The 57671-nt window shown below is 32.6% G+C and carries 50 protein-coding genes, 1 tRNA gene and 1 pseudogene; 31 read left to right on the top strand and 21 right to left on the bottom strand.

Translation table 11 applies throughout. The features are described 5' to 3' along the window. Positions 1-242 precede the first annotated feature (242 nt). Entirely contained in the window at positions 243-1838 is a 1596-nt protein-coding gene (locus tag OD917_RS16165; protein ID WP_263524429.1) for a tetratricopeptide repeat protein, read from the top strand. Positions 1839-2119: 281 nt separating this feature from the next. On the opposite strand, the gene OD917_RS16160 is transcribed toward OD917_RS16165, so the two are convergent. After that, on the bottom strand, positions 2120-2365 hold the full coding sequence (locus OD917_RS16160) for a hypothetical protein (RefSeq protein WP_263524428.1): 246 nt from the start codon (positions 2363-2365) through the stop codon (positions 2120-2122). 280 nt (positions 2366-2645) lie between these two features. Between OD917_RS16160 and OD917_RS16155 the strand changes: the two genes are divergently transcribed. Both OD917_RS16155 and OD917_RS16150 read left to right on the top strand, forming a co-directional pair. Continuing rightward, positions 2646-3902 carry a putative DNA modification/repair radical SAM protein gene (locus tag OD917_RS16155; RefSeq protein WP_263524427.1) on the top strand — a complete coding sequence of 419 codons (1257 nt, stop codon included), beginning with the start codon at positions 2646-2648 and terminating at the stop codon, positions 3900-3902. A 6-nt stretch (positions 3903-3908) separates the two neighbouring features. Next, positions 3909-4685 (top strand): TIGR03915 family putative DNA repair protein, encoded by a 777-nt coding sequence (locus OD917_RS16150; RefSeq protein ID WP_263524426.1) that lies wholly within the window; start codon positions 3909-3911, stop codon positions 4683-4685. Positions 4686-4698: 13 nt separating this feature from the next. Here the strand turns inward: OD917_RS16150 and OD917_RS16145 are convergent, their stop codons facing one another. Next, a complete protein-coding gene (locus OD917_RS16145) occupies positions 4699-6165 on the bottom strand; it encodes a glycoside hydrolase family 130 protein (protein WP_263524425.1) in 1467 nt (488 codons plus the stop codon). A gap of 189 nt (positions 6166-6354) precedes the next feature. On the opposite strand from OD917_RS16145, the gene OD917_RS16140 reads away from it, so the two are divergent. Both OD917_RS16140 and OD917_RS16135 read left to right on the top strand, forming a co-directional pair. Continuing rightward, positions 6355-6894 carry a helix-turn-helix domain-containing protein gene (locus OD917_RS16140; RefSeq protein ID WP_263524424.1) on the top strand — a complete coding sequence of 180 codons (540 nt, stop codon included), beginning with the start codon at positions 6355-6357 and terminating at the stop codon, positions 6892-6894. An 88-nt stretch (positions 6895-6982) separates the two neighbouring features. Next, positions 6983-7921 (top strand): hypothetical protein, encoded by a 939-nt coding sequence (locus tag OD917_RS16135; protein ID WP_263524423.1) that lies wholly within the window; start codon positions 6983-6985, stop codon positions 7919-7921. Between the two features lie 29 nt (positions 7922-7950). On the opposite strand, the gene OD917_RS16130 is transcribed toward OD917_RS16135, so the two are convergent. Further along, on the bottom strand, positions 7951-8193 hold the full coding sequence (locus OD917_RS16130) for a hypothetical protein (protein ID WP_263524422.1): 243 nt from the start codon (positions 8191-8193) through the stop codon (positions 7951-7953). 408 nt (positions 8194-8601) lie between these two features. On the opposite strand from OD917_RS16130, the gene OD917_RS16125 reads away from it, so the two are divergent. The 4 genes from OD917_RS16125 (at position 8602) to OD917_RS16110 (ending at position 11563) form a co-directional block, all read left to right on the top strand. Then, positions 8602-9147, top strand: a complete 546-nt coding sequence (locus tag OD917_RS16125; protein WP_263524421.1) for a DUF4494 domain-containing protein — start codon at positions 8602-8604, stop codon at positions 9145-9147. A 202-nt stretch (positions 9148-9349) separates the two neighbouring features. Continuing rightward, positions 9350-10882, top strand: a complete 1533-nt coding sequence (locus OD917_RS16120) for a glycosyltransferase family 39 protein (RefSeq protein WP_263524420.1) — start codon at positions 9350-9352, stop codon at positions 10880-10882. Next, on the top strand, positions 10875-11399 hold the full coding sequence (locus OD917_RS16115; protein ID WP_263524419.1) for a DUF4269 domain-containing protein: 525 nt from the start codon (positions 10875-10877) through the stop codon (positions 11397-11399). The genes OD917_RS16120 and OD917_RS16115 overlap by 8 nt, the downstream gene beginning before the upstream one ends. Before the next feature lie 91 nt (positions 11400-11490). Continuing rightward, positions 11491-11563, top strand: a tRNA-Met gene (locus OD917_RS16110). Between the two features lie 70 nt (positions 11564-11633). Here OD917_RS16110 and OD917_RS16105 read toward each other — a convergent pair. The 3 genes from OD917_RS16105 to yiaA form a co-directional block, all read right to left on the bottom strand. Further along, the gene (locus tag OD917_RS16105) at positions 11634-12281 is read right to left on the bottom strand and encodes a hypothetical protein (RefSeq protein WP_263524418.1); all 648 of its coding nucleotides are present in this window, start codon (positions 12279-12281) and stop codon (positions 11634-11636) included. 109 nt (positions 12282-12390) lie between these two features. Continuing rightward, positions 12391-12762 (bottom strand): DUF4440 domain-containing protein, encoded by a 372-nt coding sequence (locus OD917_RS16100; RefSeq protein WP_263524417.1) that lies wholly within the window; start codon positions 12760-12762, stop codon positions 12391-12393. A 242-nt stretch (positions 12763-13004) separates the two neighbouring features. After that, on the bottom strand, positions 13005-13475 hold the full coding sequence (yiaA, locus tag OD917_RS16095; protein WP_263524416.1) for an inner membrane protein YiaA: 471 nt from the start codon (positions 13473-13475) through the stop codon (positions 13005-13007). Positions 13476-13601: 126 nt separating this feature from the next. On the opposite strand from yiaA, the gene OD917_RS16090 reads away from it, so the two are divergent. Together OD917_RS16090 and OD917_RS16085 are read left to right on the top strand one after the other, a co-directional pair. Beyond that, on the top strand, positions 13602-15122 hold the full coding sequence (locus OD917_RS16090) for a hypothetical protein (RefSeq protein WP_263524415.1): 1521 nt from the start codon (positions 13602-13604) through the stop codon (positions 15120-15122). Between the two features lie 178 nt (positions 15123-15300). Beyond that, on the top strand, positions 15301-16497 hold the full coding sequence (locus tag OD917_RS16085) for a PQQ-binding-like beta-propeller repeat protein (protein ID WP_263524414.1): 1197 nt from the start codon (positions 15301-15303) through the stop codon (positions 16495-16497). A 55-nt stretch (positions 16498-16552) separates the two neighbouring features. On the opposite strand, the gene OD917_RS16080 is transcribed toward OD917_RS16085, so the two are convergent. After that, complete coding sequence (locus tag OD917_RS16080; RefSeq protein WP_263524413.1) at positions 16553-16858, bottom strand: hypothetical protein; 306 nt, start codon at positions 16856-16858, stop codon at positions 16553-16555. Positions 16859-17116: 258 nt separating this feature from the next. Then, on the bottom strand, positions 17117-17959 hold the full coding sequence (locus tag OD917_RS16075; protein ID WP_263524412.1) for a Two component regulator three Y domain protein: 843 nt from the start codon (positions 17957-17959) through the stop codon (positions 17117-17119). Between the two features lie 178 nt (positions 17960-18137). On the opposite strand from OD917_RS16075, the gene OD917_RS16070 reads away from it, so the two are divergent. Continuing rightward, positions 18138-18626, top strand: a complete 489-nt coding sequence (locus OD917_RS16070; protein ID WP_263524411.1) for a DUF1761 domain-containing protein — start codon at positions 18138-18140, stop codon at positions 18624-18626. A gap of 119 nt (positions 18627-18745) precedes the next feature. Continuing rightward, the gene (locus OD917_RS16065) at positions 18746-19891 is read left to right on the top strand and encodes a GNAT family N-acetyltransferase (protein WP_263524410.1); all 1146 of its coding nucleotides are present in this window, start codon (positions 18746-18748) and stop codon (positions 19889-19891) included. 135 nt (positions 19892-20026) lie between these two features. Here the strand turns inward: OD917_RS16065 and OD917_RS16060 are convergent, their stop codons facing one another. Beyond that, positions 20027-20896 carry a diacylglycerol/lipid kinase family protein gene (locus tag OD917_RS16060; RefSeq protein ID WP_263524409.1) on the bottom strand — a complete coding sequence of 290 codons (870 nt, stop codon included), beginning with the start codon at positions 20894-20896 and terminating at the stop codon, positions 20027-20029. Positions 20897-20958: 62 nt separating this feature from the next. On the opposite strand from OD917_RS16060, the gene OD917_RS16055 reads away from it, so the two are divergent. Further along, the gene (locus OD917_RS16055) at positions 20959-21921 is read left to right on the top strand and encodes an App1 family protein (RefSeq protein ID WP_263524408.1); all 963 of its coding nucleotides are present in this window, start codon (positions 20959-20961) and stop codon (positions 21919-21921) included. 251 nt (positions 21922-22172) lie between these two features. Here the strand turns inward: OD917_RS16055 and OD917_RS16050 are convergent, their stop codons facing one another. After that, positions 22173-24092, bottom strand: coding sequence for an ABC-F family ATP-binding cassette domain-containing protein (locus OD917_RS16050; protein WP_263524407.1), 1920 nt, complete (start codon positions 24090-24092; stop codon positions 22173-22175). Between the two features lie 64 nt (positions 24093-24156). On the opposite strand from OD917_RS16050, the gene OD917_RS16045 reads away from it, so the two are divergent. Continuing rightward, positions 24157-24540, top strand: coding sequence for a DUF983 domain-containing protein (locus OD917_RS16045; RefSeq protein WP_263524406.1), 384 nt, complete (start codon positions 24157-24159; stop codon positions 24538-24540). Here the strand turns inward: OD917_RS16045 and OD917_RS16040 are convergent. The 8 genes from OD917_RS16040 to topA form a co-directional block, all read right to left on the bottom strand. Beyond that, a complete protein-coding gene (locus OD917_RS16040) occupies positions 24521-25594 on the bottom strand; it encodes an NAD(P)/FAD-dependent oxidoreductase (RefSeq protein ID WP_263524405.1) in 1074 nt (357 codons plus the stop codon). The genes OD917_RS16045 and OD917_RS16040 overlap by 20 nt on opposite strands. 78 nt (positions 25595-25672) lie before the next feature. Continuing rightward, positions 25673-26662 (bottom strand): gliding motility protein GldN, encoded by a 990-nt coding sequence (gene gldN, locus OD917_RS16035; protein WP_263524582.1) that lies wholly within the window; start codon positions 26660-26662, stop codon positions 25673-25675. A gap of 194 nt (positions 26663-26856) precedes the next feature. Beyond that, positions 26857-27846, bottom strand: a complete 990-nt coding sequence (gldN, locus tag OD917_RS16030; RefSeq protein ID WP_263524404.1) for a gliding motility protein GldN — start codon at positions 27844-27846, stop codon at positions 26857-26859. 45 nt (positions 27847-27891) lie between these two features. Beyond that, positions 27892-29430 carry a gliding motility protein GldM gene (gene gldM / locus OD917_RS16025; RefSeq protein WP_263524403.1) on the bottom strand — a complete coding sequence of 513 codons (1539 nt, stop codon included), beginning with the start codon at positions 29428-29430 and terminating at the stop codon, positions 27892-27894. A 52-nt stretch (positions 29431-29482) separates the two neighbouring features. Then, positions 29483-30130 (bottom strand): gliding motility protein GldL, encoded by a 648-nt coding sequence (gene gldL, locus OD917_RS16020; RefSeq protein ID WP_111284758.1) that lies wholly within the window; start codon positions 30128-30130, stop codon positions 29483-29485. 56 nt (positions 30131-30186) lie between these two features. After that, complete coding sequence (gene gldK, locus OD917_RS16015) at positions 30187-31581, bottom strand: gliding motility lipoprotein GldK (protein ID WP_263524402.1); 1395 nt, start codon at positions 31579-31581, stop codon at positions 30187-30189. A gap of 262 nt (positions 31582-31843) precedes the next feature. Continuing rightward, a complete protein-coding gene (locus OD917_RS16010) occupies positions 31844-32995 on the bottom strand; it encodes a formimidoylglutamase (protein WP_263524401.1) in 1152 nt (383 codons plus the stop codon). A gap of 6 nt (positions 32996-33001) precedes the next feature. After that, positions 33002-35518 carry a type I DNA topoisomerase gene (topA, locus tag OD917_RS16005; RefSeq protein ID WP_263524400.1) on the bottom strand — a complete coding sequence of 839 codons (2517 nt, stop codon included), beginning with the start codon at positions 35516-35518 and terminating at the stop codon, positions 33002-33004. A gap of 372 nt (positions 35519-35890) precedes the next feature. Here topA and miaB point away from each other — a divergent pair, with 372 nt between their 5' ends. The 8 genes from miaB (at position 35891) to OD917_RS15965 (ending at position 45123) form a co-directional block, all read left to right on the top strand. Beyond that, positions 35891-37336, top strand: coding sequence for a tRNA (N6-isopentenyl adenosine(37)-C2)-methylthiotransferase MiaB (gene miaB / locus OD917_RS16000; protein ID WP_263524399.1), 1446 nt, complete (start codon positions 35891-35893; stop codon positions 37334-37336). Between the two features lie 146 nt (positions 37337-37482). Further along, entirely contained in the window at positions 37483-38742 is a 1260-nt protein-coding gene (locus tag OD917_RS15995) for a sigma-54 interaction domain-containing protein (protein WP_263524398.1), read from the top strand. Between the two features lie 97 nt (positions 38743-38839). Next, positions 38840-39346 (top strand): LptE family protein, encoded by a 507-nt coding sequence (locus OD917_RS15990; RefSeq protein WP_263524397.1) that lies wholly within the window; start codon positions 38840-38842, stop codon positions 39344-39346. Between the two features lie 109 nt (positions 39347-39455). Next, positions 39456-41105 (top strand): tetratricopeptide repeat protein, encoded by a 1650-nt coding sequence (locus OD917_RS15985; RefSeq protein ID WP_263524396.1) that lies wholly within the window; start codon positions 39456-39458, stop codon positions 41103-41105. Positions 41106-41108: 3 nt separating this feature from the next. Beyond that, positions 41109-41456: a preprotein translocase subunit SecG gene (secG, locus tag OD917_RS15980; RefSeq protein ID WP_111284746.1), complete on the top strand. Its 348-nt coding sequence runs from the start codon at positions 41109-41111 to the stop codon at positions 41454-41456. Between the two features lie 142 nt (positions 41457-41598). Further along, on the top strand, positions 41599-41874 hold the full coding sequence (gene groES / locus OD917_RS15975; RefSeq protein WP_008467105.1) for a co-chaperone GroES: 276 nt from the start codon (positions 41599-41601) through the stop codon (positions 41872-41874). Between the two features lie 81 nt (positions 41875-41955). After that, positions 41956-43587: a chaperonin GroEL gene (groL, locus tag OD917_RS15970; protein ID WP_095928620.1), complete on the top strand. Its 1632-nt coding sequence runs from the start codon at positions 41956-41958 to the stop codon at positions 43585-43587. 336 nt (positions 43588-43923) lie between these two features. Then, positions 43924-45123: an ectonucleotide pyrophosphatase/phosphodiesterase gene (locus OD917_RS15965; RefSeq protein ID WP_263524395.1), complete on the top strand. Its 1200-nt coding sequence runs from the start codon at positions 43924-43926 to the stop codon at positions 45121-45123. 265 nt (positions 45124-45388) lie between these two features. On the opposite strand, the gene OD917_RS15960 is transcribed toward OD917_RS15965, so the two are convergent. Then, positions 45389-46918, bottom strand: a complete 1530-nt coding sequence (locus OD917_RS15960; RefSeq protein WP_263524394.1) for a SulP family inorganic anion transporter — start codon at positions 46916-46918, stop codon at positions 45389-45391. 248 nt (positions 46919-47166) lie between these two features. Continuing rightward, positions 47167-47412, bottom strand: coding sequence for a hypothetical protein (locus tag OD917_RS15955; RefSeq protein WP_263524393.1), 246 nt, complete (start codon positions 47410-47412; stop codon positions 47167-47169). Positions 47413-47752: 340 nt separating this feature from the next. Here OD917_RS15955 and OD917_RS15950 point away from each other — a divergent pair, with 340 nt between their 5' ends. From OD917_RS15950 to OD917_RS15940, 3 genes are all read left to right on the top strand, one after another. Next, on the top strand, positions 47753-48748 hold the full coding sequence (locus OD917_RS15950; RefSeq protein WP_263524392.1) for a sensor histidine kinase: 996 nt from the start codon (positions 47753-47755) through the stop codon (positions 48746-48748). Then, positions 48724-49437, top strand: coding sequence for a LytR/AlgR family response regulator transcription factor (locus tag OD917_RS15945; RefSeq protein ID WP_263524391.1), 714 nt, complete (start codon positions 48724-48726; stop codon positions 49435-49437). The genes OD917_RS15950 and OD917_RS15945 overlap by 25 nt, the downstream gene beginning before the upstream one ends. A gap of 233 nt (positions 49438-49670) precedes the next feature. Continuing rightward, positions 49671-51503 carry a hypothetical protein gene (locus OD917_RS15940; RefSeq protein ID WP_263524390.1) on the top strand — a complete coding sequence of 611 codons (1833 nt, stop codon included), beginning with the start codon at positions 49671-49673 and terminating at the stop codon, positions 51501-51503. Positions 51504-51569: 66 nt separating this feature from the next. Here the strand turns inward: OD917_RS15940 and OD917_RS15935 are convergent, their stop codons facing one another. After that, on the bottom strand, positions 51570-51992 hold the full coding sequence (locus OD917_RS15935; RefSeq protein WP_263524389.1) for a helix-turn-helix domain-containing protein: 423 nt from the start codon (positions 51990-51992) through the stop codon (positions 51570-51572). A gap of 276 nt (positions 51993-52268) precedes the next feature. Between OD917_RS15935 and OD917_RS15930 the strand changes: the two genes are divergently transcribed. The 5 genes and pseudogenes from OD917_RS15930 to OD917_RS15910 form a co-directional block, all read left to right on the top strand. After that, positions 52269-52733, top strand: a complete 465-nt coding sequence (locus tag OD917_RS15930; protein WP_263524388.1) for a hypothetical protein — start codon at positions 52269-52271, stop codon at positions 52731-52733. 452 nt (positions 52734-53185) lie between these two features. Next, positions 53186-54448 carry a tail fiber domain-containing protein gene (locus OD917_RS15925; RefSeq protein ID WP_263524387.1) on the top strand — a complete coding sequence of 421 codons (1263 nt, stop codon included), beginning with the start codon at positions 53186-53188 and terminating at the stop codon, positions 54446-54448. A gap of 162 nt (positions 54449-54610) precedes the next feature. Continuing rightward, entirely contained in the window at positions 54611-55849 is a 1239-nt protein-coding gene (locus OD917_RS15920) for a TMEM143 family protein (RefSeq protein WP_263524386.1), read from the top strand. 5 nt (positions 55850-55854) lie between these two features. Further along, on the top strand, positions 55855-56370 hold the full coding sequence (locus OD917_RS15915; protein WP_263524385.1) for a DUF2199 domain-containing protein: 516 nt from the start codon (positions 55855-55857) through the stop codon (positions 56368-56370). 616 nt (positions 56371-56986) lie between these two features. Then, positions 56987-57671, top strand: a pseudogene (locus OD917_RS15910) (hypothetical protein); the annotation flags it as partial.

The raw sequence follows: 57671 nt of genomic DNA, 5'->3' as shown, positions 1-57671 counted from the left end.
TCATTTTCTGTTAAAAAAGACGAAAACAGGCATTTTATTTACTGATAATCAAACAAATATAATCAATACCTACCGACCATTAGAGTTATTAACCGTTACATTTAACGGTTAAAATATCAGATTAATAATACTAACATGTTAAAAATTTTCATAATTTTATAGCTTCATAAGCATTTGACCTTTAACATTTTATACGCCGCAGTGACTTTTTTTTGACATTAATAATTTTCAAATAATTTATTATGGAGTCTATAAAAAAAATCCCCCCGGATAAAATCTATAATGAGCTGGAAAATGTTTTAAAGTTTTATTCTTTTAAGAACTCAACTCTTTTAAGTAATTTTCTACGCTATATTGTCACAGAAACTATCGATGAAAGACAGCAGTTTATTAAAGAATACTCTATAGCAGTAAATGCTTTAAGCAGACCTTCTCATTTTAATCCTCACGATGATGCCATGGTTCGCATTCATGCAGGGCGATTAAGAAAATTACTTACGGAATATTATTCTTCTGACGGAAAAGACAATTCGGTTATCATTCATGTCCCGAAAGGCTGTTACGTTCCAGAATTTATTCATAATAGCAAAATGAGGCAGATTGATCTCCCTATCAGCTCCATTAAAACAAATCCAATAATTACCGTTTTTCCTTTTAAATCTATTGTGCAAAGACCAGATTTAGAAGCTTTTTCTCAAATCCTTTCTGAGGAAATCAGTGCCGAACTATCACGCTTTCAAGATATCTCTGTAATAGGACATTTTTCGCCAAATGTTATTTCAAAAATTAATGAAAACATTATAGAAGCAGCAAATTTAGTTGGAGCAGATTTTATTATTACAGGACATATTCAAATTATCGATAACAAACTGCACATAAGAGTCAGTCTGATAAGCTCATCTTCAGGAAAATTCATTTCGACAAAAGTATTTACTCCCACTACTATTGATGACGGAATTAGAATTCAAAATGAAATTGTAAAAGACATTGTTTCTACTATGGGCGGTTATTATGGCATTATTTTTAATGAAATCGTAAAAACTGCACCTTCTAAAATATCAAATAATACAAGCGTTTTAAAAGCAATTCGAAACTATCATGAATACCAATGCGCATTTTCGGTTGAGAATTATGCAAATGCTTTAGCTAGCTTAAACGAAGCGGTAGAATTAGACCCTAATCACGCAATTGCTTGGGCAATGCTTGGCGAAATGCAACTTGCTTCTATTGCTTTAGGAATAGACAATTGTAAAAAGACCATCGAAAGAAGCTCCCATTGTATTATAAAGGCTTTAAAAATAGATCCGCATTGTCAACAGGGATGGTACGCTTTGACTTTAATAAATTGTTTTAGAAAAGATCAAGACAATTGCCTTCAAGCTGCAGAACAATGTTTAAAAATAAATCCGAACTCCTCTGGAATTGTTTCAGGACTTGGCTGCATGCTGATCTTTGCCGGATATTTTGAGAAAGGTTTCAATTTATTAGAAAATGCAATACGCATAAACCCTTCGCATCCGTGGTGGATTAACATTGGATATTGTTATTACTACATCTATAAAAAAGAGTATCAAAAATCTTTGTACTGGGCTGACAAAATGGATGCTAATGAAACCATTTGGGATCCTTTGCTCAAAGCAGTGTCCTTATCACTTTTAAATGAAGATGCAAAAGCAAAAAAACATTTAAAGAACCTTCTAGAACTACAACCTCAAACGGCAACAGAAATAAAAAGCACACTCTCCAGCTATATGTTCTCGGATGAGGTTGTTTTTAGAATCGTAAATAGCTTAAAAAGAATTGGCTTAAAAGATGAGGTAAAACAAAAAACTCTGTAAAACTAGAAGCTTTACGGAGTTTTTTATGTATTTCTTTAATATTTAAAAATCCAATTTAGTAGATGGTTTGATATAACTCATCACAGAAGAACTCTCAACTTTCTTAATATTCGAAATATCAAAAAGTTTTTGAATAAAGCTGTTAAACAATTCTTGATCTTTTTCTATCCATTAATTTGAAAATCAGAAAAATATATTGCACAAAATCCTAGGCATACTCCTAAAAAAGAAATGCCATAAACTATAATAGAAAAGATTGCAACATTTATTACCTGTTGTAATTAAGCCACTTTCTTTGCTAATCGTTTTTTCTTTTCCAATAATCTAAGATGATTTTCGGCACATAGAATATTCTCTGTTGTGCCATCTTTTTGAATTTCAATCAGATAATGAAAATCTCTTTCTTTTGAAGTAGATTTTATGATCAGCCCCTTTTTAAAATCCATTTTTCTTTCTATAACGGTCGCCTTATAAGATCTCCCACTCAATGCAGTGTAGGATACATCTTGTCCTTTTACAAATTTCATCGTTTTAGCCGTTTGTTCTTAATATTTGCTAACACTATAAAGTCAAAAATCTAATCTTAAGGGGATTGATTAGTTTTTTTCCTTATTCGGCGAATGTATAAATATCCAACATTTTACACCCCCGTATTTATACCTGTTTTCACATTAAGGTTTCGTTAAATTTTTAATGCAAAATAGATTCTCATAAAAATTGATACAATTTAGAACAGCTTCTTTCGCTTCTTTTTTAGCCTGAATTCCTAGTTTTGAAAGATTGAATTTCATAAAAAAAAGAGCAAAAATGATACAGGAAAGAATGATGAAAAAATTGGCAATTTTAGCAGATGCCGCCAAATATGATGTTTCTTGCTCTTCTGGACAAAGCACTCGTAAAAATAAAAATCAAGGCTTGGGAGATACTGGAAGCGGAATTTGCCACGCTTTTACAGAAGACGGACGCTGTGTTTCTCTTCTAAAAATCCTGCTTACCAATCATTGCATTTTTGACTGTGCCTATTGTGTCAGCAGAAAAAGCAACGATATTAAAAGAGCGGCATTTACCATACAGGAAGTTGTAGATTTAACCATAGGTTTTTATAGAAGAAATTACATTGAAGGACTGTTTTTAAGTTCTGGAATTTTTGACAACGCCGACTATACGATGGAACGCTTGGTTCGGATTGTGAAGAAACTGCGATTGGAAGAGAATTTCAATGGTTACATTCATCTAAAAGCAATTCCAGGTGCAAGCGAAGAATTACTAAAAGAAGCCGGATTGTACGCTGATCGTTTGAGTGTAAATGTCGAAATGCCAACAGAACAAAGTCTCAAATTATTAGCTCCAGACAAAAATCATAAAGATGTAATTAAACCCATGCAATATCTTAAAAATGAAATTGTTGGTTATCAAGAAGAGAAAAAATTAAATTACAAAACACCGCTTTTTGCTCCAGCTGGACAAAGCACGCAAATGGTAATTGGGGCAACCAAAGAAAATGATCTAGAAATTCTTGGAATGGCAAATTATTTTTACGAACAAATGAATATGCGCCGCGTATATTATTCCGGTTATGTGCCAATAAGTTACGATAACAGACTTCCTGTAATTGGAACTCCCGTGCCAATGATTCGTGAAAATCGTTTGTATCAAGCCGATTGGCTAATTCGTTATTATGGATTTAATGTCAATGAAATTGTTGGTTTTGACCAACCTAATCTTGATTTAGATATTGATCCTAAATTAGGGTGGGCTTTACGAAATCTGCACCAATTTCCTGTAGATATTAATGCAGCTGATTTAGAATTAATTCATCGAATTCCCGGAATCGGACTTTTGAGCGCAAAGAAAATTATTGATGCTAGAAAATTCAAAAAATTACAGCCTGACGACTTAAAAAAATTAGGGATTTCGTACAGTCGTTCAAAATATTTTTTAGCTTTTTCTTCGCCTTTTTATACGCAGAAAGATTTGACTTCCATTCAAATAAAAAATCAGATTTTGAATTTGCAAAACAGTAAATACAGAAACAATTTTTCAAATCAGCTGACTTTATTTTAATTCAAAATGACACAGATAATTTACGATGGAAGTTATGAAGGCTGGCTCACAGCAGTTTTTGAAATCTACGAATACAAACTAAAAGATATTGTTTTTGCAAAAGAAGAAATCTCAAACACTTTACTTTTTTCAGATATACATTTTATTGTAACTGACAATTCAAAAGCCGATCGAGTTTTAAATAGCTTGAAGCGAAAACTTTCTTATCATGGTTTCAACAATTTATATTTCGCTTTTTTATCTGAAATGGATCAGATTGAGGAAATCTTATTCCGATTTGTCGAATATGTTTTTTCAAGTCCAATTAATATCGAAGGAGATTTAAACCGAAGCGAAGTTTTAAACGTAAAAAAAGCAGCACATTTAACTGGAAAAGAAAGCCATAGAATGAAAGCTTTTGTCCGTTTTAAACTAACAAAAGACGAATTGTATTATGCAATTATAGAACCAGATTGCAACGTTTTATCTCTCATAGAAGAGCATTTTAAAAACCGCTACGCAGATCAGAAATGGCTCATTTACGACTCAAAACGCAAATACGGAATTTATTACGATCTTAAAAATGTCTCTACAGTCGAAATGCGGTTTGAGTCTAATTCTTCAAATTCTCTAGCTGAAATTAATGACGAAAACGAAGAGTTTTTCCAAAATTTATGGCGAAATTATTTCAGCAGCGTAAATATTGAATCGAGAAAAAACACCAAACTTCACATCAAACATATGCCAAAACGATATTGGAAAAATCTAATAGAGAAAATTCCTGATCTAAAAAACAAAAGATAATATTCAAAGATTACTATTTACTTTTCTTAAGCGCATCAAGCAATTCAACCAAATCAACCGCTGCATAAGTCGAACAATAATCGGAAACGGCATAAGGAAGAATCAAACTATTGTTGTGAATAATTGCTCCGCAAGAATACACCACATTTGGCACATAACCTTCACGCTCATCTTCCATTGGCGAAAGCAATGGCTCGGTAAGTCTTCCAATTTCTTTTGACGGATCATCGAGATCAAACAATGACGCACCAATACAATAACGTCGCATTGTTCCTACTCCATGCGTAATTACAAGCCATCCTTCTTCGGTCCAAAGTGGAGAACCACAATTTCCTATTTGGGTTAATTCCCAAGTAAATTTTGGTTCTTGCAACAAAATCGGTGTATTCCATTGCGTTACCCGATCTGAGTACATGATATAATTATTCACGCCATCAATTCGAGCTAGCATCGCATATTTACCTTTTATTTTTCGGGGAAACAAAGCCAGATTTTTATTTTGTGCACCTTCGCCATGAAGTGGCATTACTCTAAAACTATAAAAATCTTCGGTAGAGATTAATTTCGGAAGAATTGTATGTCCGTTATAAGCGGTATAGGTTGCCATAACACGACTTGAACCATCATCATCTGTAAAACGAACAAAACGAGCATCTTCGATTCCTCGGCTTTCAGAATCAGAAATCGGGAATATGACACGCTCTGTAATATCAGAATCATGTTTAAATTGTAAATCGTAAAAAGAATTGGCAAGCCATAAAATCTCTTCCAGCGCTACCTTTCTTTCTTCACGAATTAAAGGATCGCTTAAAGCCTCAACTAGCATATTTTTTAAAATAGCAAATTCAAATTCCTCAGGCAGATCCTGCATAATCTGGACAATATATTTATCCGCTGTATGCATTTCATACAATTTCGTCAAAAAACGTTCTTTATTAAATAAAGTTTTATGTTCAATTTCTGCCTTATCGATATGATTTCCAATCTTCATGATATGCAGATTATTATCACGATCTAAAATTGCCCTTCTAAAAACAATGGACGAAATATGGCCTTCACCCGTGGCGCGAAAAGAAATAATAACACGTTTTTCTCCCGCTTCAAGTCCCGTCTGATCAAAATCTTCAACTATCGAAGGATTAAAAATCGCCGCAGATTCAATCGCATATTCCATTGTACAATAAGATCCAATCAGCATTTTGCGATCGAGAGACAACGTTTCATAATTGATTTGCATTTCTTCAATTATAGGTCTTATTCTTTCGCAGTGTCTAAAAAAAACTGTGGAAATATTACGGTGTCTTCGAGCAAATTCACGAAGTGTCTGCTCTAAAGTTTGCAACACTTGCTTTTCGTCTAACATCATTATACGAAGCACCATTTGCTGGGTTCTTTCTTGCCCATTCATGAAATAACGGGCAACAACTCTTCTTGAATCTGGTAAAAGTTTTATATTTTTTCGAACAACGGATACTCGCATAACTAGGAATTTTATGACTATAACATTAAAGAAATCTTTTAGTAAACAACAAGTTAGTAAATTTTGTTAAAGAAAAAAACTTAATTTTTTATTAAAACTTAAAATTTACGTTTAATTGCACCTCTTTTATTAGGTCAATTACATCAAAAGTTTTTTCCTAATTTCGTCTTTGTACACTAACTAAAAACAATGAAGAATAAAGTTAAATTTTTGAGAGAAGAAAAAAACCTAACTCAAAATGAACTCGCCGAAAAATCTGGTCTTTCGCTACGAACGATTCAGAGAATTGAGGCTGGAAATATTCTTAAAGGTTTTACTTTAAAAACGATTGCCGAAGCTCTAGAAACTGATCCTGAAAATCTCATCTTCAAAAAAGAAATCATCGAAATCGAAAGAGCAAAAATTATTAATCTTTCTGTTTTGTCAGGATTAATCATTCCGTTTGGAAGCATTCTTTTTCCTTTAATTCTAACTTATAAAACCAAAGATTCAATAAACAAAGAATTAGGAAAACAAATCGTAAGTGTTCAAATTGTTTTAAGTCTTATTCTCTCTATTTTGATGATTGCAAGTCCGTTTCTTCAGAGTGCTTTTACATTAAAATTTCCACTTTTTATCGTTCCTTTAATTGCATTTCTTTCCTTAAAACTCTTGATCGTGATAGTAAACGGAATCAGTTTAAACCAAAAACAAGAATTAGTTATAAAACTGAAAAACAACTTCTTATAATTCAAGTCATAAAATTGACGTAAAACTGTCGTATTGTTTTTGCACGAAAATCGGAAACGAAATCCGAATCTTGCAGAAAAAATAAACCATGAAATTATCTAAGAAAATTGCAGTCGGATTTTTAGCTGTTATCGTTTTATTCTTGTTGGGAGGATATTTTTATTTTCAGAAGAAATTCACTCCGCCAGAAAACTATTTGAAAGTTTCTGGAATTGCAGAAAATATTCCAATAAAATGGGTTTCAAGTATTGAAAACGCTCATTCTGCTTTGCTTTTGCCAATAAAAATTAACGGAATTAATAAAACCTTTTTCATGCAATTTGATTCAGGTTCGCCAACTACCATTTTCTATAAGAAATCATTAGAATCAATTGCCGAACAATTTAAAAATCAGATTAAAATCGGTCTTGAAAATAATCAAATTTCGACCAATTTTACAATGGGAAAAATGACTGCTTCGTCCAACATTTTTGAAGTTTTGAATTATGGCGAAAAAGTCAGTTTTGACGATTCAAAAGCCGAAAATATCATTGGAACAATCGGAACCGATTTATTAGAAAAACGAGTTGTCATTTTAGATTTCAAAAACAATCAATGTTCGTTTACGGAGAAAGTTCAAGAAAACAATTTTTCTGATTTTGAATTTAAAAAAAGAAAAATCTTAATTCCGTCGAAAATTGAAAATGAAAACCTAAAACTCTTGTATGATTCTGGAACCAGCGGTTATGAATTAATTACAACGAAAGAAATCTGGCAAAAATACCGAACTAAGAACAGCGCTATAAAAACCGAAAAAGGAAATTCGTGGGGAAATACTTTGCGTGTTTATTCCGCATCCGCGAAAAAGAAAATACAATTTCAAAAAACAACATTAAGACTTTCTGAAGTTACTTACATTGAAGGCACATCAGATCTTCAAAAATTCTTAATGAAACGTTCTGGAATGCAAGGAATGATTGGAAACAAACTATTTCTGAACCACAAACTAATTCTGGACTGTAAAAACGAAAAATTTAAATTGGAATAAAAGTAAAATTCAGCAATAACGATTTGTTTTTAAGAATTGATTTTAATGATGTTTTTTACATTCTCAATGAAACTTTCCGTGTCTTTGATTTCTTTTTTTATCAATTGATGATGATCTGACAAATTGTGCTGTTCCAGCATATCTTTTTTCAAATATTTTATCATCGATTCCAGGCTTCGCGTATCATTTTGGCCTTGTCTTTTTAATTCTCGATGCTTGCTTTCTAAGTATTTTAAAGTCTCTTTTAACTTTTGAATGTCTAATTTCCCCAAACTTTTATTCTTTAAAATTTAAAAAAACAATGGCTAAAAATGCGGTAAGATTCAATATGCTCCAAAAACCAATACCATTTGAATTTACCTCATTCCCTGCCATTGTTATTTGCACTTACGTTTAAATTGATCATTTGGATTTAAGAAAATTCATGTTTCTAAAAAAAATAAAAACAAACAATTGAAAAACAAATATTTACATCTAAAAATAACTTGAAAATACTTTATATTTTTCTAAAAACAGAAAAGAATGAATGCCATTACAAAGCAATTTAATTAATAAAAACACAACTTTCAGAGCATCAAAACATTACAAAAAACAATCTAAAATTGTGAATATCTATTTGCAGATTTAACTATTTATTTTCCAGTAAAATTTATCTTTGGCATCCTTAAAATTTAAAAGAGATGAGCGCAATTTGGTACGAATGCAAAGTAAAATATAGAAAAACAGATGAAACTGGAGGACAAAAAGTTTTAACAGAACCTTATTTGGTTGACGCTTTGTCTTATACAGAAGCAGAAAAAAGAATGACCGAAGAGATGGCTGCTTATACCAGCGAAGAATTTAAAATCACAGCTATTAAAGTGGCAAATTATGCTGAAATTCATCCTTTTGAAAATGCAGACAGATGGTTTAAATCTAAAATCACTTTAATTGCTTATGATGAAGAAAGTGGGAAAGAAAGAAAAACAAGCATGTATATGTTAGTTCAGGCAAATGATGTTCGCGAAGCTTTTGACAACACACTTCATGTAATGAAAAATACAATGGGAGAATATTCTATACCAGCTATTTCTGAAACAGCAATTATGGATGTTTTTCCTTATTTCAGTGGTGAAGAGGGCGAAACAGAAATGCTGGAAAGATTCAATACTTTGAAAGCTTCTAAACCAGAAAAACATGAAGCCGAAATTATCGATCACATGGAATTTGAAACTGTGGAAGAATAATATTCTACAAAATATAATATCTGAAAAGCTCTAGAATGATTCTGGAGCTTTTTTTTGGACTAAAATATTACAAATTGATTTCTATAAATGTTTCGTTTTAATGAAACTCTTTTACTTTCCTAAAATTCATCTGTTTAACTTTAATTCAAAATAAATAATATATTAGCTGTAGATTACAATTCTAACCAAAAACCAAAACCAAATGAACAAAAAGAACCTGATTCTATTCGGATTTATAATTCTAAAATTCATTCTGCAATATGTTTTAATTAGCCCAGAATACGATTTACAACGTGACGAATATCTGCATCTGGATCAAGGAAAGCATTTGGCTTGGGGATATTTATCGGTTCCGCCCGTTACTTCTTGGTTTTCACATTTTATTCTCTTTCTCGGAAATTCGGTGTTTTGGGTTAAATTCTTTCCTGCCCTATTTGGCGCTTTGACACTTTTGTTTGTCTGGAAAACAATCGAACTTTTAAAAGGAAATCTTTACGCTTTAATTCTTGGTGCATTATGCGTTTTATTTTCGTGTTTATTGCGCATTAATATGCTTTATCAGCCTAACTCATTTGACGTTTTATGTTGGACAATTCTTTATTACCTTTTAATACAATATCTGAAATCTGAAGACACAAAATGGCTCTATTTTGGAGCTGTTATCTTCGCTTATGGTTTCTTGAACAAATACAATATTTTGTTTTTATTACTCGGATTAGTTCCTGCTATTTTACTTTCTAAACAAAGAAAAATATTCGCGCAGAAACAGTTTTATTTTGCTTTAATTCTAGGTTTAATTTTAATTTTTCCAAATCTTTTCTGGCAGTATAAAAACCATTTTCCAATTGTGCATCACATGAAAGAATTGGCAGAAACACAATTGGTTAATGTAGATCGAATTGGATTTTTGAAAGAACAGATTCTCTTTTTCATCGGCGGATTATTAGTGATTTTCGCCGGACTTTATGCTGTTTTATTTTATAAACCTTTCAAAAACTACCAGCTCTTTTTTGCTTCATTCTTTTTTACCCTTTTAATATTTATTTATTTCAAGGCAAAGGCTTATTATGCAATTGGTTTGTATCCAATTTACATTGCTTTTGGAGCGGTCTTTATTTCAGAAATTTTAAACGGAGGATGGAAACGTTTTCTAAAACCTGTGTTTATTTTAATTCCATTACTGTTTTTCATTCCAATATATAATATTGCTTTTCCAAACAAAAGTCCAGAATGTATAGTTGCACATTCTGAGAAATACCAAAAGCTAGGAATGCTGCGTTGGGAAGACGGAAAAGACCATCATCTGCCTCAGGATTTTGCCGATATGTTAGGTTGGAAAGAGTTGGCTAAAAAAACGGATTCGCTTTATGCTTTACTTCCAAATCAAAAAGAAACTATTGTACTTTGTGATAATTATGGGCAAGCTGGCGCGATTAATTATTATTCTAAAAAAGGAATAAAAGCGGTTTCTTTCAACGCCGATTATGTGAATTGGTTTGATTTGAATATTCAATATAAAAACCTAATTCGCGTAAAAGAATTTGACGAAAACAACGAAGAGCTTAGAGAAACTAGTCCGTATTTTGAATCGGCGGCTATTGACGGCCGAATTGATAATAAATTTGCAAGAGAATACGGAACTACAATTTTTGTTTTCACGAATGCTAAAATCAATATCAACAAACGATTAGAGCAGGAAATCAACGAAGAAAAAAACTACATTATAAATGATTGATTTCAAAAACATATCTTATTTAAAAACAGGAAATCCAAAACAACAATTTGCATTTGAGCTTTTAACGAAAAATAAAATTTTAGAAAATCTCACTGTTTTTAATCCAATTTTAGTTGGCACGATTCCAATAAATATTGATATTGAAAACAGCGATTTGGATATTATCTGTTGTTTCGAAAACAAACTTGATTTTATTGAAAGAATTAAACAATTGTTCGAAAAAGAAAATCATTTTGCTATTCGAGAAATCGCAATTAATAATCAAGAATCAGTTGTAGCGAACTTCATTACTGAAGGTTTTGAAGTAGAAATCTTTGGCCAAAATATACCAACGGAACTTCAAAATGGTTACAAACACATGGTCATTGAAGATAAAATTCTTCATTCTCGAGACGAAAATTTCAGATTAGAAATCATTAAATTGAAAAAAAGTGGCCTAAAAACCGAACCCGCATTTGGCTTGCTATTAGGCTTAAACGGAAATGTTTACGAAGAATTACTAAATTACAAAATCTAAAAAAAGGGATCGTTTTTTAAAATTATAAAAAATAAAGTACTAAAATTATTTGCATAACCGTATTTAGTATGTATCTTTGCACCCGAAACATCGCGGGATAGAGCAGTAGGCAGCTCGTCGGGCTCATAACCCGAAGGTCACAGGTTCGAGTCCTGTTCCCGCTACAAGTATAAAGCTTCAGAGAAATCTGGAGCTTTTTTGTTTTATGTGTTCGTGAGCGAGACAGTTCATTTCTTATATTTTTTGTCCTTTTGATTTAATTTCTACAAAATCTTCATATTTGGTAAAATACTCTAAACCTAAAATTAAAAGGATCGAGCTTGCATTATATACTTTCTGCATAATAACTGCTAAATCCAAATAACCAAACCCAAATAGGAAAAAGAAACAGTAAAAAGTCAATAAGCAGATAATACAGCAAAATTTAAGCAAATGAAGCTTTGACTTTAAAATAAATATAGTAATAGTAAATAAACCAAATAATGTTAAAATGATTGATATTGTCCCCAAGTCATGTAAAGGAGTGGCAATTAGAAAAATAAACAATACATTGGCAAATCCTATAAATTTTAAAATATTACTCCATTGCCCTAAAGCTATTTTTTTAGACATATTGATAAAAAAAACTCCATAACCAATCGATTGGAATGCCATTCCAATAATTGCCCAAATCCTACCTGGATTTTCTGACCCATTTATAGCTTTTTCCGCAAACAAGTTGCTTACGAAATTTTTTGACCAACTAAACCCTATAGAGTTTTTGTCCAGCAAGGAGCCGCCTGGATAAAGTAAGGCTGCTATTGCTATCAAAATCACGGAAAAGACCAAACATATCAAGACCGAATATTTAGCAACTATTTTTTTAATTGTTAAACTTTCCATTTATTGACTTAACATTCATTATTTAAGCTTCTGAGAAATCTGAAGTTTTTTTGTTCTCTAATTTTTTCATCTGTAATGTTCGCGAGTATGATGCTTGAAACTACTATTTTTATTCCAGTTCTGTTTCAGTATGCATTACACAAGCCCACTTATTGTTTTCTTTAATCCAAGTGGAAGTGCAGACACATTTTATAGGTTCTTTTTGATTTTGATCTACTATTTCAAAATCGAGATTATATCCTATGACAGCAGTATTTTCGGCAATTAGCTTTTCTTTTACATTATAAATGTTCAGCACTTTTATTAGATTGGTCTGTCCAGAGTCGAACATATTTTTAAAATCAGCCTCGCTGATATTCTGAATACCATTTTTTCCGGCAACAATACAAGGAAACAGCGTCAGGTTTTTTACCGTTTCATAATCATGATTTTCAACTCCGTGCCAGTATTTTTTTTCCAATTCAATAATCTGCGGTTCCATATTATCTTATTATTAGTTAGACGTTTAACAAATTTCAAAATTAATATTGAAATAAAGACGCTTTTTTATCAGAGATTTAATTTTTATAAGAAAAGTTTCTCGATCATTGTCCACAAATAGTTTAGATTTTTGATGTCTCCACGAATAAAAAAACACCACTTTTTACAAATGGTGCTTTTATATTAAGTTTAGAAAACCTCAAAACTGCACATTTCCGTGACAGTAATGAGGCCCGCTAAAAACTATATTGTAGTCGATTCGAATTGTTTAAGATCTCTCGTGTTTTTTTGTACAGCAAGCGCAGAAAACAGTCCTAATACAAATGACATCCCGAAAAATCCTTTTTCGCTTAGGAGTAAATCGGCGTTCCAAAGACCAATTATTAATAATACTATTGAAGCAATGGTACTAAACCAGCTTATACTATAATATAAATCGGTTACGGGAATACCTTCTAGCCTATCTCTTACACTTTTTTGAACTGAAATTACTGAGAAAAGTCCAAAAAGAAGAATGGTAAAATAATATCCTTTTTCGTTGTAAGCCATTGCCGAATTATAAAGACCAATACAATATGCGGTCATACCTATAATTAACGTCATCCAGGATGCACCAACGAAAGCGGCGCTTGGCTTTAAAGGATAAGCATTGTTTAATCTTGCATTTTTTGGTTCTGAATTGTTGTTTGATTCATTTGATTTTAGCGGTTCCATAATTTTATGTTTTATAATTATGAAGCAAATGTCCGAATGAAACAGAAGTTGTAAAAGTCAATTTTTATACAAAACTGACGATATAAAAATAGATTTTATTATTTTTACCTTGATAAAATCGCACTTATGAATGCACTTCAAGAAATAGCAAATATGATGAATGAAACCGAAAAAAAAGCATTCATATATTATCTATCAAAAAAGAACAAACGAAAAGATACAGGAAATATAGAATTATTCAATTCTTTAAAAACTGACGATATAAAAATTACAAAAAATATTATAAAAGATAAAAAAAGCACTGATGCATATCATGCGTTAAGAAAAAGGCTTTACGACAACATGATTGATTTCATGGCAAATCGAAGTTTTGAAAATGATACTTCGCAAGAAAATGCAGCACTTCGCCTTATTGTGGTAAGTCGTTTGTTTTTTGAACATAAATTGACAAAAACAGCTTTTAAATGTCTTGCAAAAGCCGAAGAGATTGCGTTAAGCATAGAACACTTTAGTCTTCTCAACGAAATCTATCTGACTCAGATTCAATTTGCTCATTTCAATCTTTCGGAACCAATCGAAAAAATAATACAGAAGTTCAAATCGAACAAAAAAAAGCTCGAATATGAGGAACAGCTTAATTTAGGCTATGCTGTATTGCGTAGGGAACTCGCTGCTATTTATCACGAAGGCCGAATAGTCGATTTTCAGGCTCTCATAAAAAGCACTATTGAAACAAATGGAATATCATTAAAACAAGGATTGACTTTTAAATCGCTGTATCAAATTTTATTTATTGCGAATGAATATGCTTCCATAAACAACAATTACGCGCTTATACAACCTTTTGTTCTCAAAAGTTATCGTTTCATTAGCAGGAAAAACGATTTGACAGATAGACATTTATACTATCATATTTACATCTTATATTTTATAGCTAATTTCTATTTTAGAAATGGCCAGTTTACTGAATCTTTGGGTTATCTCGATTTGATGTTTACAGAACTTCAGAAACAATCTGGCAAATATTATCAGCGTTTCTGCCTTCGCTATTTTTTATTGTTAGCTTTCAATGAAAATTATCTTGGACGTTCGCATAAAGCAATAGAAATTGCCGAAAAAGCACTTTCTTCCAACAAAAAAGCAGATCCAAACGATAGCAATGACATTAGGCTTATGCTTATCGTTTTTTACATACAGCAAAATACTGGACGCATTGCCGTAAAAGAAATGACAAAATTAAATCATACAGACAACTGGTACGAAAAAAAGATGGGAATGGACTGGACAATAAAAAAATGTCTTGTCGAAATTCTTTTGCATGCACAGCAAGAAAACACAGAGCTAGCTTTGTCTAGAATAAAAAGTTTTAAACGACGGTATAAAAAATATCTTTTAACGGTAGACGAAGAACGTGTTGTTCAATATCTTCTGTTTGCAGAACAATATGTGATGAAACCCGAAATTATACAAACTCAAAAGTTCCAAGAAGAAATAGAAGATTTTATAATTTTAGCACAAAACGGACCTAAAGATATTTTTATTATGAGTTTCTTATCTTGGTTAGTTGCAAAAGTGAGGAGAAAAACGATCTATGAAACAACTCTAAATCTCCTAGCAACCTATTTTCCTAGCACGCATTCTTCATAACTCTCATCTATTTTTTTTCTATATTTGACACTTGCATCAGTTTGATTTTTTTGATTGTAAAAGATTAAAAAATAAAACACTTTGCTAATATTTAATCCATCTTTTTTACGTTAAATAGTTATATTTTTCAACTCAAATAATTGCCTCAAATCAAATTATAAAAACCTAAATCTTAAAAATGAAAAAACAACTAATAACTTTTTTATTTGTATTTGCTGTTCTAGATATGTTCGGACAAGTACCTGCAGCTGCAAAACCAGATAAAACTGTTTCCAACACTAAAGCAGAAACAGTCGTTAATAAATCACTTCGTCCGCTTAAAAAAGTTTCTTTAGATGAAGCGTCAATCTTAATTTATGATTATGATGGTTCCCTTTTTTCATACGATTTAGAATCTGAATCAATCGTCTGGACTGTAAAAGCTGCCGATTCTTTTACTGAAATGTGTGCCAATAAAGTAACAATAGCTGATGGTGTTGTATATGTTCCATTTATAAATGGTGAAATTCTCGCAGTAGACAATCAAACTGGAGATATTTTCTGGAAATCGAGATTAGGAAATGTTACCGATCAGATTGTTTTAAAAGATCAAACTCCGGTTATACAAAATGGGAAATTGTATATAACGGCTCAAAATCAGAATCAAAGCAGTAATTTATATGCACTTAATATAAAAGACGGAAGTTTAGCATGGAGCTACAAATTCGAAACCCCAACGAACGACATTCCGCCCTTATTTTTTGGCAACAAAATTTTCACGCAAAGCGGAATGAATGTTTATAGTTTTGATGCAAATACAGGAAAAGTCCTTAATCAAAAAACCTTTGAGGAAGTAATGAGCGGACAACCTATAACTGATGGCGAAAATGTATTTATTACAAGTGAAAAAAATTCGCTTTTTGCTTTAAGCCCTCAACTTGATATTGTATGGCAATTTAAATTTGATGAAAATCAATACAATAGCAAGGAACGCATAGTTAGTAAAGACAAAAACATCTATTTTGCAGCGCAAGGTTCAACATCTACTTCTATCTATGCTGTAGATTCAAAAACAGGAACTCAGCTATGGAAAACTGATATTAATGGCGACAATATCGAATACATTACAAGAGAAAACGACAATCTTTGGGGATATACCCGTAAGAAGAAACTTTTTGAATTGGATTTATCAAATGGTGAAATCGCATATGAGTTAAAATTGACAACTTTGCCTGTTTCAAATATTGAATTTCCAAATGATGACAACTTATTGTATTACTATTGTGATGCAGGTTTAATTCAGTTTGATTTAAAGGAAAAAGACGAAAACGTATACTATATGCGAACTTCTCTAAAAGAAGATATTTATAGCGCTTATTTAAAAATAATCAGATAACAAAAAAGACCATTTTTTCAAATGGTCTTTTTTAAATTTCATGTTTTGAGAAAAATTATGCTCTAAACAAAGCATATTTATTGTGATTGTACAAAACTTTATCGTAAGGAACATAAAGCGAAACGATTTTCTCAGTTGATTCGTTGAAATTGATTCCGTTATGTTTTCTGAACAAGTAAATTTCTTTTAAACAATTAGAAAGACTTTGGTGAATTTCACTTGTAAAAGTTGGTAATTTTTTATCGCCAACCAAAAGATCAATTTGATAATTTGAACTACTTTTTGATAAATTATTACCAATAATTCTGATGGTAAAAGTTGTTGGCTTTCCGTATTGTTCACCTTGATATTGTAGTGTCATAATTTCTGCTTATTAAGTGATTAGTAATAGGCGCTGATAACTCAGCTTTTGCTTTTTAAACGGATATTAAAGTTATAAAATTTTTAGGCAAACATAACAAAATAAAGTCTAAATTAAATGTTATTTTTTGTGAAACGAAAGGTCTAGAAACCAGAAAACCGTAACGAATTACGGTTTTGGCAATTAACTAAATATATTTAATCAACTTGTTTAACGAGTGTAAAATTCATTCATAAGCATCGATTAATTTTGGGTAAACTATTGTAATTTATTTTCTTGGTTTATTTCTAATAAAAACGGATTTCCATTTTCGTCTATCATTGTCATATTCAATGCATCTAACCATGCTATTTTCTTTGAGACTTCTCCTGTAAATTTATTGTATGAAAGGTTCAATTCGGACAGATTTACAAGTTTTTCAATTGTTTTCGGAACTCCGCCATTAAAATTATTATCAAATAAGCTTAAATTCTCCAAAGCTGTAAAGTTACTTATTTCTTCTGTCAAACTTCCACAGAACTTATTATTGTTCAACAAAAGCACTTTTAGACTTGAAATCTTATAAATCGAAACAGGCAATTTTCCTTGAATTTCATTATTGAAAACGGCTAAGATTTCCAACTGATTTAATTTTCCAATTTCTGAAGGAAGTTGTCCTGAAATTTTATTGTCAAAAAGCTCCAAATCTTTCAATTTACTCAATTGACAAATGGAAGCTGGAATTGTTCCTGACAATCTGTTATCTGAAATATTAAGCGTTTCTAATTCTTTTAAATTAAAAACAGAAGAAGATAAATTCCCTTCAATTTTATTCTTTTCAAGATTTACGGTTTCTAAATTAACAAGACCAAAAAAGGCTTCAGGCAATTTTCCATGTAAGTTATTGTTGGACAAATTCAACGCAACGACTTTTCCATTTTCAGATCGAACACCATACCAGGTTGAAACAGACAAACTTAAATCCCATTTCTTTTTCCACTGAGATCCATTTGTTGCATGATACAATTGTATGAGCGCCTCTTTTTCTTTGTCCGAAACAGTATCTGCCAGCACACTCAGCGAAAACAGAAATGTATAAAGAAAAATAACTAAAACTTTCATAATCGATTTTGCAACTTAATCTGTCGTCTAAATTATACATTTCGCAGATAAAATGCACTATATCTAGGCAAAGTGTTGATAAAAATTTATATTGAAAGATTTATACTACTTTTAATATTTCTAAATTCTATTTTATTTTTGATTACATTTGATCAACTAATTCTAAAAACCTCATATTATGGAAATTAACTTCGCTGCATTGTTTCTTGCCGCAATTGTAACATTGGTAACTGGCTTTATTTGGTACAACCCAAAAGTATTCGGGACGATCTGGATGAGAGAAAACAATTTTACTCAAGAAGAGTTACGAAAAGGAAACATGCTTAAAATCTTCGGATTAACGTACATTTTTTCTTTAATGATTACAATGACTTTAATGTCGTTGACTATTCATCAATCTGGCGCAATCGGAATGGTTGGCGGACCGCCTTTGATGGAAAGCGCTAAACCTTCTTTTGCAGCTTTTATGGCAGATTACGGAATGGCTTATAGAACTTTTAAACACGGAGCACTTCATGGATTTATGTCTGGATTATTTTTCGCATTTCCAATTATCGGTATCAATGGTTTGTTCGAAAGAAAATCTTGGAAATATATCTTTGTACATAGCGGCTATTGGATGTTAACCCTAACTCTTATGGGCGGAATCATCTGCGGATTCGCTTAATAAAATTCATATAAAAACCCGTTTGAAAACTAAATTTCAGACGGGTTTTCTTAATAATAACTTAAACCCCATTAGTTATTATAAATATTATCTAATTTTGAAGAAATTAGCTGACACTTTTGAATACAACTTATTCTTTCCAGATTTACAAAAGCGCTTCATTACTGCCCTTAGAATGGAACTCGCTGGCAACAAATAACATTTTTTTGACACGAGAATATCTCGAAGTGCTGGAAAACTCTTGTCCAGTAAATATGACTTGTCATTTTATTGGCCTTTTTGAAGAAGAAAAACTAATTGGGATTGTTTTGACACAATTCTTATTTGCTGAGAAACTTGAATCTTTCGGGGAGCGTGATAAATGCTTAAAAACTTCTGTCCGTAATTTTGCTTTAAAGAATTTTGCTTCGCATGTTTTGTTTATTGGAAATAATATGCTTACAGGACAAAATGCATTTATTTTTGATAAAAACGTCAAAGAATCTAAAGCTGTTAAAATACTTCATAAAGCTATTAATCAGCTAAAAAAGGACTTAAAAGAAAACGGAAAGAAAGTACATATAACCAGCATTAAAGATTTTACGGCCAAAGAAATAGAACCTCTTCAAGCTGAATTTAAAAACAATTATACGTTTTCGACCCAGCCAAATATGATTTTTGAAATCAATAAAAACTGGAAATCAGAACAAGATTATATCGATGCTTTATCTAAAAAATATCGGGATCAATACAAACGTGCACGTAAAAAATCGGAAGGAATTGTAAAACAACAAATGTCACTTTCTGACATTAAACAATATGAAGATGTGATTTACGACTTGTATTTTCATGTTGCAAAAAATGCTCCTTTCAATACTTTTTTTCTAGCTCGAAATCATTTTAGCTTTTTTAAAGAAATAATGGGAGAAAACTTTCTTCTTTATGGCTATTTCTTAGACGAAAAATTAATTGGCTTCAATACTTTAATCAAAAATGGCGATGTCATGGACACGTATTTTCTTGGTTACGATGAAAGTGTTCAACGCGAAAAAATGCTGTATTTAAATATGCTTTACGATATGATTGCTTATTCTATAAAGAAAGGTTTCAAAGAAATTGTTTTTGCCAGAACAGCTCTTGAAATTAAAAGTTCGGTTGGAGCAAAACCAATTAAAATGTATGGTTTAATCACGCATAGCAATGCTTTAATTAATCATAACATTTCGAGATTTTTCAATTATTTGGAACCAAAAACGGAATGGCAGGAACGAAATCCGTTTAAATAAAAAATGTATCGCTCCGCTGGGGCTTTTTGTTTTATTGCTAATTTTCTACAAATATTTCGTTCTTCCAGAGCTAAAAAAGCTCAACCATGGATATTATTTAATACTAATATTTCTTCAATAAAATATCAATCCCAATCACGGTACAGCAATTTTCATTTGTTTATGCAAAATATCGATTTCCAAAGAAGTCTGCGCCCCGCAATATTCTCCATCAATTTGAAAATTAACGGGATAATCCGTTTTTATTTCAGCTTTATCTGTCGAAATAATCACAATATCATCTGAATCAATTGGCATATTTCCTGTGATAATTTTTCCAATTAAAAGCAAATCAAGGCTTTTTAAAATTACTAATTCAAACTTTCCATCATTCATAGAACCATTTGGATTTATGATTACGCCTGTTCCATATTTCTGCGAATTAGCAATAACGATCATTCTTGCAATATGTTCCACTGTTTTATTATTTGCTGAAATAGTAGCTACAAAAGGCTCTTCAGATTCTTTTAGCGTTGTAAAAGCCTGCAATGCATATCCCCAAAAACCACGAATATCACTTTGCTCGTAATTCTTCACCAAATTAGCATTTAATCCAAGGTCGCTTAAATGAATGCTTTTTTTTCCGTTGATGCAAATCATATCCATTTCTATATAATGGTGCAAAAAAGCTATTTTAAGGTTCTCCTCTATTCCAAGAGGAAGATTTAAGTCTACCGAAAGTCCGTTTGCAGATCCCGCAGGCAAAATCCCGATTACAACATCTTGATCTTCCATTGCCTCGGCGACCATTTTTATAGTTCCATCGCCTCCAGCAACAATAATTCGTTCTGGTAGATATTCATCGTATAAATATTGTATCGCTCTTAAATCATTCTTTCCAGTTGTTTCATAAACTTCCAAATCAAACTGATTAGTTGTTGCAAATTCTCTAACAGCATCAATCAAATCAGATTTATCCAAGTCTCCAGAAATAGGATTTACAACAAATAGAATATTCTTTTTCAAAATTTTATTTTTAAAAACAATTAAAATTAAGTAAATTACAGTTACATAAATATACATAATTAATGAAACCAATTCTACAATTATATCGAGGTTATGCAAATGAGCAAGAGTTAATTGTAATGGGGCATGTTTTAAAAAGAGAAAACAAATACAATTTTGAAAGAAGAAAATTAAGAAATGCAACTTCGATTCTCAAATTATTCAGAATAAAAACCATTAAAAATTTTGATGTTTATTTGCATTACAACAATGAAGTAATTCATACCAAAACACTCGATGATGGTTATTTTAATTTCTGCATTCCATTAGAAAAAGAAACCCATTTTGGATGGATGCCTTATGAGGTCAGTTTAAAATATAAAAACGAAACCGTAACTTGCGAAGGCAGTTTTATAAGGCCTCATAAGGGAAAACTGGGAATCATATCAGATATTGATGATACTTTTTTGATTTCCCACACGAATAATTTCTTTCGAAAACTTTATATTTTATTATTTAGAAATGTAAACGACCGAAAAGTTTTCAAAGATGTTGTGCCTCACTATCAAGCGTTAAGTTCTGCTGGAAGAGATAATGTAGAAGAAGTAAACGCTTTTTTCTACATTTCAAGCAGCGAATGGAATTTGTATCGATTTATTGCCAAATTTACCCGAATTAATAAATTGCCAAAAGCGGTTTTTCTTCTAAAAGATATCAAAAGAGGAATTACGGATTTCTTCATGAGCGGAAGAGGAAATCACGATCATAAATTCGAAAAAATAAGACATGTTGTAGAATTTTATCCGACTTTAAAATATGTTTTAATGGGTGATGATTCTCAACACGATCCAATGTTGTACGAAAGAATCTGCAAAATATTTCCTGTAACAGTAATTGCAGTTTACATTAGGCAAACTGGCAAAAATCAGAAAAAAGAAGTAATAAAGATTTTAAATAATTTAGAAAGTCTGAATGTTTCTGTGTGTTATTTTAAAGAAAGCAGTAAAGCGATTGAGCATTCTAGATCTATTGGGATTATTAAATAGATTTTGTTTCAAGTTTTAAGTTTCAGGTTTCAGGTTTTGAGCTGGATGCTTATTTTAACGCAAAGCACGCTAAGTTTTTTCTATAAGATTTTATAAAACGCAAAGTTCGCAAAGCTATTCATTGATAAAGCTTTGCGAACTTTGTACATTCTAAATGCAAACTATAAAAACTTAGCGTGCTTTGCGGTAAAATTTACTCGTCAAAGATTACAACCTGAAACTTGAAACCTGAAACCTGAAACAAAAAAATCTTAAGCATTAAAACTTTCAATCTCTTCCGAAACAACTTCCCAGTCAATTAATAATTGTTCTAAATCTTGTTTCTTTTTGTTGTAAGCAGTAAAAAATGAGGCATCTTCGATGTGCTTGTCGTAATTCGTTTCCAGCATTTTATCGTCATGCTGAATTTGTTTTTCCAATTGCTGAATCTGACTTTCAATTTTGCTCAATTTGTTTTGAAGCGCTTTTGTTTTCTTCTGATCTTCATAAGATACCTTACTAACTTCTTTCTCTTTTGGAGCTTCTTTTTTTATAACATCTTTTTTTTCCACCTCACGCATATTTTCCAAATTGCGCTGTTCTAAGAAAAAGTTGATGTCTCCTAAATATTCTTTAATTTTTTGATCTTTAAATTCGTAAACGATATTTGACATTCCTTGAAGAAAATCCCTGTCGTGAGAAACTAATAATAAAGTTCCACCGAATTTTTGAAGCGCCGCTTTTAAAACGTTTTTAGATTTAATATCTAAGTGGTTCGTAGGCTCATCCATCAGCAAGACGTTAATTGGCTGTAACAACAATTTACAAAGTGCGAGACGGTTACGTTCACCTCCAGAAAGTACTTTCACTTTTTTCTCCACATCATCTCCACGAAACAAAAACGAACCCAACATATCACGCACTTTCATACGATTTGTGTCAGTTGCCGCATCTTCCATTGTTTGAAGCAAAGTAATTTCTCCGTCTAAATATTCAGCTTGATTTTGAGCAAAATATCCTAATTGTACATTATGTCCTAATTTGATATTTCCTTGGTATTCAAATTCGTTTACAAGAGCTTTAATGAAAGTAGATTTTCCTTGTCCATTTTGTCCAACAAAAGCAATTTTACTTCCTCTTTCAACTAGTAAACTAATATCTTTAAGAATCGTTTTGTCTCCATAAGCTTTCGTTACATGTTCAGCTTCAATAACAACTTTTCCTGGTTCTTTCGAAACTGGAAACGAGATATTCATTACTGAATTGTCATCTTCGTCAACTTCGATTCTTTCTACTTTATCTAATTTTTTAATCAACGATTGCGCCATCGAAGCTTTTGAAGCTTTCGCACGGAATTTCTCGATTAATTTTTCTGTTTCTTCAATCTTTTTCTGCTGATTTTTTTGAGTAGCTAATTGCTTTTCGCGAATTTCATGACGCAGTTCTAAATATTGAGAATAGGGTTTATTGAAATCATAGGCTTTACCTAACGAAATTTCGATTGTTCTATTCGTTACATTATCCAAGAACATTTTATCGTGAGATACAATCACGACAACTCCAGGATAATTACGAAGGAAATTTTCCAACCAAATGATACTTTCGATATCTAAGTGGTTCGTAGGCTCATCCAGAAGCAATACATCGTTCGATTGCAATAATAATTTAGCTAACTCGATACGCATTCTCCATCCTCCAGAAAAAGTCTCAGTTTGATTATTAAAAACTTCTCTTTTAAAACCTAGACCTAAAAGGATTTTCTCAGTATCACCTACATAATTGTAACCTCCAAGAAGTTCAAAACGATGTGTGTAATCAGACAAATCTTCAATGATTTGCCCGTATTCTTCACTTTCATAATCGGTTCTAGTAACCAATTGATGATTGATTTCTTCCAGCTTTTTCTCTACAACTTTAATCTCTGTAAAAGCCTCATATGCTTCTTCCAAAACGGTCCTTCCTTGTTCAAAATCAATATCCTGACGCAGAAAACCCATTCTGATATCTTTCTCTTGCGAAATAACTCCTGAGTCTGGTTTAAAATCTCCTGCCAGCATTTTTAGCATTGTAGATTTACCTGCTCCGTTTTTACCAACAAGACCAACTCGGTCTCCTGCACCTAAACGAAAAGTAACTTCTTCAAATAAATATGTTCCTCCAAAAGAAACCGAAAGATTGTGTATATTAAGCATAATTTGTGACTGTTGTTACAAGAAATAAAGGTGTAAAAATGTACCTTTGATAAAATTTTTGCAAATGTTAAAAAAAGGATCGAAACTAAATAGCATTTTAACAGGAAGTTGTCCTAAATGCCAAAAAGAAAGCATGTATGAAGACAAAAACCCTCTTCATTTGAGTAAAGTTCTAAAAATGAATGATCATTGCAGCCATTGCGGATTCAAATATCAAATTGAACCTTCCTTTTTTTATGGCGCCATGTATGTAAGCTACGGGCTAAATGTTGCTGTTGGAATTGCTGCTTTTATCGTTTCTTTTGTATTTTTTGGAGCAACAATAGAGCAAGCTTTTATAGCAATTATTTTGACTTTGGTTGTTTTATTTCCTTTTGTGCTTCGTCTTTCAAGAAACTTATACATCAACATGTTTGTTTCTTATGATCCTAAGGCTGGCGAGAATTAAGACTTTTCAAGTATCTTTTATGGAATCGCTTAATATCGGCTTCACGATCTAGCGGAACATCATTTTCAATATGATCGTATAATGCTTTTGCCATTGCTGGACCAAGCATTACGCCACGGGTTCCTAATCCATTTAAGATATGAAGAGATTTATAAACTTCGTGAGTTCCAAGTAAAGGTCTTCTATCTGAAACTGTAGGTCGTACTCCGCCAAAATGCTTAATAATTTCAAAATCGCATGTAATAATTTCTTTTATACGGTCTAAAAGTTCCTGCTTTCCCTCTTCTGTTGGTGTATCTGTCTTATCGTGCCAGTTGTATGTAGCTCCAACTTTAAATAAATCTTCGCCAAGAGGCAGAATAAATACACTGGTATTTACAATTACATCCAAATTTAAATCTGGAGCTTTTATTATAAACAATTCTCCTTTTGTACCGTCAAGCGGAAGATAATTGAAAAAAGGATTTGTATGCATTCCGAAACCTTCTGCAAAAATGATATGACGTGCTTGAATGTTTTTATATTGAATTCCAGAATCTAAAAATTCAATAAGAGCACTGTCAAAAGATTCTTCAAGCAATAAATCATTCTGAAGTAAATATTTCCAATAAGTGTCAAGAAGCAAAGCAGTGTTTACATATCCAGTATGCAAGACTTCTCCGTAATCATAAGGAGAATCAATACTTTTATATTTTTGGGTAATTAATTTGGTTGACAAAAAAGGAGCTAAGTTTATTTTGTCAGAAGCTGCAAACCAGTTATTTTGTTCTTCAATTGAAAAGAACTTTCTCAAAACTGGCATTTTAAAATTGACTTTCTCTTTCAATTTATCCTCAATTTGATTGTAAAAATCATTCATTAAAACCAATTGTTCTTGTGCTTTCCAAACTTCACTAAAGCGTTTTAAAATGACAGGATTATACAGACCGCCAGCAACTCTAGAAGAATGCTGCGATTTATTATCAACAAGTAAAATAGTTTTATTGTTCTTAAGGGCAACTTCAGCGAAAGAAATTCCAGCCAAACCAGATCCGACGATTAAATAATCAAGCATTGTGCAGTGTATAGATAAAATAAAAAAACTCTTACTACAAAGGTAGCAAGAGTTTTTCTTATAATATAGTTTGTGAACTTAGTAATTCCACATATCTTCTTCAAAATTACGAATCTTCTCTTTTACTCTTTCAGATTCTAACAACTGATTCTGAGCGTTGTCTTTCATATAATCTTTAATGTCACGATCACCATACATATTTTCTTCTCTATAAATAATCGCATTAAATCTTCTCGAATTTAAAATCTGGTCAAATGAAATAGGAAGTGCCGAGTTTTGATCGTTGAAAGCTTTTGCCTCGTGCAAAACTTCACGCGCATTGGGAAAGAAGACCCAAAATAATTCGATATAATCTTTCTCATCACTATTCATCGTATAGACATCTGGGGTTACAGGGCATATTCCCAGCAAACGATATTTCAATTCACTTTGTCTCTTATCAAAATACCAGTATCCTTTAATTTTATACTGACTTACATCAGCAGCTGTAAGATCTTGCTTTAAAATATATTCAGCCGGAACTGTTCTTTTTGGCCCAACCGTTTCTTCAACGTAGTTTACTTTTTTATTTTTACCACTACCAGTAACTACTTTCTTTTTAACGACGCGCGATCTATAATCGTCCGGATATTGATTGATAAGTTCTCGACCACCATCTGTTGTATCAACACGAGATAATGCTCCTTCTATATCTTTCAAAGATTTTTTGGTATTAAAATAACTATCCGCATACACTTCAGTTATTCTACCATTTTTTATCCCCTTAGTTAAGACATCATAAAGAGAACGCCTATCCGCACCAATGTTTGCAGTGTCTACGGGAAAATACAATGGAAAATTAATTTTCTCATTCAGGTCAATAATTTCCCAAACTGTTTTTCCCATTAAAATATCGCGATCATCTACATAACCATAAGCTAATGGCTTATCATTATCAGATATCATCTGAGCGGGTGTCTTCATGCCAATTTGGTCAGCAGTTTTGGCATTAAGTAAATTAGACTGTGCATTAGAAGCAAAGCTTGAAGCAACAGTAACAATAACAACTAAAAAATTTCTTACTTTCATCATGATAACTTTTACAAGACATTAAACGAAATTTTATTAAAAATATTGTTTTATTTTTCTTACATAAATAAAATTATTTTACTTGCCGTAGTTATACTTGCAAAAGCCGCGATCTAATTCTGTTTTATCCACATAAAAAAAACTCTCACTACAAAGGTAGTAAGAGTTTTTAAAATATTTTGTTATGTATCAACTTAGTAGTTCCACATATCTTGTTCGAAATTGCGAATTTTTTCTTTCACTCTTTCAGATTCTAACAACTGATTTTGAGCGTTGTCTTTCATATAGTCGCTAATTGCTCTATCTCCATAAAGGTTTTCCTCTTTGTAAACAACAGCATTAAAACGTCTAGAATTTAAAATCTGATCAAATGAAATTGGAAGAGCTGAGTTGTTATCATTGAAAGCTTTTGCTTCATGCAATGCTTCTCTAGAATTTGGGAAGAATACCCAAAACAATTCAATATAATCCTTTTCATCACTATTCATTGTATAAACGTCAGGAGTTACAGGACAAATTCCCAGTAAACGATATTTCAATTCACTTTGACGTTTGTCAAAATACCAGTATCCTTTAATTTTATACTGAGTAACATCTGCAGCCGTAAGGTCTTGTTTTAAGATATATTCAGCAGGAACTGTTCTTGATGGCCCAACTGTTTCTTCAACATAATTAACCTTTTTGTTTTTACCGCTACCAGTAACTACTTTTTTCTTCACAACACGTGATTTGTAGTCGTCTGGATATTGGTTGATTAACTCTCTACCAGCATCTGTTGTATCAATACGAGATAATGATCCTTCGATGTCTTTCATAGATTTTTTAGTATTGAAATAACTATCAGTATATACTTCAGTTACTTTTCCACTTTTAATAGCCTTAGTAAGAACGTCATATAAAGAACGTCTATTAGGTCCAATATTGGCTGTATCTACTGGAAAATATAATGGAAAATTAATCTTTTCATTTAAATCAATGATCTCCCATGTAGTTTTTCCCATCAAAATATCTCTATCATCTACATACCCGTAAGCCAATGGCTTATCATTATCAGATATTAATTGAGCAGGAGTTTTAAGTCCGATCTGAGCAGGAGTTTTTGCATTCAGCAAATTAGATTGCGCATTAGAAGCAAATCCTCCAGCAATAGAGATAATAGCTATTAAAAAATTTCTTACTTTCATCGTGGTATCGTTATAAGATATTGAATGTAGTTTACACTACCTTTATTATTGTATTTCGTAAATTACTGGAGCAGTTCTTGGCAATAAATAACTACCAGCTCCAACAAGTTTAGTTTTAATTTCAGAAATAGTAACTTGGTCTCCTTTACCTGCTCTTGAAAGTACTTGTTTACATTGTGCATTCATTTTGTTTCCTGTAACAACAACTGTAGGCTGTCCAGCAATTTTCATATTGAATCCAACAACATCTAAACCAACTTCAAAATCAAAATCAAGAAGTTTAGCACCAATAGTAGCAATCTCTAAGTTAGATTTAGGACCTTTAACAACTCCCATTTCTCCTCTGATTGTTCCTGTTGGACCAGGAATACCTTTAATTCTAAATGTTTTCTTATCAGTTACTTTATCACCGTTTGGCAATGTACCAGTTACAGAAATTGTAGTTTCAGTACCTTGACCTGGGCTCATGTTATATTTTCCTGGTTTTCCAGCAGAAGCTAAACCTGGGGCACTAGCAACAATTTTGTTAGCATCAACACCAGCGAATGAAACAGAGATTGGGTTAACAACACCTCTATAAACAACATTCATTTTGTCTGCTGAAATTGTAGCAGCGTTTGGTCTTGGAACAACAACATATTTTCCAGAGAATTTCAAAGGAATATTTTTACCATCTTCTAAGAAAGTAAATTGTCCGTTGATATCCTGTTCTCCAACTCCACCAGCAGTTAAAGAGATAACAGCTTGTCCGTTAACGATTTGTCCTGGACCTTGGAATGAAGTAGGTGTAGTGTTTTCATCATAACGACCTAAAACAACTTTACCTGTAACTTTTTCACCTTGAAAATAAGCGTTTTTATCTAAAACAACAATCGCTTGATAGTTGCTATAAGAAGCAGCAGCAACCGCAGCTTTTCCTAAAGCACTGTTATAAACGTCTGTTTCTGCTTTTTTAACGTCATTTTGCCAAGCTGAAAGTTTTGCAGCTGATGCAATTGCAGGGAACCCTTTAAAGTGGTAAGCTAAGTATTTTTCTTTTATACCTTCTTTGTTTTTCACGTCAGAAACATCAAATTTCTTTTCAATCTCTGCGATAATTGGACCATATTTTTTATCAGTTAAAGCAGCTTTCATGTCCGCTTTATATTTTTCGATTTTAGCGATAATTTCGTTACCTTTTTTAGTGTAACCGTCTCCTGTGAACCAGTCGTCGATATTATCACCTCTATCCATTGCCTCATAAGGTAATTTTCCAGTTTCTTTTTCAACTTCGAAACCTTTGATAGATTGAGCTTTTAAGCTTCCGATATAATCATAAAATTCTTTAGAAATAGTTTCAACTTTGTGAGCAGTAACTGCAGCAATAGCGAATTCTCCTTTTGCTTCAGCAGCTTTCTGATCTAATGATTGAAGCAAAGAAGTATTTGTTGTTACTGATGAAGTATTTGCAGCTTCGAACTTTTCATTCATCAAACCAAAAGCAGAAATAACTTCTTTTGATACGTTCATTGCTAACATTGCGATGAAAACCAGATACATCAGGTTGATCATCTTCTGTCTAGGGGTTAATTTTCCTCCTGCCATTTTTTTCTAATTAGTCTTTATTAATAAAATTTAATATTTAGTTAAAAACTAATTATCCTTTGTTACTCATTGCAGAAAGCATACCACCGTAAACACTGTTTAAAGAAGCGATGTTTGCAGTCATAGAAGCCATTTGCTCTTTTAATTTAGAAGCGTTTTCAGCAATTTCTTTGTTAGCTTCAGCGTTTCTAGAAGCGCTTTCTAACTGTACTTTATATAAACTGTTTAATGATTCCATTTGAGCAGCAGCCAATGATAATTCTTCACCATATTTTTTAGTAGAAGCGATAGAATCAACTGTTGGAGCAATTCCTTTAGCAGCAGATTCGAAGTTTTTGATGCTGTTTCCTAAACTTGACATTAATTCACCGTCAATTTTAGCTTCTTTTAATAATGAATCAAGTTTTTGAGATAATAATCCTTGTGCATCAGTTGGAGTTTCAGATTTAGCTTTTTTCTCTCTTGCTTGTCCATTAGCTAATTCTGGGTAAACTAAAGTCCAATCTAATTCGTCTTCAACTGGTTCGAAAGCAGAAAGCGCAAAAATTAACGCTTCAGTTAATAATCCTACTGAAAGCATAACTGTTCCTGTTAATGGCCCAATCTCAAAGTGAGTAATTTTGAATAAAGCTCCAACGATTACCACTGCCGCTCCCATACCATAAGCGAAATTCATTGCTTTTTTACTTAATAATGCCATAATACTTTTTTTTTAGGTTTTAAAATAGATTTGTTGGATATTGATAAAATTATAAATTACTTTTTTCTGTTTCCGGTAACTTGCGTTCCCATGTAATCTTGTACAGTTCTGAATCCGATGTAGCTTCTAGCTGAATCAGCATATTCGTGGTCACGAGTACTTACCTGTAGGAAATAAGCAACGTCTTTCCAAGAACCTCCACGAACAACTTTTCTTTGATTTTTACCATCAATTACGTTTGGATTCATTGTTGATACATATTCGTAAGCGTTTGGATTGTAAGCTGAATCTGTCCACTCTGAAACGTTTCCTGCCATGTTGTATAATCCGTAACCATTTACGTCATATGATTTTGCTTCAACTGTATATAAAGCTTCATCAGCAGCATAATCTCCTCTACTTGGTTTAAAGTTTGCTAAGAAACAACCTCTATCGCTTTTAGTATAAGGACCTCCCCAAGGGTAAGTAGCAGACTCCAGACCTCCTCTAGCAGCGTACTCCCACTCTGCCTCAGTTGGCAATCTGAAAGAGTTTACAAGATCACGCCCTTTTTTCTTAGATTTAATATAACTGTTTTTGTTTAAAGTTCTCCAAGCACAGAATGCTTTAGCTTGTTTCCAAGTTACACCAACTACAGGATAATCTCCATAAGCTTTGTGCCAAAAATAATCATTGTGCATTGGCTCATTATATGAATAAGCGAAATCTTTAATCCAAACTGCTGTATCAGGATAAACATTTACCTGCTCAGTTTTTACGAAGTCACTTCTTTTTCCAACTTTTGCTTTTGCAGCAGCTTGAATATCCATCCAAGAATAACGGAATTTCAATTTATTTACATCAATTGTTCTTAAACCATTGTACGATTCTTCAATTGGCAAATACATAGAATCCATTACTTCAGCGTAATACTCATCTGGATATGCTTTTGTATCTTTAATCAACTTAACTTTTCTGTTTAGTTTTCTTCCAGCATATGGATCATCTTTTGTACCAACACTATAATAGTTATCGTACATATATTTATCATAAGCTGTCATTTTTTCTGGATCAGAATCATTAAAAGCGTAATCAGCAATGCTTCCGCCTTTGCTTCCTTTACCATCAGTAGCCTTCTGTCCTGTCTCGTCAGCTAAGATTGCTAAACGAACTCTCATTGTAGAATCTTTTACCCATTCTACAAATTGGCGATACTCACTATTTGTGATTTCTGTTTCATCCATGTAAAATGAACGAACAGTTACGGTTTTAGTAGGAGCATCTTCCACATTAGCTAAATCTGCATCAGATTTACCCATGATAAAAGATCCACCCGGAACTAATGTCATTCCATAAGGCTTCTCAGGATGCCATTTCCCTCCTGTAACACCGACTAATTCACCTTTGTCACCAGACTTACCACAGCCGATTACTAGTGTTAACATTGCTGCAAATGCAATAAACTTCTTCATATAAATTTGGGATTATCTATTCATTATTAAAAGTCCGTAAACGTATTTATTATTTATCTAAAAAACAATACTACTTGCGAATTTATTTTACCGTTCAAAAATAATGTTAAATAAAATAAAAAAAAAATATTTCATCGATAAACTGTTTTAAAAAATCGATGTAGAACGTTAATTTTTATATTTTATACTCTTTTTCTTACTAAACTATTTTAACCTTTTTTTACAAATTTTAAAAAGTTAAGATTTCACTTATCTTTTTATCTCACAAAGCATTTTTTCTTTGCGCTTTCCACCATCTTTCTGGCAATTCTTGATTGCAAGCCGACAAATATTCGTCGTATGAACAGGGTAATAACGTATTTCTTTTTAATTTATTGCTGCCGTTTGATTCAAATGGAATTTCGATCCACCAGCGATCTGTTTTATCACTTTTATAAAATATTAATTCTTCTTCATCTAGCGGAACTATATACTTTAAATAATTTGCTCGGCTTCCAAATGGATATTCTTTCGAGCGATAATGATAGCCTTCTATAAAATACCATACAATTTGAGAAATAATAACCGACTCAGCCATTGTACTGTTGTGATTAAACACTCCAAAAGCAGAAACTTTATCACTAATTCCGGCATATCTTGCTAAAGCGCAAATCTCTTTTCCATTAAATCCATTAGGTTCAAACGTAACTGTATTTGCTGAAGCCGAAGATTTTACTGAGTTTAAATCGATACTCACCAAATCTGCATCTCTAAAAACAGGCTCGGCTAAAGTGATTTTATTTGAAATTTCTCCCAGACGATAAGCATCAAAAAAAAGTTTTTCGATCAAATCGATTTCTTCCTGCGAATTATAATAGGTCTGATATCCTATATTACAGTAATTAAAAAGATTGTTTGGTTCGTCAATAATAATTTTTGTCAAGTATGAATTAGCTGAAACTGACTCATTTTCTTTTCCAAAATCAAATTTATTATCAACAGCAACTAGATTTACCATTTGCTCTAAATCATCATAAGCACGATATAAAGCATAAGTCAAATCCTGCGAACCCCCTAGGACTATAGGAATGATTTTATTCTTAATTAATGCAGCCGTAACTTTCTTTAATGCAAAATAAGTATCTTCTACAGAATCTCCTGCAAGTATATCTCCTAAGTCTGCAATTGAAGCATCCCAGTTGCCTGGAAACATACTATATAGCTTTTTACGAACAGCAGTAAGATTAACTTCATTAATCATATTGATGTTTGTACGATCTTCTAAAACACCAATTATAGCGATATTAATTTGCTCAATATCAGGAAACTGATCTTGTGTATGAAAGACAATTTTGCTTCCAAGCTCTTGCGAAGACAGCGAACTGACAAATTTCACAATTGTATCGTTAACTGGTTCTAGAAAATCAAATTCCATCTATACTTATTTCTTTTTAGCAGCTGTTTTTTTAGCTGGCGCTTTTTTGGTTGTCGTTGTCTTTTTTGCTGCAGTTTTCTTTGCAGGTGTTTTTGCCTCAATCATTCCTTGAACTTGGCTTAATGTCAATTTTGTAGCATCAACATCTTTTCCTAATTCAATTTTGATTTTACCTTTCAGAATTACAGAACGCCCCCATCGAGCTTTTTCTACTACAATTCCTTCTTCTTCCCAATTATGAATAACTTTATCAATGTTTTTCTGAAGTTTCTCTTCAATCAATTCTTCAACATCTGCTTGAGAAAGATTATCAAAATTGTATTTCTTGTTTACATTCACAAAAAGTCCATTCCATTTAATGAATGGTCCAAAACGTCCCACTCCTTTTTGAACTGCTTCACCTTTATAAACTGCAATTGGCGCATCAGCTAGTGCTTTTTCGTCAATTAATTCTTGAGCTCTTTCTTTAGAAACATTTAGCGGATCTTCTCCTCTTGGCAATGAAATAAAAACGCTTCCGTGACGAACATAAGGACCGTAACGACCATTATTTACTTCAACTTCTTCTCCTTTATATTCACCTAAACTTTTTGGAAGCAAGAATAAATTCAAAGCTTCTTCAAGTGTAATGTTTCCTATATTTTGATCCGCCATTAAGCTGGCAAACTTTTTATCCTCATCATCTGCTTCTCCAATCTGAGCCATTGGCCCAAATTTTCCTAAGCGAACAGAAACTTGTCTTCCGTCAGCATCTTTTCCTAAAATTCTTTCACCACTTTCGCGTTCAGCATTTGCCTCAACTTCTTTTACATTTGGGTGGAATTGATTGTAGAAATCCTGCATCATTTTTGCCCAGTCGATATTTCCTTCGGCAATTTCGTCAAAGTCTTGCTCTACTTTTGCAGTGAAATTATAATCTAAAATGTTTCCGAAATTCTTCACCAAGAAATCAGTAACAATAGTTCCAATATCTGTAGGAACTAATTTTCCTTTATCAGAACCTGTATTTTCTTTTAGAAGTTTTTCTCCTACTTTATTATTTTGTAAAGTAAGCTGTGTATAATTACGTTCTACACCTTCAAGCGTTCCTTTTTCAACATAATTTCTATTGATAATTGTTGAAATAGTTGGCGCATAAGTAGAAGGACGTCCAATTCCAAGTTCTTCTAGTTTTTTAACTAAAGATGCCTCAGTATAACGTGCTGGCGGTCTTGAATATCGTTCAGTAGCCGTAATATAGTTACTAGATAATTTTTCGTTAACTTTTAATGCAGGAAGCATTCCTTCTTGTTCTTCTTCATCGTCATCGTGACCTTCCAAATACACTTTTAAGAAACCTTCAAAAAGTAAAACTTCACCAGAAGCTGTAAAAACTTCGCTATGATTATCTGCTTCAATTTTTACGTTTGTTCTTTCAAGCTGTGCATCGCTCATTTGCGAAGCTAAAGTTCTTTTCCAGATCAAATCGTATAAACGAGCTTGGTCACGGTCAATATTTACTGTATGACGAGACATGTCTGTTGGACGAATTGCTTCGTGCGCCTCTTGAGCTCCTTTGTTTTTATTAGCAAAAACACGAGGTTTTGAATATTCTTTCCCGTAAGATTTGATAATTTCAGCTTCTGCAGCATCCATTGCTTCTCTAGAAAGATTTACCGAATCGGTTCTCATATAAGTAATAAGTCCCGCTTCGTATAAACGCTGTGCTAACTGCATCGTGATTCCAACTGGCAAGTATAATTTTCTTGCCGCCTCTTGTTGCAACGTAGAAGTTGTAAAAGGTGATGTTGGAGATTTTTTGGTAGGTTTAGTTTCTAAATCTGCTACCTTATATATAGAACCGATATTTTGATTTAAGAAATCTTCGGCTTCTTTTTTAGTATTGAAGTTTTTAGGCAATTTTGCTTTAAAAACTTTTCCAGCTTCATTTACAAATTCTGCAACAATAGAATAAGTTGCAACTGCATTGAAACCTTGGATTTCGCGTTCTCTTTCTACAATTAAACGAACAGAAACCGATTGTACACGACCAGCAGAAAGTCCGCCTTTTATTTTTCTCCATAAAACTGGAGACAATTCGTAACCTACCAAACGATCTAATACTCTTCTCGCCTGCTGTGCATTAACTAAATTATAATCAATTTCTCTTGGATTATCGATTGCTTTTAGAATCGCAGATTTTGTAATCTCGTGAAAAACAATTCTTTTGGTCTTTTTTGTATCTAGTTTTAATTCTTCCGCTAAGTGCCATGAAATAGCCTCTCCCTCGCGGTCCTCATCGCTTGCTAACCAAACCGTTTCGGCATTCTTAGAAAGTGATTTTAGTTTCGTTACCAAGGCTTTTTTATCCGGGGAAACTTCATATTTAGGTTTAAAACCATTCTCTACATCTACCCCTATTTCCTTTGATGGTAAGTCGGCTATGTGACCATAACTCGACTCCACCTGAAAATCACTCCCGAGGAATTTCTCGATCGTTTTCGCCTTTGCAGGTGACTCCACTATTACTAAATTCTTTGCCATTGCTCTATTTTTCTGCAACAAAAGTATTTATTTTTTTTAAATATTAACCTTACGAATGCATTTTTGAAGTATTTTGATATTATGAAACTTAAAATTGCAGATTTATCTGTAATATTCTCTATAATATATATAGGTATAACTTTTAATGATTTCTGACCGAGAAATTCCTTTATTTTAGATTGCAAATTTTAGATTTTAGATTTTTTGCGATTGCATCTAAACTTTTCTCCAATACATTTCAATTGAATAAACACCCCATAATCTACAATCTAAAATCTGCAATCTAAAATTTTTAAAACATTGTTAATTCTTTATCTGACATCTTGTCATATTCGTTTCAATTACCCTATCTTTGCACTTTGAATTTTTACAATGGAAAAGATTATTGAAGAAAGCAAACAAGGCGAAAGTCTTGTTTTGGAAAATAAACCTGAGAATACTAAAAAACTTTTTATAGAAAGTTACGGCTGTGCGATGAATTTTTCGGACAGTGAAGTCGTAGCTTCCATTTTGTCTGACGGAGGATATAACACAACTTCGGTTCTTGAAGAAGCCGATTTGGTTTTGGTGAACACTTGTTCTATTCGCGATAAAGCTGAACAGACTATTCGTAAGCGTCTTGAAAAATATAATGCTGTAAAACGTACCAATCCGAAAATGAAAGTGGGCGTTTTAGGCTGTATGGCCGAGCGTTTGAAAAGTCAGTTTTTGGAAGAAGAAAAAATAGTTGATCTTGTTGTTGGTCCAGATGCTTATAAAGATCTTCCAAATTTATTGGCGGAAGTTGAAGAAGGACGCGACGCCATTAATGTAATCTTATCAAAAGAAGAAACTTACGGAGATATTTCTCCTGTTCGTTTAATGAGTAACGGAATTACTGCTTTGGTTTCCATCACTCGCGGATGCGATAATATGTGTACGTTCTGTGTTGTGCCTTTTACACGCGGTCGTGAACGTAGCCGTGAACCACAGAGTATTATGACTGAAATTCAGGATTTATGGAGCAAAGGCTATAAAGAGGTTACGCTTTTGGGACAAAACGTTGACAGTTACCTTTGGTATGGCGGCGGTTTGAAAAAAGATTTTGTAAATGCTTCTGAAATGCAAAAAGCAACTGCTGTTGATTTCGATCAATTGCTTGAAATGGTGGCTACTGGTTTTCCTAAAATGCGTATTCGATTTTCTACTTCAAATCCGCAGGATATGCACGAAAGCATTTTGCACGTTATTGCGAAATATCCAAATATCTGTAAACATATTCACTTGCCCGTTCAATCTGGAAGCAATAGAATTTTAAAAGAAATGAATCGTCTGCACACTCGTGAAGAATATATGGCTTTGATTGATAAAATTAGAGCAATTGTTCCAGATGCTTCGATTTCGCAAGATATGATTGCTGGTTTTCCAACAGAAACGGAAGAGGATCATCAAGATACTTTAAGTTTAATGGAATATGTAAAATATAATTTCGGTTATATGTATTCGTATTCTGAACGTCCTGGAACTTTGGCTGGAAGAAAAATGAAAGATGATGTCGAAGAAGAAACTAAAGCCCGAAGATTACAGGAAATTGTCGATTTACAGCAAAAACATGCTTGGCTTAGAAGCGAGGAATTTGTTGGAAAAACAGTTGAAGTTTTAGTAGAAAAAGTTTCGAAGAAATCTAAAGATGAATTTTCTGGAAGAAACTCTCAAAGTATTACGGTTGTTTTCCCAAAAGAGAATTACAAAATTGGAGATTTCGTAAACGTAAAAATCACAAGCTGTACTAGTGGAACTTTAAAGGGTGAAGCGGTTGGTTTGAGTGAGATGAATTAAAATTGTTTGAAGTTTCAGGTTTCAAGTTTCAGGTTATTTCTGTAACTTCAAACTTGGAACAAAATTATAAGCCAAATTTTAAAGTTTAGGGGCAAAGTTGTAAAACTTGAAACCTAAAACAATTAAAAACTTGAAACAAAACACAAATGGAAACAGTTCAAGCAATAAAACAGCGATTTGAGATCATTGGTAATGATCCGAAATTAAATCGTGCCATTGAAAAAGCCATTCAGGTTGCTCCAACTGATATTTCGGTTATGGTAACTGGGGAAAGTGGTGTTGGTAAAGAAAATATTCCTAGAATTATACATTCGCTTTCACACAGAAAGCATGGTAAATATATTGCCGTAAACTGTGGCGCAATTCCAGAAGGAACAATTGACAGTGAACTTTTTGGACACGAAAAAGGGGCTTTTACAGGTGCAACAAGCACACGTGAAGGATATTTTGAAGTGGCAGACGGCGGAACAATCTTCTTAGATGAAGTTGGTGAATTACCACTAACAACTCAAGTAAGATTGCTTCGTGTTTTGGAAAATGGTGAATTTATAAAAGTAGGTTCGTCTCAAGTTCAGAAAACGAATGTTCGTATCGTTGCAGCAACAAACGTAAACTTATTCAATGCAATCGAAAAAGGTAAATTCCGTGAAGATTTGTACTATCGTTTAAGTACAGTCGAAATCACATTACCGCCTTTACGCGAAAGAAATGATGATATTCATTTGTTGTTCAGAAAATTTGTGGCCGATTTTGCTCATAAATATAAAATGCCTCCTTTAAGACTGGACGATGATGCTGTTCAGCTTTTGCAAAAGTTTAGATGGAGCGGAAATATACGTCAATTGCGAAATGTGGCGGAACAGATTTCTGTTTTAGAAACTAATAGAGATATTACTTTAGCAACTTTACAATCGTATTTGCCTGCTGAAGGAAGCAATTTACCTTCTGTTATAAACGACAGCAAAAAAGAAAGCGATTTCAGTACTGAAAGAGATATTCTTTACAAAGTGCTTTTTGATATGAGAAGCGATTTGAACGATTTGAAAAAACTGACTTTGGAATTGATGAAAAACGGTACTTCTAAAGTTCAAGATATTAATCCGAATTTGATTCAGAAAATATACGGAAATCAGCAAAACGATAGCGAAATTGATTTTGAAGAAGAACCAAGAACAGCTGTTATGACAACTCCTGCGGTTCGTGAAGAAAATTATCAAATGCAAGACGATAACTATTTATTTGCCGAAACCATTGAGGAAGAAGAAATTTTACGTTTAGAACAAAAAGAAATCGAAATGATCAAAAAATCATTAGAAAAAAACAAAGGAAAACGTAAAGCTGCGGCAGATGAATTAGGTATTTCTGAAAGAACTTTATACCGCAAAATCAAACAATTCGATTTATAAAAATAATTAAATTACAATTTTTAAATTCTAGATTCCAATCCCTATATTTGGCCAGATTTGGGATTTTAAAACCATTGGAATTTTTCCAACAAACATTATGAAAAAAATATATTCTCTTTTCGCATTCTTAAGTCTTTTCATGTTGAGTGGCTGTGGATTTTACAACTTTACGGGAAGAACCGGGCAAATTGATGCAAAAACTTTTCAGGTTAATTTCTTCCAGAATAATGCAGATTTAGTAGAACCAGGTATTGACCGAACTTTTACTTTGGCTTTACAGGATTTGATTATGAATCAAACCAACTTAAACTTAGTAAGTAATGGAGGAGATCTAGTTTACGAAGGAGAAATTACAGATTATCGAATAACTCCGATGACGGCAACTGCAGATCAGCAGGCAGCACAAAACCGTTTATCTATCCGTGTCAATGTAAGATTTACCAATAAAAAGAAGGAAACTGACGATTTTGAAAAATCTTTTGAATTCTATTATGACTTTGCTGGAACATCTCTGCCAACAGGATCAGTTTTAAATTCAGCTATCACAACAATTTTTGAAAGAATTACACAAGACATCTTTAATGAATCATTGGCAAAATGGTAATTTGTTTGCTGAGTCGTTTAATCGTAAAACCATTTAATCGATTAAACAATTAGACAAAAACAAAAAGCGAATAAATGATTAAACAAATAAACGACTAAACAAAAAATAAATGAACGTTACTGATTATACCTACTTAATGAACAAACCAGATGCTATTACAGAAAAGCAGGCGGATGCATTAGGAAGTGTTTTGAATGAATTTCCATATTTTCAAAGTGCGCGAGCATTGCGATTAAAAGGACTTTATAATCAAAACAGTTTTAAGTATAATTATGCGTTAAAAGTAGCTGCTGCACATACATCTGACCGTTCAGTTTTGTTTGATTTCATTACTTCAGAAGCTTTTACTTCTATCCAAAATGATTTCTACGAACAAAAACTAAGAGATCTTCTTGAAATTACTGTTTTCGATAGTGAGATAATTTCTACAGAACAAATTCAGAAAGCGCTTGAAGTAAAGCCTGATACAGTTGAAGAATCAATTTCAGTTTCTATTCAAGAACCTAAAACTCCTTCTAGACCAGAACCTGTAAAGGTTGAAGAAATAGAAATGCCAGAAATTGATCTATCGATTTTTAATGCATTGAAAAAAGCCCAGACAGTAGTTTTTGAAGAACCTGTAAAAATTGAAGAACCAAAAACTCTTCCTATAATAGACGAATCGATTTTTGCAACTCTTAAAGAAGCTCACTCGGTAACTTATGAAAAACCGTTTGCTGAAGAAGAAAAGAAAAACGATCCAATTGAACAACCTATAATTGATTCTATAAAAGAAACCAAAACCGTTTCGTTTATAGAACCAACAGAAACAGAAGAACCTAAAATTGATCGCATTGAAAATTCTATTTTAAGTTCTATAAAAGTTTCTGAAACTCCTCCTGTACCAGAATCTGTAGAAGCTATAGAACCTGTAAAAACGGAAGAACCTAAAATTGATTCAGCAATCGAACGTTCGATTTTGAATTCAATTAAAGAAGCAGAAGCTACAATTCCTGAAGAACCAGTAAAAGCTGACGAACCAGAAGCTGAACTTATAATTGAAGAGCCAATTTTAAATTCGGTTGAAGAAGACGAAGACGATAGTGTTATCGAAGAAATGATTATTCCAGAATTTAAAATGAATTCTATTGAACGATCTATACTTTCTTCTATCAAAGAAGCTGAAGCAAAAAAAACTGAAGAACCAAAAGAACAGATTCAAGAGGTTGTCAAAACTGAGGAGAAAGAAGAAGAAATCGAAGAAGAAAATGAAGAGACGATTGAAGAAATAATTGAAGAGGAAGAACCTAATGAACCTGCAAAAACCGCTGCGGAACATTTAGAAATTGGAAAACCTTTGGATTTTTCTCTTAGCGAAAAACATTCGTTTCAAGAATGGCTTCAATTATCTCGTACAGAACCAATTGACCGTTCTAACGAAATTTCTCCAGAAGAACAAGCTAAAATTGAAGCTGCGAAAGAAGAAGAGAGACAAAAGAAGGCTGAAATTATCGATAAATTTATCGAAAACAATCCAAAAATATCTCCAATTAAACCTGGAACTAGTGCTCCAGCAGTTCAAATTGAGGCTACTATAGAGGACAATTCATATTTAATGACCGAGACTCTGGCCAGAGTATATCTGGAACAAAAGAAATATACAAAGGCAATTCAGGCATATGAAATATTAATTTTGAAATATCCAGAAAAAATTACTTTCTTTGCAGACCGCATATCGGATATAAAGATTTTACAACAAAATAACAATAACAATAATTAAGTAATGAGCACATTTTCAATTTTTTTAGTTTTAATTACAATAGTTTGTTTTCTATTGATCGTAGTTATCATGGTACAAAACCCTAAAGGAGGCGGATTGTCTTCTACTATCAGCGGAACGCAGATGTTAGGTGGAGTACAAAAAACAACTGACTTTTTAGATAAAAGTACTTGGACTTTAGCTACTGTTTTAATTGTGCTAATTTTACTTTCAAGCTTAAGTTTCTCTGGATCTTTAAGCGATACTGAATCAAAAATCATTGACAAAACTGAAGCTCCTGTAAATACACCTGCAGCTCCAGCACAAGGAACTACTCCTGCTCCTGCTACACCAGCACCTGCAGCTAAATAATAGTAGCTCGATACAAAATCTAATGCCAGCCTGTCAAAGCTGGCATTTTTTTTAAGAAATAATGTCAGTTTTATTAGCATGGCACAATTTCTGAAAGTTTATAGAACAGAAAAAACGTATAACTTATAATAATATAAAAATCATGGCTTTAAACATTAAACCGCTTTCAGACCGCGTACTTATTGAGCCTGTTGCAGCTGAAACCAAAACTGCCTCAGGTATTTTTATTCCAGATACTGCCAAAGAGAAACCACAAAAAGGAACTGTAGTTGCAGTAGGAAACGGAACTAAAGATCACACAATGACTGTAAAAGTTGGAGATACTGTTCTTTACGGTAAATATGCTGGTACTGAATTAAAATTAGAAGGCACTGATTATCTAATCATGCGAGAAGACGACATCTTAGCGATTATCTAAAAATATTGTATTAAGTATGAAGTATTAAGTATTAAGAACTTCAATAACTTGAAACAAATCAAACTTTAAACAAAAATTAAAATGGCAAAAGATATAAAATTTGATATTGAAGCACGTGACGGATTAAAACGTGGTGTTGATGCATTAGCAAATGCTGTAAAAGTAACTCTTGGACCAAAAGGTCGTAACGTAATTATCGGAAAATCATTTGGTGGACCAACTGTTACTAAAGATGGTGTTTCTGTTGCAAAAGAAATCGAATTAAAAGACGCATTAGAAAATATGGGTGCGCAAATGGTGAAAGAAGTTGCTTCTAAAACCAATGATTTAGCTGGAGACGGAACTACAACTGCTACAGTTTTAGCTCAAGCTATCGTAAAAGAAGGTCTTAAAAACGTTGCTGCAGGTGCAAATCCGATGGATTTGAAACGTGGTATCGACAAAGCTGTTGAAACTATTGTAGCTGATTTAGCAAAACAAGCTAAAGTGGTTGGAAGCGATTCTGACAAAATCAAACAAATTGCTTCTATCTCTGCAAACAATGACGAAGTTATTGGTGAGTTAATCGCTACAGCTTTTGCTAAAGTTGGAAAAGAAGGTGTTATCACTGTTGAAGAAGCTAAAGGAACTGATACTTTCGTTGACGTTGTTGAAGGAATGCAGTTTGACAGAGGATACCTTTCTCCTTACTTCGTAACAAATCCAGAGAAAATGGAAGTTGAACTAGACTCTCCATACATCTTATTATACGACAAAAAAGTTTCTTCTTTAAAAGAATTACTTCCAGTTTTAGAGCCAGTTGCTCAATCAGGAAAACCATTATTGATTATTGCTGAAGATGTTGACGGAGAAGCTCTTTCTACATTAGTAGTAAACAAATTAAGAGGTGCTCTTAAAATTGCTGCTGTAAAAGCTCCAGGTTTTGGAGACAGAAGAAAAGCAATGTTAGAAGATATCGCAATCTTAACTGGAGGTACTGTTATCTCTGAAGAAAGAGGATATACTCTTGAAAACACAACTATCGAAATGTTAGGAAACGCAAAAAGAGTTTCTATCGATAAAGACAATACAACTATCGTAAGCGGTGCTGGTGAAGCTGATATCATCAAAAACAGAGTAAACCAAATTAAAGGTCAGATGGAAACTACTACATCTGATTATGATAAAGAAAAACTTCAAGAGCGTTTGGCTAAATTAGCTGGAGGTGTTGCTGTTCTTTACGTTGGCGCTGCTTCTGAAGTTGAAATGAAAGAGAAAAAAGACAGAGTTGATGACGCTTTACACGCAACTCGCGCTGCTGTAGAAGAAGGAATCGTTGCTGGTGGTGGTGTTGCTTTATTAAGAGCAAAACTTGCTTTAGCTGACTTAAAAGCTGACAACGCTGATGAAGCAACTGGAATTCAAATCGTTTCTCGCGCTGTTGAAGCTCCGTTAAGAACTATCGTTGAAAATGCTGGTCTTGAGGGTTCTGTTGTTGTAGCTAAAGTTTCTGAAGGTTCAGGTGATTTCGGATACAACGCAAAAACTGACGAATATGTAGATATGCTTACTGCTGGAATTATCGATCCTAAAAAAGTAACTCGTGTTGCATTAGAAAATGCTGCATCTGTTTCTGGAATGATCTTAACTACAGAATGTGCATTAATCGATATTAAAGAAGAAAATGCCGGAGGCGGAATGCCAATGGGAGGCGGAATGCCAGGAATGATGTAATTTATTCTCTTCTTAAAACTTAAAAGCGCTAGATTTACTTCTGGCGCTTTTTTTTAGCTACACCTCAACTAAGAAAAATAGCCACGAATTCACGAATTATATTTTCAAATCTGTGTGTGTTTTTTGCCATAGATTAAAAAGATTATCACAGATTATAATCCTTTCAATCTGTGTAATCTGTGGCTAATAAAAATATAGATAAAGATTATAAAAAAATAATTCGTGAATTCGCGGCTATTCCCCTCGGTCAATTCGTGGCTATCTTTTATTTAACATTCTCTTTTTCTTTAAAAAATCTGTTATCTATACCTTTGCGGTTCTATTTAAAATTGCACAATGAGAAAATTCGCAACTCACTTTTTATCTTTTACATTTTTACTTCTTACTACTTTTTTACAAGCCCAAAATAGCAAAGACAATTACGTTCTTTTAATTTCTATGGATGGATTTCGTTGGGATTATGGAAAAATGTATAATCTTCCGAATCTCAAGCAAATTGAAAAAGAAGGCGTTCATGCAAAATCGATGAAACCGTCGTATCCTAGTAAAACTTTCCCAAATCACTATTCTATTGTAACGGGACTTTATCCAGATCATCACGGAATTATCAATAATGTTTTCTACGATTCTTCTTTGAACCAGTCTTTTTCATTATCAAGTAATGCCAAAAACGATTCTCGCTTCTATGGCGGAAATCCAATTTGGAATTTAGCTGAACAACAAGGTGTAAAAACAGCTTCTTTCTTTTGGCCAGGTTCTGATATTGACAAAAGAAATCCGAGTTATTTCAAAAATTACGATGGAAAAATTCCGTATGGAGCGAGAATCGATACGGTTATGAAATGGCTGCAACTTCCAGAAAAGCAAAGACCTCATCTTGTAACTTTATATTTTGATGAACCAGATCATACAGGACATAATTTTGGTCCGCTTTCGCCAAAAACCGAAAAAACAGTGATCAAAATGGATTCCATTATTGGGGAAATATCTAGAAGATTAGATCAATTGCCTATTGGAAAACAAATCAATTTAATTATTGTTTCTGACCACGGAATGGCGAATATCAGCAATGATAAAAAAGTAGCTGTTTTAGATTATTTAAAACCAGAATGGCTGGGCTATAAAGATGTTGTTAACCCAATTATGAGTTTACAGGCCAAGCTGGGATATCAAGATTCTATTGCTTCTGCTTTGAAAAAAGTGCCTCATATTAAATTCTGGAAATCAACCGAAGTTCCGAAAAGATTACATTACGGAACGAATCCGCGTGTGCATGATTTTGTCATTGAAGCTGATAAAGGATGGAGTCTTGTTGGTAAAGAAAGCACGCATATAAATGGCGGAACGCATGGTTATGATAATAATGAAAAAGACATGCATGCTATTTTTTACGCAAAAGGTCCAGCCTTTAAAGTCAATAAAAAAGTAAAAACGTTTCAGAATGTTTCGGTTTATCCTTTGATTGCTCATATTCTAGGTTTACAAGTAGGCAAAATTGATGGAAAATTGAGTGACGTTGAGGGTACGCTACGCTAAATTAGATAATGTGGCAATTTGATAATTAGAAAATTTGATAATGGCTACTTGTCACCCTGAGCGAAGTCGAAGGGCAATCCAATTGGCACGTGGGCTTCGACTTCGCTCAGCCTGACAAGCCTATAAACATAACAAACCCAACAGTTTTAAAACCTGTCGGGTTTGCTGTTTTTTTGATATACATTGTGCGTAGACAACTGCAGTGCGTCTCTACAGAAAATCAATTTGAATTAATTCACAATTCATAATTAACAATTAACCATTATTAAGACACCACTTTATAAGTCGGATCTTCAATAACATTTACATTAATAACCGCATCTGCATTTTTTAATAATTGTCTGCAATCTTCACTTAAATGCTGCAACTCTACGGTTTTATTTAACTGATTGTATTTCTTAGTCAGATTATTTAAAGCTTCGATTGCCGACATATCAGAAACGCGACTTTCTTTAAAATCTATTATAATATGATTTGGATCGTTTTGGATATCAAATTTCTCTAGAAAAGTAGTGGTTGAACCAAAGAATAACGGTCCGTAAATTTCATAATGTTTTACTCCACTTTCGTCGATATAATGTCTAGCGCGGATTCTTTTGGCACTTTCCCAAGCAAAAACCAAGGCAGAAATAATCACACCAATTAAAACTGCCAAAGCCAGATTATGTAGTATAATTGTAATTAAAGCTACTAGAATTCCGACAAAAATATCGTGTTTCGGCATTTTATTTATAATCTTGAAACTTGCCCATTCAAAGGTTGTAATAGCAACCATCATCATAACGCCAACTAAAGCCGCCATTGGCAATTTACCAATTACAGGAGCTCCAAAAAGAATTATCATTAAAATAGTCAAAGCACCAATAATTCCAGAAAGTCTAGCTCTCGATCCTGCACCAAGATTTACTAAAGTCTGAGCAATCATTGGGCAGCCTCCCATTCCGTAGAAAAAGCCGTTTAGAATATTTGAACTTCCTTGTGCAACGCATTCTCGGTTACTATTTCCTCTTGTTCCGGTAATTTCATCAACTAAATTCAGTGTCAGCAAACCTTCTGTTAAACCTACAGCTGCTACAATTACAGAATAAGGAAAAATTACCTTTAAAGTTTCAAAAGAAAAGGGAATATTTGGAATATGAAACGGAGGAAATCCGCCTTGAACCGAGGCAATGTCTTCTACTGTTTTCGTTTCGATATTAAAAATAATTACGATTGCAAAAACAACCATAATCGCAACCAAAGATGCAGGAACAGCTTTTGTAATCTTCGGAAAAATTAAAACAATCGCAATGGTCAAAGTTACCAAAGCGAGCATAATATATAACGGAGTTCCCTGAAGCCAAGAAACCTGACCATTAATAACGGTTTTAAACTGCTCCAATTGCGACATGAAAATCACAACTGCTAATCCGTTTACGAAACCAAACATAACGGGTTGTGGAACCAATCGAATAAATTTTCCAAGTTTAAAAAGTCCTATACAAATTTGAACAACACCGCCAAGAGCGACGGCAGCAAAAACATATTCTATTCCGTGCGATTTCATCAAAGCAATTAAAACAATCACGGTTGCTCCCGCCCCACCTGAAATCATTCCTGGTCTTCCGCCAAAAATTGCTGTTACTAAACCTGCAATAAACGCCGCGTATAATCCGACTAGTGGTGGAAATCCTGCTAAAATTGCAAAAGACAAAGATTCTGGAATCATCGTCATTGCAACGGTTAATCCCGCTAAAATTTCATTTTTGTAATTGACTTTCTGGCTAAAATCGAAGAGTTGGAATGCTTTTTTCATAGGGCACAAAATTAGAAAAATAATATGCAAAAAAAGGATAAACCTTTTCGTTATGAAAAAGCAGCAATAGCAATATTAGAAATTAAACAGTTCGAACTATGCTAACTGTTCTAAAAGAAATAGAAAAATGGAAAGAATAAAAGCTATCATTTTGGTTTTTAATTTAATTAAAACATCACGCAAAATACTTACAAATAAACCAAATACGGCTACGTATTTTTACCTGATTTTAAACACTAAAATGTTAATTATTCTAATCTCACACAAGTATATCCAAGACAGCGAACATATTCCATAATATTATCACATTCAAGATCAAATCCTTCTACTCTTAAAATCTTGTCGCAATCTTCCAAATCAAAATTAATTTTATAATCTGGAAACTGATTTTGTATAACGGCAATAACATAATCTTTATCAGACTCTTTCTGAACATTTGTTTTAAAAACTTCCACAACCATCTCTGCTTCTTTTAATTCTTCTAACTTGTACATATTACTTTCGATTAAAAAGATTATACGATATTTCCAGTGTAAAACATCTTAAGGATTTCTTTTTAGATCATAAATTTTGGATTTGATTTGAGGAATCTAAAATTAAGTAAAAACTTTCAATATCAAATTATAAAATTAAGTAAATTCTTCTTTTTTTTATAACATTAAAAGCTAAACTTACTTTTTAATTTATGATCGAAATCCAATTCAAAAATAAAATACAAACCGCTATTAGCACAGGACTTTTATACCAACGGCGTATGATTTATACGAATGGCGTTGGTATAAATTATCTTTGATAAATGCTTACAAACTATACGATTATATTATTTTTGCCGCTATGACAATTGCAAAAATCTACCAGAACTTTTTTCTACGAAACCTAATCGTAAATACACTTGTTTACTTAGTGATCTTAGCCTGTATTTATGATGAGATAAAACTTGACGGACATAGCTGGTCTTATATTCTAAGTAAAATTGCCATGGGATATTTTCCGTGCATTGTTTGGATTACAATTTTCAATATTTGCATCATTAAGCCTTTTTTATTTCACAAAAGATTCAAAATCTTTTTTACACTTCTAGCAATCTATTGGACTGGTTTCTATTTCTTCATGAATTGGTTTTTACCGCTTGTAGAGTTAGGAAATTTAAAAACCCTTCAAATTGTATCCCTCATTATTAATGGCTGTTTCTTTTATTTTCTGCACATCGTTATTACCAAAAAAATGAGTCAGGCCGATAAAGATATTATGAATTTCAAGTCGGAGCTTTCGTTTTTAAAACAGCAATTGAATCCGCATTTTTTATTGAATGCAATGAATAATCTTTACGGAGAAGCCTTAGCTGAACCCGATAAAGTCCCCGACCGAATCTTGAATCTTTCGGATATGCTGCGTTACCAGATTGAAGCTTCTAAAAAAGATTATGTTTTAATGATCGAAGAAATCGCTTTTATTAAAAAATATATCGAATATTACACGTTTAGAAACGAAAGACTGGCTGTAAACCAGAATATTGAAGGCTTACACGATCAAATTGAAATTCCGCCTTTATTCTTTCTTCCTTTGGTTGAAAATGCTGTAAAGTTTTCTGCTGAAACTCCAGAACCTTTTATCAATTTGGATTTGAAAGTAAGATGCCAAGGTGTTATTTTTACGTTGAAAAACAATTATCTCGATTCGGGATCGCGACTTTCGAGCACAGGAATTGGGATTGAAAACCTAAAAAGACGTTTGGAAGTTTACGGCTTAAAACACACTTTGAGCTGTAAAAAAGAGAAAAATATGTTTACTGTAAAATTGACTATATGGCACTTACCTACCGCTGTCTAATAATCGATGACGAATCGCCGGCGCACAAAGCCTTGATTTCGCACATCTCCAAATTTGACGAACTGGAACATTCTGGCAGCGCTTTTAATGGTATGGAAGCTATAAAACTGCTCAACGAAAACCAATACGATATTATTTTTCTCGACATTAATATGCCTGTAATTTCAGGCGTCGAATTAATGGAACTCCAGCCCAATCGTCCGCTTACGATTGTAACAACCGCTTATTCTGATTTTGCGCTTTCGGCATACCAAAATGATGCAATTGATTATCTCTTAAAACCCATTTCGCCCGATAAATTTGCCAAAGCCATAGAAAAAGCCAAAACGTATTTTTCTGGAAATAGTCTTAAAAAAGAAACCCAAACCAACGCAAAAGTGCTTTCGTACCGCTTAAACGGACAAAATATAGATATGCCTCTTTGTGATATTCTCTATATTGAAAGTCTAGGCAATTACATGAAATTGTACAGTACTAAACTCCATTTGCCACATATTATTTACGGTTCGCTTTCGAGCATTGCCTCAGAAATTGACAATACTAAATTTCTACAAGTACATCGTTCGTACATTGTAAATGCAGAAAAAATTACTGCTGTTACTTCCAAAACCTTAACGATGTGCAATGGTGAAATGATTCCTGTGGGAAGGAAATATCAGATTCTGCTAAACAATCTTCCGATTAGATAATTTGTCAATTTGAAAATTAGATAATTTTTGAAAAGCTCAACTTTTTTTAAGTTGGGCTTTTTTGTTTTTTGATGGTTTGTAAAAATGCGTAGAAGTACTTGGTGATGAGTTTTATTTTTTTGATATAATTGTTTGGAAATAAATTTGTTGGATTATGGATTTCCGTAAAACTTCAATTCTTAAAAAATTATCTTTACTAGGATTTATATATATAAAATATCAAAAAAAAATACATGTGGGTAACAAATAATTCTACTAGGAATAAAAAAGCAACAAAACTTGAAAAATTTTTTATCGAAAGAATAATTCAAAGATGTGATTACGATGAAACAATTTCAAAAAAGCATCGAACAATAAATGGCTATACCCAATTGCAAGAATTAATAAGACTTGCAGAATTAAGCAAAAAAAGAATAAGAACACTTAGAACATTAATATCAATTATTAAAGAATCAAAATCTGAACATATCAAACAAAATATTGTTAACGATATTGTTATAGATAAATATTTTAATGATCTAAAAAAATATCTTCAATCTATAAATGAAGATGAAGTTTTTAAAAATGATAGTTTAGACAAAATAGATATTTTTTTGCATAATTTAAAAAAGCATTCTCTTCAATTAGAAAAATATTATCACAGTAATATTATTTTAGAACTTAACTCAATTGATTTTAATGAGAAAGTCAAAATAGAAAGGTATCTCGGAAAACTTTCAGACTTGGTAGATCTCATTATACCATCTCTTTTACATAAAGGATACAGTATCAGCTCATTAAATGAAGTATTAAGAAGATGGATTGAAGCTCAAGTACATGTTAACTTACAGAAATTTTTAGATTTCTTCAATCATTCTTATGATTATTATGAAATTATAATTTATTTAGGAAATCGGGCGAGTGAAATCGCAGAATTTAAAAAAGTTATTTATGATAAAGGTATAGCCGATATACGAAAAGCTTCTGAATTTTCTAAAGATTTTTTTCCTGAAAAATATTTTACTGAAAGGGAAGAACTAATTTATTTTAGTTGTTATACAAAAGATCCTGTTTCTTTTGTGCGAAATCAATATGATCAATTATTAAAAGATATAGTAATATATCGAGACCGAAAATCTCTATCTTTATTTTCTAATTTTTTTAAAAATAGTTATTGGAGAAAGAGCGGATCATCCCACAAATATTTTAAAAACGTAATTATAAATAGCGACCCTATAAGTGTTGTTTCGAGAAAAAGTACATTATTTATATCATTGGTTAATAATAAATATATCGTTTTTAATAATGAAACTTCATTAGATTTTTTAGATAATGAGCAATTAAAAAAATCAGTATATTATTACAATCTTGCATTAGGATCCAAATCAATCGAAAATTCCTTATCTCTACTATGGACAGCAATAGAATGTATACTTCCATATCGTATATATAAAGCAGATATTGAAAATGTAAGAAACCTTTTCTCAAAAACTTTTAGTTTCGGATCATATACAAGAGATATTCAGTACTTAATTAAGAGAATTACGATAGTAAATAATGTAAACAAAGGATGTTTTAATGCATTGGGAGTTTCGGCATTACCCAAAAATAATATAGGAGGCGATTTAATAGAATGGATTGATTGGCTTAAAACTGACTCAATTAAGAAATTCAAAACATTTAATGAAGTTTCTGTTTTACTTGCATACGAATATAGCCAAACTATTAAACCTTTAGTTGAAGGAAATCTTGAAACAATTCTTAAAAGAATGAATGCTTCAAAAAAATCAATCGGATATCAATTACAAAGAATTTACCTCCACAGAAATCAAATCGTCCATTCTGGTGATTATATAAATGAGTATACAAATTTATGGATACATCTTGAATGGTATGTAGGAAAATTTCTGTATCACATTATAACTCAAACTGAAATAACTAATAAATTTGATAGTATTGAAAAATTATTTATTGATTTAGAATCAAATTATGAATATTGCTGTTCATATATTGAAAAAAACAAGAATAAACCGTGCAAAGATAGTAATAAAATAACAGCATTACTTTTTAGTGTTGATTGGCAATAAGATAAGACAAAAAAGAGACTTTCTCACAAAAGTCTCTTTTCTCATTTTTATAATATTTTATAAAATCTATTTCTCTTTCAACAACTTTTCCAAATAAGAAATCTTCTCTTTTTCCGATTCTAATAAACGCTCATAAAGCTTTTTATTTTCATCATAAGATTCAATCAACTTTTCGATTGGATTGAATGAACAATTATTATTTTGACCAAAAGCACCATTGCTATTAGCAAAATTAGGTTCGTTAAAAGTATTGAAATAATTAAATACTCCTTCATCACTAAAATTCTTAATAGTTTCAGCAGAAACACCTAAAACTTCTGCGATTGCATTTAGTTTCTCGTCGTCGATAGTTTCGCTTCCTTCAATATTAGAAACGGTTTGCTGGCTAAGACCAATGGCAATAGCAAGCGCTTCTTGTTTCATACCTCTAAGCTCTCTAATTCGGCTGATATTTCTGCCTATATGTTTTGGTTTTGTTGCTGTGCTCATAATTCAAAGATATTTAAAATTCTCTAAAGTTTTTTATTCGCATAAAATACCTTTCACATCAAACAAAAGTATCATTTTTCATACAATTAAAAAATAAATTAGAATTCTCATTAGTATGAGTACGGCGTTTATTTCGATAATTGAATTGTAATTTATCAGACAAATCAAACGTTTTTGTTAATTATTTTCTTAAAAAAAATAACGAACTGAATAACTTTTCTTACTTAATTCTTTAAATTCGCAGCACAACCAAACCACTAAGATTTTTTTTAACCAATGCGCATTTTTAATTTATTTAAAAGATCACATGTCAAATGTCCGAGATGTCAGGGAAAAGGATTTGTTGACTGGGACGATATTCGTCGTTTAAACAGACAGCTAAAATGGGTTCCTGCTCCTTGCGCATACTGCGATGCAACTGGAAAAGTAGAAAAAGAAATGCTTTCTAAAGTTGCCGTAGATTGTATGTATCTCACTATTGATTTACCAGAATCTGTAATCGAAAAAATTAAAGAAGGCGACGAAGAAACAATCGAAAAAGGAAAACAACGCGAACTTTTTGTAGATCATCTTATTCAATATGCAGAGCATCATTACCTTACTCAAAACATGGATGCCGAAAGTATTGCCACTTTATACCTAAACACCGAGGCTGAAAAAGCCAATTTTTCGGTAACAAAAGAAGAATTAATAAAATACATTCAAGGAGTTATCAATCTCAAAAAGTCCACTTTAAACTAATCTTTGCAACTCTGCAACTTTGCAACTTTGTCCCTTCCAAAAAAAAACAGGTATAAATACGCATAGCCACAATTGTATTTTGTGGTAACATTGTAGTGAATAATTTTTAGTTAATTTAAGTCATCTCCTAGAGAGCTTTTAATTTTTTGTCACTTTTTTTTGGAACATGAAGTGGGATTTCAAATCGCTGGTACCGATTGGAAATCCCACTTTTATTTTTGCCATCTTGACGAAAAAAAGATTACCCTCATAAATTCCGTAACGATCCTATCAAAAACCCAAAAAATACACTCCTACAAAGTTAGAAAACCTCAATTCTGTCCTATTGTAATACAAACAAGACTTCTAGAGGGAATTAAAAATACAGCCTCTTTTTACTTTTGCACCCGCTCATTTATCTTCGAGAAAATCTGATAAATGGATAAAAACAAGTAAAAAAGTAAAAAAAGAGAATGAGAAAAATTATACTTATGCTGACATTAATTCAAAGCGGATTCGTGATGGCACAGACAGAAACTGAAAAAGTGGTAACCCCAAACGGGAAAAAAGTAAAAGTTTACACAAATCCAGTCACTACTGTTGACAATGGTTTAAACAGAACTGACGGAAATGTACAATTGGGCGGAGATTTAACAAAGCCTACTTTAATAAAAACAACTTCTGAAAATCCCTTAGCCATTGGAGGTTTGCAAAACGGAACTTTAACAGATCAATTGTTAACTACAGATGCTAACGGCGTTTTAAGGAAAATATCTAATGGTAATTGGTGGAATACTAATGGAAACACAGGAACAATTGCAGGAACAAATTTTATTGGAACAACTGACGATCAGGACTTAGTTTTTAAGCGACAAGGCTATGTAATTGGAAGATTAACATCATCAAACATCTCTTTTGGATCTAGTAGCCTAACATATAATACTACTGGTGATCAAAACTCAGCCTTTGGAAGAACTGCCTTATTAAATAATACAACTGGGAGCAATAATACTGCCTTAGGCGCAGGAGCACTTGCGCGTAATACCGTAGGGGAAAAAAATACTGCTGTAGGAGTTAGTGCATTACCATTAAGTAACTCTGCCAATAGAAATGTTGCTGTAGGAGAAGCTGTTTTTGGCTCACTTTTAACAGGAAATAATAATATTGCTTTAGGCTTTGGTAGTGGAAGATATTTTGGAGATAACGCAGCAACTAATCTTCTAGATAATAGTACCGAAAGCATGTTTATTGGAGCAGAATCACGAGCTTTACTCAATGGATCAAAAAATGAAATTGTTATTGGGTATAATGCAAGAGGAAAAGGCTCAAATACAGTAACGATTGGTAATAGCCAGATAACTGAAATCGGCGGTTATGCACCTTGGTCAAATTATTCTGATTCTCGTTTAAAAAAGAATATCGTTAGCAGTACATACGGTTTAGATTTTATAAATAAATTACGTCCTGTGCTTTATAACATGAAAACAGGAACCACAGAATTACAATCTGGTTTTATTGCTCAGGAAGTAGAAAGTGCAGCAAATAGTATTGGTTATAAATTCAGCGGAATTGTAAAACCACAAAGTGATACTGATTTTTATAGTTTGCGTTATTCAGATTTTGTCGTGCCATTAGTAAAATCAGTGCAAGAGCTGAAAAAACAGTTGGAAGAGAAAGAAGAGAGAATTTTAGATCTTGAAAATCGTTTGCTAAAATTAGAGCAAAAACTTAAATAGTAATTGAAAGGAAGCATTTAGCTTCCTTTTTTATTTTCAACTATTTTATTTTTAAAAAATCCAACCTTTGCTACTTTGCTACTCTGCACCTTTGCTCCTCGAAAAAAAGCAGTATTTTTGCATTTCTGTAAACGCCACGAAATTAAAAGCCCAGAAATCGATATGACACGAGAACATTATATTCCGTTTAATAAAGAATTTTTACTCGAACAGCAAATTACCGCTTTTGCTAATGACCCTAAAAAAGTAGATGGTTTTAAGAAACTTTTCGAAATAATCGAACACTATTATCATTACGAATCTTTTAAGTTAAACCGAAATCTAAAGCAAAACTATGCACTTTATGATCCTGATTTAAGTGAGAAAGAACGAGAACAGTTTATCAATAAAAGCGATTTTCCAGTTTTTAAAGAAACACTACTGAAAGTCCTTGAACGTGGTAATTACTACAGAATTAATCAAAAAGCTTTAAACGATGCTTTTAACGAATCTGATTTAATTGGACTGAATCTTTCTATCGACTTTAATGCTTTTAAAGATTTTGAACTTTATGCACGCGGGCATCATAAAGCAAAAGAAAAGGTCAAAAAATATTTTTTTTGGACCAAAGAAGTTGAAATTGAATATTATGACCGTGTCTTAATTTACCTAAATTATAGCGAAGCAGATTACCTAAAAGAAAAGAAAGTCAAATTAGGTAAAATGCCAATCGATCCAGGTTCAATTGCCTTAAAAATATTCAAACGTGTACCTAAAAACGATCTCGAAACCATTTTCCCAAATGCTATTCCTAAAATGTCTCTTAAGGATAAATTGCTGCTTTGGGTACCGGGTGTTTTTGGCGGACTTTCGTTATTAAGTGCCAAGGTGATTCCGGCCCTGATCAATATGTATGAAGCTTATCAAACAGGTGAAACAATCGATTTGCTTAACAGCAAAACTTCTTTAAATCAGGGTTTAATTGCACTTGGAATTTTAGGAGCATATTGCTTTCGTCAATACAATAACTTCATAAATAAGAAAATCAGATATTCTAAAACACTTTCAGACAGTTTGTATTTTAAAAATATCGGAAACAACAGCGGTGCATTTTATTCTTTATTAAATTCTTCTGAAGAAGAAGCTTTAAAAGAAACCATTCTTGCTTATACATTTTTACACGAAAGTCCAGAACCTTTAACTGCCGAAGAGCTAGACAATCAAATTGAATCTTGGTTTAAAACCAAACTAAATACCGATTTAGATTTTGACGTAAACGATGCTTTATTAAAACTAAAAAGCATTGGTTTAGGAATAGAAACGAATGGAAAATGGAATGTGATCTCGCTAAATGAAGCGCTTATTGCAATTGACGACTTGTGGGATAATGTTTTTAAATATAATCAGAAAGCAGAATCTTAAGAAAAATGAATACTTACAAATGTTCTTGTTGCGGAGAAGTCTTTGACCAAATGCCTTTGTGTTTTGGAAATGAATTTCCTGCTTATTATTTTACCATTACGCCAGAAGAAAGAGAACAAAGAATTGAATACGGAGGAAGCTGGTGTTATGACGATGAAGAGCATTTTTTTCACAGAGGAAGATTGACAATTCCGATAATTGATTACCACGAAGATTTGGTTTTTAATGTCTGGACCACGATAAGCGAAGATAATTTCTTTCTTCGAATGGATTTGTGGGAAGATCCCAATAGAATTAACCAAGAACCGTATTTTGGCTGGATGCAGACTAATGTCCCAACTTATGGCGAAACTTTATCTCTAAAAACAATTGCTGTTGAGCAAAGCTTAGGGTTAATTCCAGAAATAAAAATGATTGAAGAAAATCATCCTCTAACTTTAGATCAAGAAAACGGAATTACATTAGAAAAAGCCATTTCGATTGTAGATGAAATAATGAAAATACAGCACGGCAAAAGCTAAAAGAAATTTTCTGTAAGTCATCAAGATTAGAAAAAAGAACAAGACCTTTCATTTGATTGTACGCAATTTATTTCTTTTGTTTGATTTGTTCTAAAGTATCCCACGGAGCTTGATCACAAATTCTATTCAACTAAAACCACTTTCTTTAAAGATCTTCAGTTTGCATCAATTGCAGCATTTTCAGTTGGAAATTCATATCTCATTACAAACGATTTCCAATTATTTGATTCCAATTTTCCAATACACACTTACTTTTGAGTTCATAGAAACAATAGCAGAATTTCTATACTGCCCTGCACATTTAACTATTCTTTTGCGTTGACAGATAATTATGTCATTACTATTTGCCTATGTAATTGTGGCGATTAAGCCATTAACCTATCGAATTTATTCTGTTAAAATCTATTTTGTATCTCTGGAAAACCTTTAAAACCAAGACAACTCTTCTTTTTATTAAAAAGCGAAACAAGCATTTGTCTTATTTTATTACAACTAAAACTTTTTAAGGCTAAAATCTGATTATAACGGAACTAATTTAGCTTGATTTTATGAGAAAATTCAATCAACTCATAAACAACTCAGATTAAAGTATAACAAATCTTTTAAACAACTTAAAATGAAAAAAATTACCTTGGTGCTCTTATTGATCCAGAGTGCATTTATGATGGCACAAACAAAAACTGTAGTGACTCAATATGGTGAAAAAGTTACTATAAGTCCCTATTCAAACAATGGTTTAACGGCCACAGGAGGCTACATACAGCTTGGCGGTACTTTAATACAAAACACTACCATACAAGCCACTCCGTCTGCTACTCTAGCTTTACTAGGATTGCAAGCAGGAGCATCTACAGACAAGATTTTAGTAGCTGATCCAACAACTGGCGTTTTAAAATTAGTAGATAGATCTACTTTTGGTGACAATCTTGGTAATCATACTGCTACACAAGATTTAGCAATGGAAGGTAACAATATTAATAACGCAGCAAATATTACAGCTACAGCAAAAACAACAACAGCAACTGCTCAAATTACAACTGGTGCTGGAACTGGTAGAATCGCTGTGTCTGATGCAGCAGGTAATGTAACTTGGACAGATCCTGCAACTATCAGTGTAGCAGGTGACAATCTAGGTAATCATACTGCTACACAAGATTTAGCAATGAGCGGCAAGAATATTGATAATGCAGCGAATATTACTGCTACAGCAAAAACAACAACAGCAACTGCTCAAATTACAACTGGTGCTGGAGCTGGTAGAATTGCTGTGTCTGATGCAACAGGTAATGTAACTTGGACAG

This window comes from Flavobacterium sp. SH_e (assembly GCF_025717045.1).
GTDB lineage: Bacteria > Bacteroidota > Bacteroidia > Flavobacteriales > Flavobacteriaceae > Flavobacterium.
The sequence above is the reverse complement of the archived record's forward strand: the minus strand, read 5'-3'. Positions and strand labels throughout refer to the sequence as shown.

Bases quoted from the DNA above. Each gene is read 5' to 3' on its own strand.
- OD917_RS16040 (WP_263524405.1), bottom strand. From the start codon at position 25,594: ATGCTTGATTATTTAATCGTCGGATCTGGTTTGGCTGGAATTTCTTTC.
- OD917_RS16010 (WP_263524401.1), bottom strand. From the start codon at position 32,995: ATGGAATTTGATTTTCTAGAACCAGTTAACGATACAATTGTGAAATTT.
- gldL (WP_111284758.1), bottom strand. From the start codon at position 30,130: ATGGCATTATTAAGTAAAAAAGCAATGAATTTCGCTTATGGTATGGGA.
- topA (WP_263524400.1), bottom strand. From the start codon at position 35,518: ATGGCAAAGAATTTAGTAATAGTGGAGTCACCTGCAAAGGCGAAAACG.
- OD917_RS15920 (WP_263524386.1), top strand. From the start codon at position 54,611: ATGACACGAGAACATTATATTCCGTTTAATAAAGAATTTTTACTCGAA.
- OD917_RS16070 (WP_263524411.1), top strand. From the start codon at position 18,138: ATGGAAATTAACTTCGCTGCATTGTTTCTTGCCGCAATTGTAACATTG.
- OD917_RS15960 (WP_263524394.1), bottom strand. From the start codon at position 46,918: ATGAAAAAAGCATTCCAACTCTTCGATTTTAGCCAGAAAGTCAATTAC.
- OD917_RS15940 (WP_263524390.1), top strand. From the start codon at position 49,671: ATGTGGGTAACAAATAATTCTACTAGGAATAAAAAAGCAACAAAACTT.
- OD917_RS16050 (WP_263524407.1), bottom strand. From the start codon at position 24,092: ATGCTTAATATACACAATCTTTCGGTTTCTTTTGGAGGAACATATTTA.
- OD917_RS16105 (WP_263524418.1), bottom strand. From the start codon at position 12,281: ATGGAAAGTTTAACAATTAAAAAAATAGTTGCTAAATATTCGGTCTTG.
- OD917_RS15995 (WP_263524398.1), top strand. From the start codon at position 37,483: ATGGAAACAGTTCAAGCAATAAAACAGCGATTTGAGATCATTGGTAAT.
- OD917_RS15935 (WP_263524389.1), bottom strand. From the start codon at position 51,992: ATGAGCACAGCAACAAAACCAAAACATATAGGCAGAAATATCAGCCGA.
- OD917_RS16160 (WP_263524428.1), bottom strand. From the start codon at position 2,365: ATGAAATTTGTAAAAGGACAAGATGTATCCTACACTGCATTGAGTGGG.
- OD917_RS15925 (WP_263524387.1), top strand. From the start codon at position 53,186: ATGAGAAAAATTATACTTATGCTGACATTAATTCAAAGCGGATTCGTG.
- OD917_RS16155 (WP_263524427.1), top strand. From the start codon at position 2,646: ATGATACAGGAAAGAATGATGAAAAAATTGGCAATTTTAGCAGATGCC.
- groES (WP_008467105.1), top strand. From the start codon at position 41,599: ATGGCTTTAAACATTAAACCGCTTTCAGACCGCGTACTTATTGAGCCT.
- OD917_RS16135 (WP_263524423.1), top strand. From the start codon at position 6,983: ATGAAATTATCTAAGAAAATTGCAGTCGGATTTTTAGCTGTTATCGTT.
- OD917_RS16080 (WP_263524413.1), bottom strand. From the start codon at position 16,858: ATGACACTACAATATCAAGGTGAACAATACGGAAAGCCAACAACTTTT.
- OD917_RS16140 (WP_263524424.1), top strand. From the start codon at position 6,355: ATGAAGAATAAAGTTAAATTTTTGAGAGAAGAAAAAAACCTAACTCAA.
- miaB (WP_263524399.1), top strand. From the start codon at position 35,891: ATGGAAAAGATTATTGAAGAAAGCAAACAAGGCGAAAGTCTTGTTTTG.
- OD917_RS15915 (WP_263524385.1), top strand. From the start codon at position 55,855: ATGAATACTTACAAATGTTCTTGTTGCGGAGAAGTCTTTGACCAAATG.
- OD917_RS15930 (WP_263524388.1), top strand. From the start codon at position 52,269: ATGCGCATTTTTAATTTATTTAAAAGATCACATGTCAAATGTCCGAGA.
- gldN (WP_263524582.1), bottom strand. From the start codon at position 26,662: ATGAAAGTAAGAAATTTTTTAGTTGTTATTGTTACTGTTGCTTCAAGC.
- gldN (WP_263524404.1), bottom strand. From the start codon at position 27,846: ATGAAAGTAAGAAATTTTTTAATAGCTATTATCTCTATTGCTGGAGGA.
- OD917_RS15950 (WP_263524392.1), top strand. From the start codon at position 47,753: ATGACAATTGCAAAAATCTACCAGAACTTTTTTCTACGAAACCTAATC.
- yiaA (WP_263524416.1), bottom strand. From the start codon at position 13,475: ATGGAACCGCTAAAATCAAATGAATCAAACAACAATTCAGAACCAAAA.
- OD917_RS16090 (WP_263524415.1), top strand. From the start codon at position 13,602: ATGAATGCACTTCAAGAAATAGCAAATATGATGAATGAAACCGAAAAA.
- OD917_RS15990 (WP_263524397.1), top strand. From the start codon at position 38,840: ATGAAAAAAATATATTCTCTTTTCGCATTCTTAAGTCTTTTCATGTTG.
- groL (WP_095928620.1), top strand. From the start codon at position 41,956: ATGGCAAAAGATATAAAATTTGATATTGAAGCACGTGACGGATTAAAA.
- OD917_RS16145 (WP_263524425.1), bottom strand. From the start codon at position 6,165: ATGCGAGTATCCGTTGTTCGAAAAAATATAAAACTTTTACCAGATTCA.
- OD917_RS16075 (WP_263524412.1), bottom strand. From the start codon at position 17,959: ATGAAAGTTTTAGTTATTTTTCTTTATACATTTCTGTTTTCGCTGAGT.
- gldM (WP_263524403.1), bottom strand. From the start codon at position 29,430: ATGGCAGGAGGAAAATTAACCCCTAGACAGAAGATGATCAACCTGATG.
- OD917_RS16085 (WP_263524414.1), top strand. From the start codon at position 15,301: ATGAAAAAACAACTAATAACTTTTTTATTTGTATTTGCTGTTCTAGAT.
- OD917_RS15945 (WP_263524391.1), top strand. From the start codon at position 48,724: ATGGCACTTACCTACCGCTGTCTAATAATCGATGACGAATCGCCGGCG.
- OD917_RS16120 (WP_263524420.1), top strand. From the start codon at position 9,350: ATGAACAAAAAGAACCTGATTCTATTCGGATTTATAATTCTAAAATTC.
- OD917_RS16125 (WP_263524421.1), top strand. From the start codon at position 8,602: ATGAGCGCAATTTGGTACGAATGCAAAGTAAAATATAGAAAAACAGAT.
- secG (WP_111284746.1), top strand. From the start codon at position 41,109: ATGAGCACATTTTCAATTTTTTTAGTTTTAATTACAATAGTTTGTTTT.
- OD917_RS15955 (WP_263524393.1), bottom strand. From the start codon at position 47,412: ATGTACAAGTTAGAAGAATTAAAAGAAGCAGAGATGGTTGTGGAAGTT.
- OD917_RS16115 (WP_263524419.1), top strand. From the start codon at position 10,875: ATGATTGATTTCAAAAACATATCTTATTTAAAAACAGGAAATCCAAAA.
- gldK (WP_263524402.1), bottom strand. From the start codon at position 31,581: ATGAAGAAGTTTATTGCATTTGCAGCAATGTTAACACTAGTAATCGGC.
- OD917_RS16100 (WP_263524417.1), bottom strand. From the start codon at position 12,762: ATGGAACCGCAGATTATTGAATTGGAAAAAAAATACTGGCACGGAGTT.
- OD917_RS15985 (WP_263524396.1), top strand. From the start codon at position 39,456: ATGAACGTTACTGATTATACCTACTTAATGAACAAACCAGATGCTATT.
- OD917_RS15965 (WP_263524395.1), top strand. From the start codon at position 43,924: ATGAGAAAATTCGCAACTCACTTTTTATCTTTTACATTTTTACTTCTT.
- OD917_RS16165 (WP_263524429.1), top strand. From the start codon at position 243: ATGGAGTCTATAAAAAAAATCCCCCCGGATAAAATCTATAATGAGCTG.
- OD917_RS16150 (WP_263524426.1), top strand. From the start codon at position 3,909: ATGACACAGATAATTTACGATGGAAGTTATGAAGGCTGGCTCACAGCA.
- OD917_RS16055 (WP_263524408.1), top strand. From the start codon at position 20,959: ATGAAACCAATTCTACAATTATATCGAGGTTATGCAAATGAGCAAGAG.
- OD917_RS16045 (WP_263524406.1), top strand. From the start codon at position 24,157: ATGTTAAAAAAAGGATCGAAACTAAATAGCATTTTAACAGGAAGTTGT.